Origin of the sequence: Marichromatium sp. AB32 (assembly GCF_003718675.1) — a bacterium.
Classification (GTDB): Bacteria; Pseudomonadota; Gammaproteobacteria; order Chromatiales; family Chromatiaceae; genus Marichromatium; species Marichromatium gracile.
Genome location: NZ_RHFJ01000007.1, coordinates 1 through 56163, shown reverse-complemented (window position 1 = coordinate 56163; position 56163 = coordinate 1). Strand labels below are relative to the sequence as shown.

Sequence of the window (56163 nt, the reverse complement as noted above, 5' to 3'; positions counted from 1 at the left end):
GCGCGCAGGTGAGTGAGCTGGCCTTCGACACCACAGGTCTCGGGGGCTGGGACTCGAGCCTGCCGAGTCTGCTGCTGGCGGTGCGCGCGCACTGCCGGGCGCACGACATCGAACTGGCGCCTGCAGGACTACCCGAGGGGGTCGGCGCGCTGCTGACGCTGGCCGAGGCGGTGCCCCTGCAGTCCGCGCCTCCCATCGATGCGCGCCCGCGCGTGCGCCCGCTGGCCCGGCTCGGCAGGCGGGTGATCGACGCGTCGCGTGCGAGCGGGGCGCTCTTCGCCTTCGTCGGCGAGGTGGTGCTGGCGCTGGGGCGACTGGCGCGGGGGCGGGGGCGCTTCAGACGCGCCGAGTTCTGGCTGATCGTCCAGCAGGTCGGCGCCGAGGCGCTGCCGATCGTCAGCCTGGTGAGCTTCCTGGTCGGGCTGATCCTCGGGTATATCGGCGATCAGCAGCTGGCGCGCTTCGGCGCGCGCATCTATGTCGCCGACCTGGTGGGGCTGGCGGTGGTGATGCAGATCGGCGCCCTGGTCACCGCCATCGTGCTCGCCGGACGTACCGGCGCGGCCTTCGCCGCCCAGCTCGGCAGCATGCAGGCCAACGAGGAGATCGACGCGCTGCGCACCCTGGGGATCGACCCGGTCGAGTTCCTGGTGCTGCCCAGGCTGCTCGCGCTGATCGCGATGACCCCGCTGCTCGCGCTCTATGCCGATCTCATGGGCATCCTCGGCGGCGCCTTCGCCGCCGCCGTGGTCGGTGGCATCAACCCCACCGAGTACGCGGTGCAGACCGTCCAGGCGGTGGGCTGGAACCACTTCGTCCAGGGTCTGATCAGCGCCGGGGTCTATGGCGCGGTGGTCGCCGTCTCCGGCTGTCTGCGGGGGATGCAGAGCGGGCGCGACGCGGCGGCGGTGGGCGCGACCACCACCTCGGCGGTGGTCACCGCGATCCTTCACATCGTCATCGCCGCGGCGGTGCTGACGGTGCTGTTCGACGCGGTGGGGCTGTGAGCGCGCGGGCGCAGATCCGTCTCGAGGGGCTGAGCGTCGGCTATGGCGGGCGCGCGGTGCAGCGTGATCTCGATCTGGAGATCCGGCGCGGCGACATCTTCGTGATCATGGGCGGGAGCGGTTGCGGCAAGAGTACGCTGATGCGCGCCATGACCGGGCTGTTGGCGCCGCTGGCCGGGCGTATCCTGTTCGACGGCGAGTCGTTCTGGGAGGTCTCGCCGGCGGCGCGCGCGCGTCGCATCCGCCGTCACGGGGTGATGTATCAGGGCGGGGCGCTGTGGAGTTCGATGACGCTGGAGGAGAATGTGGCCTTGCCGTTGCAGCAGTACACCGACCTCGGACCGCGCCAGGTCCGTGAGCTGGTCGACTACAAGCTCGCGCTGGTCGGGCTGGGCGGGTGCGGGGCGCTCTATCCGGCCGAGATCAGCGGCGGCATGCGCAAGCGCGCCGGGGTGGCGCGGGCGATGGCGCTCGACCCCGAGGTGCTGTTCTTCGACGAGCCCTCGGCGGGGCTCGATCCACTGAGCGCACGCCTGCTCGACGAGCTGATCGTCGAACTCAAGCACAGTCTCGGCACCACCATGGTGGTGGTCACCCATGACCTGGCGAGCATCTTCGCCATCGCCGACGAGGCGGTCTTCCTCGATGTCGAGCGCGGCACCATGCTCACCACCGGTGACCCGCGCTGGTTGCGCGATCATGCCGCCGATGCGCGGGTGCGCGCCTTCCTGCGCCGGGGGGTGGTATGAGTCGTCGCGCCAGCCCCACCCTGATCGGCGCCTTCGTGCTCGGCGCGCTGGCGCTGTTGGTGTTGGCGCTGATCCTCTTCGGCGGCGGCGCGCTGTTCCGTGAGCGGGTCGGCCTGCTGACCTATTTCCCCGGCTCGGTGCAGGGGCTGTCGGTCGGCGCCGAGGTGCAGTTCCAGGGGGTGACGGTGGGGCAGGTGACCGCCATCGAGCTGGACTTCTCACCCAGCGACGGTGCGGTGCGCATCCCGGTGCGCTACGAGGTCTGGCCCGAGCGGGTGCGTATCAGTCAGGGTACCGAGCCGCGTGATGCGCGCGTGGTGCTGCGCGAGCTGGTGGCGCGGCGCGGGCTGCATGCCCGGCTCGAGTCGCTGAGCTTCGTCACCGGTCAGTACGTGGTCGCGTTGAACCTCGATCCGGCGCTGGTCGACGAGGTTCCCGCGGTGGCCGCCGCCGCGGGCGGGGACGATGTGGTGGTGCCGGCGCTGCCGGCAATCCGCGATCAACTCGGCGAGATGCTGGGGAACCTGCGTCTGGACGAGCTGGTCGATGAGGCGAGCGCTGCCTTGCGCGGTCTCGGCACCTTGCTCGGCTCGGACGAGGCCGGCGCACTGATGGGCAATCTCGACGCCACCCTGACCGGAATCCGCGCCCTGGCCGAGACCCTGGAGCGGCGGCTGCCGCCGCTCGTCGGACGGCTCGACCAGACCCTGGTCGCCTATGAGCGCCTGGCGCGGCGTATCGATGGCGAGGTGGTGCCGGTGGCCACCCGTATCGGTGAGACCAGCGCGGCCCTGACCCGGCTGGCCGAGACGCTCGAGGCCGAGGTCGGACCGCTCTCCGGTGCCGCGCGCAGCACCCTGGGGCAGGCCAGCCAGACGTTGCGTCATCTCGATGGACTGGTCGAGGATGGGCGTGGCACCCGCGTGCGACTCGACCGCGCGCTCGCCGAGCTGACGCGCTCGGCGCGTGCGCTGCGCGAGCTGGCCGACTATCTGGAGCGCCACCCCGAGGCGTTGCTGCGCGGCAAGTGAGTGCTCAGTCCGGTGACGCGGGCGTGGTGACGGCCTGCGCCTGGATGTCCTGGGTCTGGGGTGACTGGGGCGCGAGTGTGGTCTGGACCCCGCCGAAGAGGACGGCGGCGAGTGCCAAGGCTCCGAGAATACCCATGTTACGGCTCCTGGGTTGGTGGTGGATCGCATCGAAGAATCTCACCGTCCCTGGCGTGGATCGGTCGAGTCAATAATATAAGAATGCACTAATATTTTGAACCCATCTCGATGGAGGCTTGCCATGACCGACTCCGGGGGGACCAGGGATGGACGCCGGCGCGCCCGCCCGATCCTGATCTGGACGATCGTCGCGGTGCTGGTCGCGCTGCCGGCCGCCTGGCTGGGGGGGCGTGGACTGCTGAGTGGTCTCGGTGCCGATGCACGCTGGGCCGATCCCGATCCGCATTGCGATCTCGCCAGCCGCGACTGCACGCTGGCCCTTCCCGGCGGTGGCGAGGTCCGTCTGGCGGTAGCACCGCGCGACCCCATCCCACTGGTCACGCCCTTGCGGCTGCGGGTGGAGGTCGAGGGGCGCGAGGTCGGCGCGGTAGCGGTCGACTTCGTCGGCGTCGACATGGAGATGGGCTATAACCGCGCGCAACTCGACCCCATCGGCGCGTCGCGTTTCGCTGGCGAGGCCATGCTCCCGGTCTGTGCGCGCACCCTGATGCGCTGGGAGGCGCGGGTGCTGCTCGAGACCGCGGACGGCCTGCTCGTCGCCCCCTTCCGCTTCGAGACCCGGCGTTAGCCTTCAGCCGCCAGCCGCCAGCCGCCAGCCGCCAGCCGCCAGCCGCCAGCCGCCAGCCGCCAGCCGCCAGCCGCCAGCCGCCAGGATTCAACCGCAAAGCCGCGAAGCACGCAAAGTGAGTGACGTGTGATGTCGGCGTGAGGCCACAGGCGGCGCGGGTCCGCACCCACTGGCGGCTGATCGCTGACGGCTGGCGGCTTATTCCCCTTTGCCCCCTTCGCGCCTTTGCGGTTCCGCTCCTCTGATAGCTGGTAGCTGGTAGCTGCAAAAAGAACGCCGCCCGACCCCGAGGGATGCGAGCGGCGCAGGGAGAACTCGGGGGCCTGGTGGTGGCCAGGGTGGTGGCCAGGCCCGGTGCGGTCGCCACGTTCCTGTGGCGGTCGACCGCGGGTGGTCAGGTCGGGTTCAGCTGACCCATTCGTAGAGTTCGATCGCGGTCGGGTCGCAGCTGCAGCAGCCGCTGCAGGGGGTGCCGCCGGGCAGCTTGCGCACCCGGCCCTTGCGTTCGAGCAGCTCGAGCATGCCGCGCAGCGCCTCGGGGTCGGTATCGAACCGGTAGGAGAGGTCGCGCAGCGCGGCGCGCCCCTGGGTGCGCAGATGACTGGTGAGATCGGACATGATCATGGGTGTCCCTCCGTCGGTTCAGGCCGGGTCGCGCGCCGGGGTGGCGAGTGCCGGATCACGTCGCGACCACCAGCGCATCCCCAGCACGGTGGCGAGGAAGAGCGCGGTCATGATGCCGATCCAGATCGACGAGCTGACCGGGTCGCGGGCGAAGATGGCTGCCTGGTAGAAGATGGTCGCGCTCACATACCCCAGGCCGGTGGTCCAGAGGGCGGCGAACAGCGCCCAGCCGCCACTGGTCTCGCGGGCGATGGCGCCGATGGCGGCCACGCAGGGGAAATAGAGCAGGATGAACAGCAGATAGGCGAAGGCCCCGGCGGCGCCGTCGAAACGCTCGTGCATGGCGCCGAAGGTGGCGCTGGTGACCTCCTGCTCGGCAGCGGCCAGTTCGGGGTCGCTGACCTCGCCGATGCCGACGCCGAGCGGGTCGGACCAGGTGCCGAGCGCATCGCCCAGTGCCGCCGGGATGGTGGCGAGCGCCTCGGTGAGACCGGCGCCGAGGTCGTAGGGCGCGGCCTCCTCGTCGCTCGCCTCGGGGTCGGCGCCGAGCGCCGAGTAGGTGGCGTCCAGGGTGCCGACCACCGCTTCCTTGGCGAGCACGCCGGTGAAGATGCCGACGGTGGCCGGCCAGTTCTCGGCGTCGAGACCCATCGGCGAGAAGGCCGGAGCGATGGTGCGACCGATCTCGGCGAGCATCGAGCTGTCGCTGTCCTCGTTGCCGACGCTGCCGTCGGTGCCGAGGCTGTTGAGCACGTTGAGCACCAGCACCATCGGCACGATCACCTTGCCGGCGCGGAACATGAAACCGCTGGTGCGCTCCCAGGTGCGGCGCAGCACGCCGCCGAGGGTCGGCAGGTGATAGGGCGGCAGCTCCATCACGAAGGGCATCGCCTGGCCCTCGAGCAGGGTGCGCTTGAGCAGGAAGCCGGTGAGCACGGCGGCGAGGATGCCGATCAGATAGAGTCCGAAGACGACGTTCTGACCGCCGACCGGGAAGAAGGCGGCGGCGAACAGGGCATAGACCGGCAGCCGCGCGCCGCAGGACATGAAGGGTGCCATCAGTACGGTGAGGATGCGGTCGCGCGGCTGCTCCAGGGTGCGCGCGGCCATGATCGCCGGCACGTTGCAGCCGAAGCCGACGAGCAGCGGCACGAAGGACTTGCCGGGCAGTCCGATCGAGCGCATGAAGCGGTCCATGACGAAGGCCGCGCGGGCCATGTAGCCCGAGTCCTCCAGCACCGACATGAACAGATAGAGGAAGGCGATCACCGGGATGAAGGTGGCCACCACCTGGATACCGCCGCCGATGCCGTCGGCCAGCCCGAGGACCGCCCACTCCGGGGTGCCGAGACCGGCGAGCAGGTGCGCCACGCCGTCGACGAAGAGGGTGCCGGCGGCGATGTCGAAGAAGTCGATGAAGGCCCCGCCGATGTTGATGGTGAACATGAACATCAGGTACATCACCGCGAGGAAGATCGGGATGCCCAGGGCGCGGTTGAGGATCACCCGGTCGATGCGGTCGGAGAGGCTGCGCGGCATCTCGCCGCTCTGTGTCAGCGAGGCCTGGGTGACGGCGTGGGCGAAGCCGTAGCGGGCGTCGGCGATGAGGATGTCGATCTGCTCGGCGTCCTCGCCGAGCAGTGCGGCGACCTCGTGCGCGGGCACGGTGTCGCCGATCAGCTCGCGGGCGAGGTCATCGCCTTCGAGCAGACGGGTGGTCAACCAGCGCGCCGGATCGCCGTGCCTGCTGGCGATCGGCTCGATGCGCTCGTGCAACTGCTCGATCACGCGCTCGAGCGCCGGGGCGTAGTCGATCCGCGCCTGCGGGATCGGCGGGTGCTCGACGGCCTGTTGCAACGCCGCGCGCAGGGCGTTGAGCCCGTCGCCGGTGGTCGCCACGATCGGCACCACCGGACAGCCGAGGCGCTCGGCCAGTGCGGCGGCGTCGACCCGCAGCCCGCGCTCGGCGGCGACGTCCATCATGTTGAGCGCGACCACCATCGGTCGCTCCATCTCCAGCAGTTGGGTGGTGAGATAGAGGTTACGCTCGAGGCTGGCGACGTCGACGATGTTGAGGATCAGGTCGGCCTCGCGGGCGTGGACGAAGTCGCGGGCGATGCGCTCGTCGAGCGAGACCGCGCCCTCGCTGACATCCAGCGAGTAGGTGCCGGGCAGGTCGATGAGGGTGTAGTCGGCCCCCTCGAAACGGAAGTGACCGGTCTTGCGTTCGACCGTCACCCCGGGCCAGTTGCCGACGCGCTGACGCGAGCCGGTCAGCGCGTTGAACAGGGTGGTCTTGCCGCAGTTGGGATTGCCGATGACCCCGATGCTGTGCGTCGTTGATGTCGTCATGCCCGCTCGACCTCCAGGATGGCTGCCTCCTCGCGGCGCAGGGTCACGCGGGTGCCGCGCACCCGCACCTCCACGGGATCGCCCATCGGGGCCACCCGGACCACCTCCAGGGCGGCCCCCGGGGTCAGTCCCATCGACAGCAGCTTGCGGCGGTAGGCATCGGCGCCCGGGCGATAGCCGCGGACGGCCCCGTGGTCTCCGACGACGAGGTCTTTCAGGGTCGTGTTCATGGTGACGTCTTGAGCGGTTGCAGTGGAGTGCGGACGGCGTGAGGGGTCGAGGCTCAGGCGGTGGCGGCGTCGGTGACCAGGATCTTGGCGGCCATGCCGCCGCCGAGTGCGATCCGGGTCTCGCCGCGGGCGACGATCAAACCGCCGCCCTGGCGCTGGACGACACGCAGTTCGGCACCCTGGTTGAGCCCGAGCTCGGTGAGTCGGCGCACCAACTGGCGACCGCCCAGTAGGTTGCAGACCCGCACCAGGGTGTCGTTGTCGGCCATGGTGAGCGGATAGGAGGGGTGCGGGGACTGCTGCTGAAGGGGGAGCGAAGTCGGTGCCATGTGCATGCGGGTGCCGCCTCGTGCGTCAATAAGAATGATTCGCAGCATATTCCTCCGGCTGCTTTATTGCAAATCGTTCTCAATGACGGGGTTCGGACGGTCTCCGCGCCGATCAGCCGAGCAGCCGGGCGAGATAGAAGCCGGCGGCGCCGACCAGGGTGCACAGCACCACGCCCCACAGGGTGTCGACCAGCACCAGGCGTAGCGGCCAATCGGGCAGCGTGGCCATGTTGGTCAGCTCGTAGGTGATGTAGGTGAAGAAGCCGAAGCCGGCGGCCAGCAACAGGGTCCTGTCGAGCGAGCCCGCCTCCACGCCGGGGAGGATCGCCATCACCAGGATGCCGGCGACATAGATGAGATAGAAGGCGATGGCCGCCGGCCAGCGGGTGGTGTCGGCGAGCAGATGAGCGAGCTGAGCGCGGTAGAAGCCGCGCGCGACCACCCCCAGCCACAGCAGGTCGATGGCCATGAAGACCGTGAAGGTGAGCAGATAGAGCTTGATGACGAACCACGGACCCATGACGCGCTCCCGGGGTGATGATGGGCCTTCGTCGATGCCGGGAGGCAGCCCCCGGCCTCGGCCTCGATCAGTGTTCCGGCAGTGTCTGCAGGAAGTCGGTGAGGGTCGCGACGAAGGCCTGTGGCGACTCCTCGTGTGGCAGGTGGCCGCTGTCGGCGATGACTTCAAGCCGGGCGCCGGGGATGGCCGCGGCGATGCGCTCGCTCTCGGCGACCTTGACCGTCTGGTCGTGGGCGCCGGTGACCACGAGCGTGGGCGGCGTGACCCCGGCGAGTCGGGGTTCGAGCCCGAGCTTGCGGGTGGCGAGGAACAGCTCCCAGAAGGCGCGCGGCCAGGGGCCCTGCATCATGTCGGCGCGGAAGGCGGCGAGCACCTCGGGGTCGAGCCGCTCGGGGCGGTACCAGAAGGCGCGGATCGCCTTGTCGTAGAGCCGTGCGATCAGTCGGCCCATCAGCCAGGAGAAGAAGGGCGTGAGGGCGCGCATCAGCGGCTTGACGAAGCCGGGGATCTCGCTGGTGGCGTAACCGCTGAGGATCATCGCGTCGACCAGCGCCAGCGCCTCGACCCGCTCGGGGTGTTCGAGCGCGGTCATCAGCGCCAGGGTGCCGCCGGTGGAGTTGCCCACCAGCACCGCGCGCTCGAAGCCGAGCGCCGGGATCAGCGCAGCGATCAGCGCGCTCTGGTCGTGGGCACTGTAGCCGGGTTGGCCGTCGGCGCCGGGCAGCGGTTTGGAGCTGGCGCCGAAGGCGGGGCGGTCGAAGGCGACCACGGTGTAGCCGGCCTCGGCCAGCGGCGCCATCACCGCGCGCCAGGAGCGCAGGCTGAGGAAGCTGCCGTGCAACAGCAGCAACAGCCGGGGGCCGTCGCCGAGACGGCGGTAGTGGAGACGGAAGCCGTTGCAGTCGATGAACCGGGCGGTGTCGGCGGCCGGGTCGGTGGGGGCGATTGGATCCATGACGATGATGCTCTCGCTCTCGGGGTTGCGGGCGGCGCCGTGGCCGCTCGGGGGGTCAGGGGGCGGGCGCCGGGGTGCGGTCGAGATAGGCGCGCGCGGCGTCCGCGTCGAGCTGGATCTGGTGCTTGAGCGCCTCGAAGGAGGCGAAGCGCTGCTCGTCGCGCAGCTTGAGACAGAACTCGACCTCGACCTGACGCCCGTAGATGTCGGCGGCGAAGTCGAACAGATGGACCTCGAGCTGATGGGCGCGCCCGTCGACCGTGGGGCGGGTGCCGATGTTGGCGACCCCGGGGCGGGGCGCGGGGCCGAGTCCGTGCATCCGCACCGCGTAGACGCCGTGCAGCGGGCTGACCCGGCGGTGCAGGTCGATGTTGGCGGTGGGGAAGCCGATGGTGCGTCCGCGCTTGTCGCCGTGACCGACCCGTCCGGCGATTCGATAGGGCCGCCCGAGCAGGTGCTCGGCCTGCTCGAGATCGCCGCGGGCGAGCGCCTCGCGCACCCGGGTGCTGCTGATGCGCTCCTCGGCGTGGGTCACGGTATGGAGGTTCTCCAGGCTGAAGCCGTGTGCCGCGCCCATGCGCCGGAGCAGCGCGAAGTCGCCCGCGCGACCGTGACCGAAGCGGAAGTCGTCGCCGACGAGCAGGTGATTGACCCCCAGCCCCTCGATCAGCAGCTCGTGCACGAAGCGCTCGGCCGGCATCGCCGCGAGCCTGGGGCCGAAGCCGAGCACCATCACCCGCTCGATGCCGCAGTGGGCGATCGCCGCGAGCTTCTCGCGCAGCCGGGTGAGCCGCGCCGGCGCGGTCTCCGGCGCGAAGCACTCGAGCGGCTGCGGCTCGAAGGTGATCACGGTCGCCGGCAGCCCGAGCGCGCGCCCCTGTTCGAGCAGACGCTGGAAGATGCTGCGGTGTCCGAGGTGGACGCCGTCGAAGTTGCCGATGGTGGCGACACAGCCCCGGTCGCCGGGACGCAGGTTGTGAAGACCGCGGATAAGCCTCATGGCAGCAGTGCAGGGAACAATGGGCAAAGGTGCTGAGTATACGCGTCGTGGGGCGACGATGGGGCGTGAGAGGCTCAGCCGCCAGCCGCCAGCCGCCAGCCGCCAGCCGCCAGCCGCCAGCCGCCAGCGAGGGATCGAACCACAAAGGCGCCAAGGACGCCAAGGGGGTGAGACGTAGGCTGGGATGAGTGACCAAGCGAAGACCGCGCGCATCGGCATCCGGCCTGTCGGTTATAGCCGCCAGCGATCAGCCCCCAGCCCGCAGCCGCCGGAGGGGAAGGGTGACCGCCATGATCATCGATTGATCCTTCCTCTCCCTTCGCGTGCTTTGCGGCTTTGCGGTTCAATCCGCTGGCCGCTGGTGTCAGCGCCGTCGCTCGGGGGCGGCGAGGTGGCGCGGACGCACGCCGGCGAGGAGGACGAGGGCAGCGTAGAGGGTGGCGCCGGCGAGGATGGCGCCGCCGAGGTGCCAGGCCCGGTCCCAGGGGGCGAGCGCGCCCCAGTCGAGTGTGCCGAGCGCCCAGTGCAACATCCCGGCCATCGCCAGGCTGGCGCCGAGCACCGCGGCGCCGAGCGCGGGCCAGCCCGGGCGCGGGCGGTAACTGCCGTCGCGTCTCAGCGCGCGCAGCAGCAGCAGGGCGTTGAGCAGGGCCGCTAGGGTGGTGGCCAGCGCCAGTCCGGCGTGTCCGAGCGGCCCCATCAGCGCGAGGTCGAGCACCAGGTTGATCCCGAGGGCGATCAACGCGATCCGCACCGGGGTGCGGGTGTCGTGGCGGGCATAGCAGCCGGGGGCGAGCACCTTGATCGCGATGAAGGCGAGCAGGCCGAGTGCATAGGCGCTCAGCGCCCTGGCGGCGTGGGTGACATCGGTGTCGCCAAAGGCGCCGGACTGGAACAGGGTGGCGATCAGCCCCTCGGCGAGCACCGCGAGCCCCACCGCCGCCGGCAGTCCGAGCAGCAGCGTCCAGCGCAGTCCCCAGTCGAGGGTGGCGGAGAAGCGTCGTGCGCTTGCCGCGCCGCTGCCACGGGTGAGTCGGGGCAGGATGACCACCCCGAGCGCGGCGGCGAGCAGCCCGAGCGGGAACTCCATCAGCCGTTCGGCGTAATAGAGCCAGGAGATGCTGCCCGGGGTGAGGAAGGAGGCGAGCAGGGTGTCGAGCAGCAGGCTGAGCTGGACCACCGAGACGCCGAGCAGCGCCGGTCCCAGGCGGCGCAGGATGCGCCGCACCACCGGCGAGTCGAGGGCGAGGCGCGGGCGTGGCAGCAGGCCGAGCCGGGCGAGCGCCGGGAGCTGCAGCGCGAGCTGTGCGGTGCCGCCGAGCAAGACCCCCCAGGCCAGCGCGAGCACCGGACGCTCGAGTCGGGGGGCGAGCAACAGCGCCGCGCCGATCAGCGCCAGGTTGAGCAGCACCGGGGTGAAGGCGGGTACGGCGAAGCGCTCGTGACAGTTGAGCACCGCACCGGCCAGCGCGGTGAGGCTGATCAGCAGCACATAGGGCAGGGTCAGGCGCAGCAGCTCGGCGGCGAGGGCGAGCTGGTCGGTGTCCGCGCCGAAGCCGGGGGCGAAGAGCAGGATCAACAGCGGCGCGACGAGGGTACCGAGCGCGGTGAAGAGCACCAGCAGCAGCCCCAGGGTGCCGGCGAGTTCGTCGACGAGTCGTGTCAGGCCGGCGCGCCCGCCGTGGCGACGGCGTTCCTCCAGTGCCGGTACCAGGGCTGCGGCGAAGGCGCCCTCGGCGAACAGCCGGCGGAGGAAGTTGGGGATCTTGAAGGCGACGAAGAAGGCATCGGTGGTGGCGTCGGCGCCGAAGGCACGGGCGATCACCAGATCGCGGACGAAGCCGAGGATGCGCGAGAGCAGGGTGTTGCCGCCGACCACGAGTGCTGAACCGGAGAGCGATGACACCTGGCGGGACTCCTCGTGAAATCGCACATTATAATGGCGCAAGAAGCATTTAGCGCATCAAGGTCCTTGACAATGGACAGAGATGGCGGAAGAATGCTCGGTCTTTATCCGCTCTTAAGATCAATTCGCCGGATTTCCAGGAGACCCCCGTTGGCCAACTCAGCACAAGCCCGCAAGCGCGCCCGTCAGGCCGAAACCCGCCGCCAGAGCAACATGGCGCAGCGCAGCACGTTGCGCACCTTCGTCAAGAAGGTGATCAAGGCCATCAAGGCGGGCGACAAGGAAGCAGCCGTCCAGGCCTTCCAAGACGCCGCTCCCCGTATCGATCGTGCCGCCCGCAAGGGTCTGATCCACGCCAACAAGGCCGCTCGTCACAAGAGCCGCCTGAACGCACACATCAAGGCGATGGGCTGATCCGTCGAAGCAACCGCTTCCGGCACCGAAAAAACCGGCCACTGGCCGGTTTTTTTGTGTCCGCGTCCCGGCGCTCCGGCGCCCGCTCCGGGCGCGCAGTCCGGACCTCGGGCGTACCCCATCAGGCCCGCTCGCCGGTCGGGCGCCGATAGGCAAGCGCCAGCAGCAAGGCCCCGGCGAGGATCATCGGCAGGGTGAGCAGCTGGCCCATGGTCAACCAGCCGAAGGCGAGATAGCCGAGATGGGCGTCTGGCAGGCGCACGAACTCGACACTGAAGCGCGCCGCCCCGTAGCCGACCAGGAACAGCCCGGAGACGGCCATGGTCGGGCGCGGCCGGCTGGAGAACAGCCACAGCACGACGAACAGCACCAGCCCCTCGAGCAGCGCCTCGTAGAGTTGCGAGGCGTGCACCGCCGGGCTCAACAGCGTGGTGGCCGGCTGGTCGAGACACTGGCGGGGAAACTGCTCGCAGGGCAGCTGAAACCCCCAGGGCAGATTGGTGCGGTGTCCCCAGAGTTCGCCGTTGATGAAGTTGCCGATCCGCCCGGCGAGCAGACCCAGCGGCACCAGCGGGGCGAGGAAGTCGGTGGCCTGGAAGAAGGTCAGGCCCTGGCGGCGCGCGAACAGCGCGGTGGCGATCAGCACCCCGAGCAGCCCGCCGTGGAAGGACATGCCGCCCTCCCAGACCCGGAGCAGGGCCAGCGGGTCGGCGGCTACCTGGTCGAGCCCGTAGAACAGCATGTAGCCGAGCCGCCCGCCGAGGATCACTCCGATCACCCCGTAGAAGATCAGGTCGTCGACCATGACCCCGCTCCAGCCGCTGCCGGGACGGGCGGCACGCCAGCGTCCCAGCCCCCAGGCGGCGGCGAAGCCGAGCAGGTACATCAGGCCGTACCAGTGGATCTGGAGCGGGCCGAGGGCGAGGGCGACGGGATCGATGTCGGGGTAGGTCAGCATGAGGGCGATGGTCTCACTCGGGGATGGCGGTTGGATGAATGCTCAGCGGCGCTGCTGACGGCGCGACTTGTCGGGGTTGCGCAGCAGCACGTAGAGCGCGCCGGTACCGCCGTCGCGTCGCGTCGCCGAGCAGAAGGCGAGGACCTGATCGTAGAGCCGCAGCCAGTAGTTGAGCTTCTGCTTGAGCACCGGCTGGTTGCCCGATGAACGGTAGCCCTTGCCGTGGATGATGCGCGCGCAACGGATCCGGCGATGTCCGCACTCGGCGAGGAAGTCGCCGAGCAGCGCCTTGGCGTAGGTGGCGTTGAGGCCGTGCAGGTCGACCTCGAGCCCGACCTCGATGGCGCCGCGCTGCAGCTCGCCGAGCACCCTGCGCTGGATTCCGGGGCGCGAGAACAGCAGGTACTCCGGGGTCTCGAGATTGACCTCGGAGAGTCCCGCGATGGGTTCCGGATCATCGAGCTCGGGTTCGCGCGGGCGCGGCACGGGCGGCGGTCGGCGCCGCTCGCTCGGTGGTGGCGTCTCGACCTCCAGCCGGGTGACCTCGCCGACCGTTTGCAGGAACAGCTCCACATCGGCTTGCTCGATCTGTCTCTTCATGCGGGGGTCCGGGCTGTGGGTTGTCCTGGGCATTGAATGAGGATGGCCGTGGCCAGGCGCGGGGCAGTATATCAGGGGCGCGCGCCGGGGCACGGGTGTCGGCGCCGCGCCTTTTGCGTATGATCTGCGCTCATCCTGCCGCTCTGTCACCCGGTCCCTGTCCGCGTCTCCGGGGGCGTCGGCGCCGACGCTGGCGTGCCCCGTCAGCCTGTCCGCATCCATCTCAGTAATCGACAGACAACCAACGCATGAAGATCCTGGTCAGCAACGACGATGGTTATCAGTCACCCGGACTGGTGGCATTGGCCGAGGGGCTGCGCGCGCTCGGCACCGTGCACGTGGTGGCGCCCGAACGCGATCGCAGCGGCGCCAGCAATTCGCTGACGCTCGACGTCCCGCTGCGCGTCAGGCGCCGGCCCAACGGCTACATGAGTGTCGACGGCACGCCGACCGACTGCGTGCATCTGGCGCTCACCGGGCTGCCCGAGATCGAGCCCGATATCGTGGTTGCCGGGATCAATCACGGCCCCAACCTGGGTGACGACGTGATCTACTCCGGCACCGTCGCCGCCGCGACCGAGGGACGCTTCCTCGGGCTGCCGGCGATCGCGGTGTCGAGCGCGGTGCATGCGCCGCGTCATCTCGACAGCGCCGCGCGGGTCGCCGTCGAGCTGGTGTCGCGACTGCGCGAGCGGCCGCTCGAACCGAACCTGATCCTCAACGTCAATGTGCCGGATCTGCCCTATGAGTCGCTCGCCGGCTTTCGCGCGACGCGTCTGGGGCAGCGTCACAAGGCCGAGCCGGTGGTCGCCGCGCAGGATCCGCGCGGACGGACCATCTACTGGGTGGGGCCGGCCGGCCCGGAGCAGGACGCGGGCGTCGGCACCGATTTCCATGCCGTGCGCAATGGCTTCGTCTCGATCACGCCGCTGCAGGTCGACCTGACCCGACACAGTGCGCTCGAGACCCTTGATCGATGGCTGGACGGCGAACGCCGTTGAGCGTCTGTCGCCCCACCCCTTGTCTATCGCGCGTCGACACCCATTGAAGGATGACTGGAGGCGACACTGTGGTGACTTGTCCCCGAGGAATGGCCCCCGACCGTACCCCGAGCAGGCGCTCCGGGATCGGGTGGCTGGTGCTGCTGGCGCTGGTCTCGGCGCTCGGGCTCGGTGGTTGTGGCTCGACCGGGCCGGCGCCGGTCTATGACTGGGACTGGCAGGGTCCGGTTCCCGACGGCTTCTATCTGGTGCGCCCCGGCGACACCCTCGGCGAGATCGCCGCGCGACGCGGCCAGCGGCTGCGCGCCCTAGCCGAGTGGAACCGACTCGAGGCGCCTTACACCATCTATGCCGGGACCCTGTTGCGGATCGACCCCCCGACCGGTGCACGGGCCCGTTCCGGTCCTCCGGCACGCGCCGTGACGCAGCACGCCGGCGCCGACAAGGCGACGACACCGCCCCGTCGGCCGTCGTCGTCCAGGCCGGTGGTCGCGCGCGTCGACACCAGCCCGGCGGGCGCGCCGGGGAGTCGTCGGGCCGCTTCCGGGGTGGACTGGGAGTGGCCGATCGACGGTCCCGTGGTGCAGGACTTCCGCAACGCCGACCGCACCCGCCAGGGGATCCGCATCGGTGGTCGCGTGGGTCTGCAGGTGCGTGCCGCGGCACCCGGCAAGGTGGTCTACAGCGGTAGTGGACTCAAGGGATACGGCAACCTTATCATCGTCAAGCACAGCGAGAAGTATCTGAGCGCGTACGGATTCAACCGCAAGCTGTTCGTCAAGGAAGGGGCGCAGGTCAAGCGCGGCCAGCCCCTGGCCGAGATCGGACAGTCCCCGGATGGCGCCTATCTGTTGCATTTCGAGATTCGCCGCCACGGCACGGCTGTCGATCCGGTACTCTACTTGCCCGTGCGTAAACAACCCCGTTGATTCAACGGAGGGAGAGGTGGATGCCAACCGCCAAAGGTCGACAGGCCCACGACAACCCCAGCGCGACCGAGGACGATGTCCCGGTCTCGGGCTATGAGCGTGACGACGAGGATGGTCAGGAAGAGGGTCGCGACTCTGACACTGTCGATCAGAGCGACGCTGAAAACGATGGTGACAGCGACGGGGCGGGCGAACGGGCGCGCAGTGCGACGACCGCCCGCCTGCCATCGAGTGACGCCGACTTCGACGCCACCCGGCTCTATCTGAACGAGATCGGCGGCTCGAAGCTGCTCACCGCCGAGGAAGAGGTGCACTACGCGCGCCTGGCGCAGGCCGGAGACAATGCCGCGCGTCAGCGGATGATCGTGAGCAACCTGCGGCTGGTGGTGAAGATCGCCCGGCGCTATCTCAATCGCGGTCTGCCGCTGCTCGACCTCATCGAGGAGGGCAACCTCGGGTTGATCCGCGCGGTCGAGAAGTTCGACCCCGAGCGTGGCTTTCGCTTCTCGACCTACGCGACCTGGTGGATCCGTCAGACCATCGAGCGGGCGATCATGAATCAAACCCGCACCGTGCGCCTGCCGATTCATGTGGTCAAGGAGATCAACGTCTATCTCAAGGCCGCACGCCAGCTCGCCCAGCAGCTCGATCACGAGCCGACCACCGAGGACATCGCCGAGCTGCTCGATCGTCCGATCACCGAGGTCAAGCGCATGCTCGGGCTCAACGAGCGCATCGCCTCGGTCGATACCCCCTTCAGCAAGGATGCCGACAAACCGCTCGTCGACATGCTCCAGGACGAGGGCGCCGACGACCCCACCGAACGCATCCAGGACACCGATATCCAGACCAATCTGGAGCACTGGCTGGGCAAGCTCAACGACAAGCAGCGCGAGGTCGTCGAGCGCCGTTTCGGGCTGCACGGCTATGAGCACTCGACCCTGGAGAGCGTCGCCCAGGAGCTCGGTGTGACCCGCGAGCGGGTGCGTCAGATCCAGATGGACGCGTTGCGCCGGCTGCGTGACATCCTCGAGAAGGAAGGGTTCTCGGTCGACGCGTTTTTCAAATAGTGTTCCTCGTGCATTGAGCACTTTTCGTGACGGTTGCGACATGCCCTGCGTCTTGTCGCATGCCTTTGTGTTTGCTGCACCGATGTGGAATATTGGGCCTTGGCGCTGCGTGGCCACTGCGTGAACGGACGATCTTCGTTGTCGCCGCGTCGTTGATTCGTGTTGCTCCCGCTCCAGTTTCTCCCGGTGTCGTCGTCATGGAACAGTGTCCGCAGTGTGGAAGCTACAACACCCGCAAGTCGCGCTTGCAGTCCGGTGGGCGGAGGGCACGCCCCTGGTTTCGATCCTGGTTTCGCTGCTGTGACTGTGGTGCGCGCTTCCTGAGTACCGACTACCTGCTCATCCAGCAGTGGGCGATGGCTGGCATCGCCCTGGCGGTGATCGGGGGCGCGGGGGTGTGGGCGGCGCTGCGCCAGCCCGATGGCGGCGCGGTCGAACGTGAGCGCCCCGCGTCGGAGGACCCGGTGCTGGCCGTCCTGGCGCCCGAGCCCTATGGTTTTTCGCTTCCCTACGCCAATCCCGAACTGCTGGCAGCGGCCGAGTCCGGCGATGCCGAGGCGCAGTACCAGCTGGGGTTGGCGATCGTGCAGCGGCACTGGGAGCGTGGCGAGCAGCGTCGTCTCGGCGAGGCCGCCGAGTGGGTCGCCAAGGCCGCCGAACAGGGGCACGTGCGCGCCCAGTTGGTGATGGGCGGACTCTACGAGAAGGGACGCGGGGTGATCCAGGACTACGAGTTGGCGCTCGCCTGGTATCGGCGCGCCGCCGCCCAGGGTAATCCCCAGGCGATGGCGCGACTGGGGCGGATGCTGCGTACCGGTCGTGGTGTCGAGAAGAACCTGGTCGAGGCCTATGTCTGGCTGAATCTCGCCTCGGCGCGCGGCGATCCCCATGCCGAGATCGATCGTGACCGGCTGCGCCGCATGCTCTCGACCGAGGAGGTCAATCGCGCCCAGGATCGTTCGCGCCATATCGATCGCGACCTGCCACACCCCACCGGCCCCGTCCAGCCACTGCCGCTCGGCTTCTAGTCCTCGGCGCCATCGCTTGCGCCCTTGCCGACGAGCGGTGCTCCCCGATCCGTCGCGCCGCCCTTGTGCGCATGCCGGGATGGACGCAACTTCTCCGTGTGTGATCCCGCTCCCGCCCGGTTCGCGGCGGCAGTCTTGCAACCGCGCTCGCCGCTGCCAGCGCTTGGAGGACGGCGGTGGGAATTACCTGAGCGTTTTGGTTGACTTTGGGGCGCGGATCCAGTGTTATTTGCCCGGCGGTGTCGGGGCCGACGGCAGCGGATGGATCGGTTTCGAGTCGACCGTCGGGGCGTGATCGGTGGCATCGCCGGGACGCCCGAGCAAGGTGGTGCGCGTTCGCACCTCGGGAGTCGTCACGGATGCGGCGCTTCCCGGCTCATCCATCGTCGTGTCCAGAGGAGCCGTTATGGATGCCAATCTGGAGCAGAAATACGACCTCGACGTCGTACGCTGGTTCACGGTCATGGCCGTGGTCTATCTGGTCGTCGGCGCCGCGGTCGGGGTCTACATCGCCTCCGAGCTCGCCTGGCCGGCGCTGAACTTCGACTCCCCCTATCTCTCCTTCGGGCGGCTGCGCCCGCTCCACACCAACGCCGTCATCTTCGCCTTCGGCGGCTGTACCCTGATGGCCACCGCCTTCTACACCGTGCAACGCACCTGCGGGGTGCGGTTGTGGAGTCCGCGGCTGGCGCGCTTCACCTTCTGGGGCTGGAACCTGGTGATCCTGCTGGCGGTGATCACCCTGCCGCTGGGGCTGACCCAGTCGAAGGAGTACGCCGAGCTGGAGTGGCCGATCGACATCCTCATCGCGGTGGTGTGGCTGGCCTTCACCATCAACTTCATCATGACCATCGCCCGGCGCAAGACCTCGCACATCTATGTGTCGAACTGGTTCTTCCTCGGCATGATGGTGATGATCGTCTATCTCCACGTGGTCAACAGCCTCGCCATCCCGGTCGGGCTGTTCAAGTCCTACTCCATCTTCTCCGGGGTGCAGGACGCGATGATCCAGTGGTGGTGGGGGCACAACGCCGTCGGCTTCTATCTCACCGCCGGCTTCCTCGGCATCATGTATTACTTCGTGCCCAAGCAGGCCGGTCGTCCGGTCTACTCCTATCGCCTCTCGGTGATCCACTTCTGGTCGCTGATGTTCGGCTACGTCTGGCTCGGCGCCCATCATCTGCAGTACACCGCGCTGCCCGACTGGACCGGCTCGCTCGGTGCGGCGGTCTCGATCGCCATGATCATCCCCTCCTGGGGCGGAGCGGTGAACGGCATGATGACCCTCTCCGGGGCCTGGGACCGGTTGCGCACCGACTATGTGCTGCGCTTCCTGATCATCGCCCTGGCCTTCTACGCGATGTCGACCTTCGAGGGACCGGTGATGTCGCTGAAGACCGTCAACGCCCTCTCGCACTACACCGACTGGACCATCGGTCACGTCCACTCCGGGGCGCTCGGCTGGGTCGCCGGTATCTCCATCGGCGCCATCTACCACCTGATGACCCGGCTCTATCACACCGAGATGTACTCGATACGGCTGATCAACCTGCACTTCTGGACCGCCACCATCGGCACCGTGATCTATATCGTCGCGATGTGGGTCTCGGGGATCATGCAGGGGTTGATGTGGCGCGCCTATGACGAGTACGGGACCCTCGCCTACACCTTCGTCGAGTCGGTCGACGCCATGCATCCCTACTACGCGATGCGCGCCACCGGCGGCATGATCTTCCTGTTCGGCGCCGTGATCATGCTGTTCAACGTGCTGATGACCGTGCGCAAGTCGCTCGCCGAGGGCAATCTCGATCGTGCCCGCGCGCTGCCGGCGCCGGCCTGAACCGGAGTTGTCCCATGAGCAGGCAGAAGACCAAGCCGAAGAGCTTCCAGGAGTGGATGGAAGTCAATATCTGGGGGCTGCTGATCGTGCTCGCCCTGGTGCTGTCGGTCGGCGGGCTGGTGGAGATCGTGCCGCTGTTCTACATGAAGAACACCATGGAGCACGCGCGCTTCCCCGAGATCGTCTGGGCCAAGGCCGGCGAGGCGCCGATCGTCACCGTCGATGCCGACGGGCGCGAGCAGTGGAACTGGACCGCGGGCGAGGGGGTGCGTCCCTACACCCCGCTGGAGCTGGTCGGGCGTGATATCTACCAGCGCGAGGGCTGCTACACCTGTCACTCGCAGATGGTGCGCCCCTTCCGCGACGAGAAGGAGCGCTACGGTCACTACTCGCTCGCCTCCGAGTCGATGTTCGACCACCCCTTCCAGTGGGGCTCCAAGCGCACCGGGCCGGACCTGGCGCGGGTCGGCGGCAAGTACTCCGACGCCTGGCACCGCCAGCACCTGCGCGACCCGCGTGCGGTGGTGCCCGAGTCGGTGATGCCCGGCTATCCCTGGCTCGATACCCGCTACCCCAGCGGCTGGCGGATCCAGTGGCACATGCGCGGGCTGCGCTCGCTCGGCGTGCCCTACACCGAGGCCGACATCGAGGCCGCCCCGGCGCTGCTCGAGGGCAAGACCGAGATGGACGCCCTGGTGGCCTATCTGCAGGTGCTCGGCACCATGGTCGCACTCGACGAGGCCAAGACCTACCGTGAATAGCCTCAGCGATTACTTCCACACCGACTGGCAGGCGATGACGGTCAACGACTGGATCGGCACCATCCTCACCGTGGTGGTCTTCGTGCTGATGGTGGTGGCCTACTTCCTGGTCTTCCGCCCGAAGAACCGCGACCGTCTCGAGTCCATGAAGCACATCCCCTTCGATGACGACGACGACGAAGGCACGGGAGCGCGCGATGGCCGACCATAACCCCTTCCCCGGCGAGAACAACACCGGTCATATCTGGGACAGCGACCTGCGCGAGCTGCAGAACCCGCCGCCGCGCTGGTGGATGATCGGCTTCTGGACCTCGATCCTGTGGGTGATCGGCTACACCATCCTCTACCCGAGCTGGCCGGTGGGCGAGGAGCCCACCCCCGGCATCCTCGGCTGGACCCAGATCGAGGAGTACGAGCGGGGGGTGGCGCAGATCGAGGCGCGGCGCGCCGAGTTCGAGTCACGCATCGGCGCGCTCGGGGTCGAGGAGATCCTCGCCGACCCCGGGCTCACCCAGTACACCCTGGCCTCGGCCAAGGTACTGTTCGGCGACAACTGCGCCGCCTGTCACGGCAGCGGCGGTCAGGGCAACCCCGGCTATCCGGTGCTCGCCGACGACGACTGGCTCTATGGCGGCAGCACCGCCAAGCTCACCGAGACCATCACCCAGGGGCGCAAGGGCAACATGCTGGCGCATCAGGACATCCTCAGCGCCGAGGAGGTCGACACCCTGGCGCGCTGGACGGTCGAGATGAGTCAGGGCGAGCCGGGCAGCGAGGCCGGTTGGCAGCTGTTCTCGACCAAGGGCTGCAGCGGCTGTCACGGACCGACGGCCAACGGCGTGCTCGCCGAGCTGCCCGGCGGCGAGGTGATCACCGTCGGCGCGGCCGATCTCACCGACCGCATCTGGCGCTTCGAGCCCGGCGGTTACGAGAGCGCGCGCCATACCATCCTCTACGGCGTCAACCAGTCCGGGGTGGAGCAGACCCGCGAGGCGGTGATGCCCGCCTTCGGGCCGACCGCGCGGGTCGAGGACGTCGAGATCCGCCGTCTCGATCCCCAGGAGATCAAGAAGCTGGTGGTCTACGTGCGCCTGCTCGGCGGTGGTCTCTGAGACGCCGGTGCTTGGTCATGGGGTGCCGCGCCCCAATGCTCTGACCGGTACGCTGCCCCTGACCGCCGAGTCGTGGGGCATCAATCGGGGCGGTCGTGCCCCGTCGCAGCGGGGTCTCGCCCCGAGGGATGTCGATGAGTAGCCGAGATCGCGCCACCGAGGTCGAGGGTCTGTACGCCGAGGCCGCGCAGTGGCATGTCAACGCCGGCGGCGAGACCATCCACGCCAAGCGGCTGGCGGGTCGCTGGCGCACCTTCAAGTGGCTCACCGCCTCGGTCTGGCTGGTGTTCTTCCTCGGACCCTATGTGCGCTGGGACGGTCGTCAGGCGGTGCTCTTCGACATCCCCAACCGTCAGTACCACCTGTTCGGCGCCACCGTGCTGCCGCAGGACTTCTGGATGCTCTCGCTGCTGCTGCTGTTCTTCGCCATCCTGCTGGCGGTGGTGACTGCGGTGGTGGGTCGCGCCTGGTGCGGGTACTTCTGCTTCCAGACGGTGTGGACCGATGTCTTCACCTGGATCGAGGAACGCCTCGAGGGGCCGCCGGCGGCGCGCCGTCGGCTCGACCAGGCGCCGTTCGCCGTCAGGCTGCGGGCGCGCCTGCCCAAGCACCTGCTGTGGCTGGTGATCGGCTGGTTCACCGGCTTCAGCTTCGTCGCCTGGTTCGTCGACGCGCCAACGCTGTGGTGGACCTTCTTCACCGGCGAGGCCGGGGTTGCGGCCTATGTCACCGTGGCTCTGTTCACCGCCGGTACCTATGTGCTTGCCGGCTTCCTGCGCGAACAGGTCTGCTTCTGGCTCTGTCCCTATGCGCGCATCCAGGGGGTGATGCTCGATCCCACCACCCTGGTGCCGGCCTATGACACCGGGCGTGGCGAGCCGCGCGGACGGTTGCGGCGGGGCGGCGAGGCCGCCGCCGGGCAGGGCGACTGCATCGACTGCAACCAGTGCGTCGCGGTCTGTCCCACCGGGGTCGACATCCGCCAGGGGCAGCAGGAGGGCTGCATCACCTGCGCGCTGTGCATCGACGCCTGCGATCAGGTGATGGACAAGGTCGGTAAGGCGCGCGGACTGATCCGCTACGCCTCGCTCGACGAACTCGAGGGACGACCGACCCGGCCCCTGGCACTGCGCCCGCGGGTCTGGCTCTATGGCGGCATCCTCACCCTGGCGCTCGCCGGGATCGTCTACGGTCTGGCCTCGCTCGCCGCGCTCGATCTCAAGGTGCTGCACGAGCGCGCGCCGCTGTTCGTGCGTCTGAGCGACGGTTCGATCCAGAACCGCTATACCCTCAAACTGCTCAACAAGACCCCGGACCCGCTCGCCGTCGAGATCCGGGTGAGCGGACCGCCCGGGCTCGAGGTGAGCGGGCTGGAGCGGCCGATCCAGGCCGCCGCCGGGGTGGTGACCCCGGCGCTGGTGTTCGTGCGGGTGCCGGAGTCGGCGCTCGCCGCCGAGCAGCAGCCGGTGGTCTTCCATGCCGAGGCGCGCCGTCGCGACGGCCAGCGGCTCGACACCGCGCGCGAGAGCGTGTTCATCGCCCCCGCGCCCTGAGTTGCCGTGCCCGTCCCGACGGGTGCGGAGGAGGTCAAGATGCCGATACAGTCGGGCGCCGTCCATCCGGCGCAACCCCTCCCGGCCTGGCGCAGCCCCTGGGTGATCGCCTGGGTCGGGCTGATCGTGGTGGTGTTGCTGGTCAACCTGCTGATGGTCTATCTCGCCGTCGCCACCAACCCCGGTCTGGTCAACGCCGACTACTACGAGCGCGGTCAGGACTACGAGCGCACCCTGGTCTCGCGTCGCGCGCGCGATCCGGGTTGGGTGATGCAGGCCGACATCCCGCCGCTGCAGCCGGGGCGCGTCGAGGCGATCCGGCTGTTCCTGGTCGATCGCGCCGGCCAGCCGGTCGAGGCCGACGCCGTCACCCTCCACGCCTATCGCCCGGCCGACGCCGCGCGCGACTTCAGCGTACCGATGCGCCGCGAGGGCGCGGGGCGCTATGTCGCCGAGGTCGCCTTCCCGCTGCCCGGGGTCTGGGACACCCTGATCGCCGTGGGGCACGGCGAGGACGAGTACAGCCTCGACCAGCGTCTCGAGGTCGGCACGCGCTGACGCCTGGGCGATGGACGCGATCATCGAGGAGCATGCGCCGACGACCGGGGAGGCGCCCGCGCGCTGCCATCACTGCGGTCTGCCGATCGGGCCCGGCGGTGGCGAGCGGGCACGGATCGCCGGGGTCGAGCGCCGCTTCTGTTGCAGCGGTTGCAAGGGGGTGTGCGAGGCGATCCATGCCGCCGGGCTCGAGGGCTTCTATCGCCGTACCGGCGCCGACGAGCTGTTGGCGCCGCCGCCCGAGCCGCCGCGCGACCTCGAGCACTACGATCTCGACGCGGTGCAGCAGGCCTTCACCGACACCAGCGCGCGCTGCCGCGACATCCAGCTCCAGGTCGAGGGCATCCACTGCGCCGCCTGCGTGTGGCTGATCGAGAACGGTCTGCAGTCGCTGCCCGGGGTCGAGGAGGCGCGGGTCAACCTCACCGGACGGCGGCTGCGACTGCGCTGGGACAGCGAGCGGCTGCGCCTGTCGCGGGTGCTCGCTCGGCTCGCCGCGCTCGGCTATGCCGCCGTCCCCTTCGACCCGGAGGCCGCCGAGGGTGCGCTGGCGCGCGAGAACCGCGACCTGCTGTTCCGTCTCGCCTGGGCCGGGTTCGCGATGATGAACCTGCTGTGGATCTCGATCGCGCTCTACAGCGGCGCCGATCAGGGCGAGTTCCGCGGGCTCTTCCACTGGCTCGGGTTCGCCCTGGCCACCCCGACCCTGCTCTATTCGGGCGCACCCTTCTTCCGTGGCGCCTGGGCCGGGCTGCGCCACGCCCGACTGGGCATGGACCTGCCGATCGCCATCGGGGTCAGTGTGACCTACGGCTATTCGCTCGCCGTCACCCTGGGGTTGGGCGACCAAGGGCACGTCTACTGGGACACCGTGGTCAACTTCCTCTTCGTGATCCTGCTCGGGCGTTATCTCGAGGCGCTCTCGCGACGACGCGCGGTGGCCTCGACCCAACGCCTGTTCGACCTCCAGCCCCGGGTGGCGACGGTGCTCGACGCGCACGGCGAGCCGTGCCTGGTTGCGGTGCGCGCGATCACCCCGGGGATGACGGTGCTGGTGCGTCCCGGCGAGCGCATCGCCGTCGACGGCGAGGTCATCGCCGGCGAGAGCGGCGTCGATGAATCGATGCTCAGCGGCGAGTCGCGCCCGGTCGCCAAGGGGCCGGGCGCGACGGTCGCCGCCGGTACCCTCAACGGCGCCGGCGCGTTGCGGTTGCGCGTCGGCGGGGTGCTCGCCGAGACCGCGCTGGGGCGGATCATCGCCCTGGTCGAGTCGGCGCAGAGTTCGCGCGCACCGATCCAGCGTCTCGCCGACCGGGTGGTGCCCTGGTTCGTCGCCGCCACCCTGGGGCTGGCGCTCGTCACCTTCATGATCTGGGTGCGTCACGACCTCGAGTCGGCGCTGATGGCGGCGACCGCGGTGCTGATCGTCACCTGTCCCTGCGCCTTCGGGCTGGCCACGCCGATGGCCGTGGCGGTGGCCTCGGGGCGGGGGGCGGCGCGCGGCATCCTGATCAAGCACGGCGCGGTGCTCGAACGGCTCTCGGCGATCCGTCATCTGGTCTTCGACAAGACCGGCACCCTCACCGAGGGCCGGGCGCGGGTGGTGGCGTTGCGTGCCCCCGATGAGGACTGGCGCGCACCCGAGACCGGGCTGACCGAGGCGCAGCGCGCGGCCCTGGCCGCGCTCGGCGCGCTCGAGCAGCACTCCGAGCACCCGCTGGCGCGCGCCGTGGTCGCCTGTTGCGCGGCGCTCGGCGTGGCGCACGGCGGGCTGCCGGTCACGGGGTTCGTCGCGCTGCCCGGTCGCGGGGTACGGGGGCGGGTGGCAGGGCGGGAGGTGCTCGCCGGCCGCGCCGAGTGGCTGGCCGGGGCGGGTGTGGCGCTGCCCGAGGGCGAGCCCGGCGAGGTCTGTTGCGCGATCGACGGCGAACTGGTGCTGGCGCTGCGTATCGAGGACCGGCTGCGCGCCGATGCCGTGCAGGCGTTGGCGCGGTTACGCGCCGCGGGGCTGCGCCTGACCCTGCTCAGCGGCGATCGCGCGGCGCGCGCGCGCGCCGTGGCCGAGCGTCTCGGCGGCATGGCGACCATCGCCGAGGTGCTGCCCGAGGACAAGGCGCGGGTGGTCGAGCGGCTGCGCGCCGAGGGCGCGGCGGTGGCCATGGTCGGCGATGGCGTCAACGACGCCCCGGCGCTGGTGGCCGCCGATGTCGGCATCGCCATGGGCAGCGGCACCGATGTCTCGATCGAGTGCGCCGACATCGTGCTGATGGCGGGCGAACTCGAACGCGTGGCGGAGGCCGTGGTGCTGGCGCGGCGCACCCTGCGCGCGATCCGCCAGAACATCGCCATCTCGATGACCTACAACCTGATCATGGTGCCGCTGGCGATGGCCGGTATCATCACCCCGCTGATCGCCGCGGTGTCGATGCCGCTCAGCTCGCTGGCGGTGATCGCCAACTCTGCGCGTATCCGCCCCGGTCTCGACGACTCACCGGGACCGGCGCGCGCACCTCGCTGATTCGCGGAGACCGACCGATGGACGTCATCTATGCACTGATCCCGGGCATGCTGGTGCTCGGCCTGGCCGCGGTCGCGGTGCTGTTCTGGGCCGCGCGCAACGGCCAGTTCGACGACCTCGACGGCGACGGGCGGCGCATCCTCATGGACGAGGACGAGATCGACCCGCGCCGCCTCCCCGACGCCGACCCCGACGAGGAGTCGCCGCCGGGGCGCGCCCCGGACGACCGTCTCAGGTACTGAAGCCGGCGACCTGGGTGTTGAGGGTGCCGACCTGGGTGCGCAGCCCGGTGGCGCTCTCGGCGATCAGCGCGCTGCCCTGACTGCTCTCCTCGGAGACGTCGTGGATCGCGCGGATGCGGGTGTCGACCTGCTCGGAGAGCGCGTGCTGCTGCTCGACCGCCTCGACGATCTCGCGGTTGACCGCGCTGATCTCGGCCACCGACTCGACGATCTCACCGAGCGCCTGCATCGTCGCCGCGGCCTGCTCGGCGCTCTGGTTGGCCTCGGTCATGCCGCGTCTGAGCGTTTCGGCGGTGCGCTGGCTCTCGCTCTGCAACTGCTCGATACGCTCGCGGATGTCGTCGGTGGCCAGCCGGGTCTTGGTGGCGAGCTGACGGATCTCGCCCGAGACCACGGCGAAGCCACGCCCGTGCTCGCCGGCGCGCGCCGCCTCGATTGCGGCGTTGAGCGCGAGCAGATTGGTCTGATCGGCGATCTCGCGGATCAGGTCGACCACCTCGCCGATCGACTGGCTCTGCGCCGAGAGCGATCCGGCCTGCTCCGAGGCGCCGTCGAGCTGGCCGGCGAGCTGGCTGACCAGGGTGTTGAGCCGGCCGATCTGGCCGCTGCCGTGCTCCACCCGTTGCTCGGCGCTGTGTCCCGAGGCCAGCCCGCGCTGGGCGCTCGCCAGGGTGTGTCCGGCGTGGCCGAGCATCTGCTCGACGAAGCGTCGCGCCTCCTCGGCGTCCTGGCGCTGACGCCGCGCGCCGTCGCGGGTCTGGTGGGCGAGGGCGGCGAGCTGGTCGCTGTCGAGCTGGACCCGACCGGCGACCTCGGTCATCACCCGGATGCTCTCCTGGAAGCGATCGAGCATGCGGTTGAAGGCGAGCGCCGTCTCGCCGGCCTCGGTGGCGTTTTCCACCGGCGCGCGCAACCGCAGGTCGCCGCTCTCGACGATCTGTTGCATGGTGCGCATGGTGTCGAGCCAGACCGTGCGGGCACCGTGCTCGACCACGTTGAGCCCCTCGTCCTCCTCCTCCGGGCTGACCCGCAGATCGTGGAACAGCCGCAGTCCGAGGAACACCACCAGGCCGCTGCCGAAGGCCCAGGCGAACACCGCCGCCACCCCGATCAGCTGCACCCCGAGCTGACTGAGGTGGCCGCCGGTGGCGAGCTGGTCGGCGGGGGCGAAGAGGGCGAGCGCCAGCGTCCCCCAGACCCCGCCGAAGCCGTGCGCGGCGATCGCCCCGACCGGGTCGTCGAGCCGCGCGAGATGGAGCAGCGCCGATTCGATGCCATAGACCAGCAGACCGCCGATCGCACCGATCCACAGCGCGTTGCCCGGCTCGACGAAGGCGCAGCCGGCGGTGATCGAGACCAGCCCGGCGAGGGTGCCGTTGAGCACCCGCTCGACCGGGACCCGGCCCTGATTGAGGGTGAGCGCGAGCAGCAGGCTGGCGAGCCCGCCGGCGCACGCCGAGAGCACGGTGTTGAGGATGATCTTGGGCACCGAGGCATCGGCGGCCAGGGCGCTGCCGCCGTTGAAGCCGAACCAGCCGAACCAGAGGATGAAGATGCCGAGCGTGGCCAGCAGCAGGTTGTGACCGGGGATGGGCTGCGGCTCGCCCTGCACGTCGAAGCGCCCGCGGCGGGGGCCGAGCACGATCACCCCGGCGAGCGCCACCCAGCCGCCGACCGAGTGCACCACGGTGGAGCCGGCGAAGTCCATGAAGCCCATTGCCTCGAGCCAGCCGGGGGTGGTGTCGGCGAAGGCGCTGCCCCAGGCCCAGTGTCCCGAGACCGGATAGATCAGCAGGCTGATCATCGCCGAGATGATCAGATAGGCGTTGAACTTCATCCGCTCGGCCACGGCGCCGGCGACGATGGTTGCGGCGGTGCCGACGAAGGTCGCCTGGAAGAGGAAGAAGGCATAGTCGCCGGGCGCGTCGAGCAACGAGCCGTTGAAGCCGTGCAGCCCGATCCAGCCGTTCTGGCTGGTGCCGAACATCAGCGCGAAGCCGATCAGCCAGAACAGGATCACCGCGACCAGGAAGTCGCTGATGTTCTTGATCGCGACGTTGTAGCTGTTCTTGGCGCGCACCAGGCCGGACTCGAGCGCGGTGAACCCGGCCTGCATCAGGAACACCAGTCCGGCGGCGATCAGTACCCAGATGAGATCGAGTCGTGCACCGACATCGAGCGCTTCTGGTGGTGCGGCGAACACATTGGGGCAGAAGGCAAGGGAAAGAATAATAAGGGCTTTGTGCATGTCCGGGTCCGATCCTTGATGAGTGACTGATCGATATTGGTGCATGTCGATCGGGCGTCACCTCGATGCCCCTTTTTAAAGCATGGGATATGCCAATCTGGTGTTTGTCCTGCCCTTATCAGGGCAAGATGCTGTCGTTGCCGGTGAGGTCAAGTCGGGGTTGATGGACGGCGGACGAGTGGTCTGGTGTGCGGCGAGGGGCCATGTGGTGTGGCGGGAGGAGCGGGTGCAGCCCTCAGGCGCCGAGCCGTAGCGCCGGGGCCAGGGCGCTGCCGAGTACGAGTAGGCCGGTGAGGATGGCGCCGGCGGCGGTGCGCCATTGCAGCTGGCCGATCAGGGTCGCCTCGTCGCCGCTGGCGATCAGTGGCTGCAGTCGTGGGTCGGGGCCGCGTCCCACGCGTGGTCGCGGCGGGGTCGCGGCGAGCTGGCGCTCGGCGTGCTCGGCAAGCCGCGCGGCCTTGGTGCGTGCCCGCTCCCACTCGTCGAGATCGATCTCGCCGTCGCCGTTGCGATCGAGCGCACGCATCCGCTCGGGATCGCGTTTCCAGCGGTTGAGCAGCGCGCGGGTGAGGCGATCGCGCGCCTCGGGACCGCGTCGCGGGGTCTCGAGATGACCGAGGATATAAAGCAGGTCGTGGTGTTCGATGCGCTCCTCGCGCATCCGCCAGCGCCGCGCGCCGCCGAACAGTTGCTGCCAGGCGCTCGGCGCGGTGCCGGGGGGCGCGCCGCGGTGTGGGCCATACCAGACCCGCGCGCGATGACAGCGTATCTGGGCGCCGCGTGGGTCGACCAGACACTGCCCGCTGCCGTCGTCGATCAGGAAGGGGGTCTCGGAGCTGTCCGCCTCGACCTTGACCCAGCGCTGCTGCCGGCCGCTGTCGCGGCGCTCCTCGATACGGTAGCGATACCACAGACAGGGGGCGCCGGTGAGCGGTGCCAGCAGGGGCGCCTGGTGGGGCGCGGCCAGTCCCTGCAGCTCGACCTGTCCCTGGGCGGCGGAGCGGATCCGTGCCGTTGGGGTGTCGGTGACCCGGCGCAGGTCGTGGTAGCGGCCGAGGGTCCAGCGCAGCGCGAACAGCGCCGCGGCGGTGACGATCGTCCAGCCGATCCAGAACTGCTCGGCCGGGGTCTGCGCCAGGGCATCGGCGAGCGTCTCGAGCATGGTCGCCGGCTCAGCCGAACAGGGCGTCGAGATCGACGTCGGCGCGCGCCTCGCTGAACTCGAGGAGGCTCGCCGGGGTGAAGCCGAGCCGGCGCGCGATCAGCAGATCGGGGAACTGCGCGAGCCGGACGTTGAGCAGATTGACGCTCTCGTTGTAGAGCTCGCGACGGTCGGCGATGGTGTCCTCGAGCTGGCTGATCCGCGCCCCGAGGTCGCGGAAGGCGCGGTCGGCCTGCAGCTCGGGGTAGGACTCGGCGATCGCCAGCAGCTGACCGAGTCCGGCGCGCAGCGCGGTCTCGGCGGTGCCGAGCTGGCGCAGGTCGCCGCGCTCGCGGGCGGCGAACACCGCCCCGCGCGCCTCGACCACGCGCTGCAGGGTCTCCTGTTCATAGCGCATGTATTGACGACAGACGCTGACCAGCTTGGGCAGCTCATCGTGACGCTGCTTGAGCACGACATCGATGTTCGACCAGTTCTTGGCCACCTGATGCTTGAGCCGCACCAGGGCGTTGTAGACGGCGATCGCGTAGATGGCGAGCAGCGCCAGGGCGACCAGCAGGATGACAAGCGTCAGGCTCATGGCTGTGACCTCGTGTGGTGTCCGTCGGGCCGTGTGCATCCGCGTCCGGCACGCACGCCATGCTACACGCCCCTCCCGACCCTGTCCCGGATCCGGTCTATGCTTTGGGGGGATCGTCACGTCGGTGTCGGTCGATTCCGTGATAAGGGCACGAGCCCCTTGCTGAGACGGTCGTCGGTCGTCACGGCAGGGGCGGGACAGGGATGCTTAATGATGCTGCGGATGTTCATCACTGGGGTACTGTTGCTGCTGCCGGAACTGGTCGGCGCCGAGTCGCCCCTGCCGGTGACCACGGTCGAGCTGGGGGCGGTGCTGGTGCATCCGGTGCGCGAGGCGCCGGCCGAGGCGGTGGCACTCAACGACACCCGGCTCGGTGCCGAGATCAACGGGGTGATCGCCGCGATCGATGTGGCCGTCGGCGATCGGGTCGAGCGCGGTCAGGTCCTCGCCCGGGTCGACTGCACCCCGCACCGCATCGAGGTCGCCCGCGCCCGCGCCGCGCTCGATGCCGGGCGTGCCACCCTGGAGTTCAGCGAGCTGCAGCTCGACAACGCGCGCCGGCTCTCGGAGCGACGCAGCATCTCGCAGGAGGAACTCGACAAGCGCGAGGCCGACGCGCGCACCCGCAAGGCCGAGCTCGACCGGCTCCAGGCCGCGCTCGACGCCGCCGAGTACACCGCCTCCAAGTGCACCATCGCCGCGCCACTCAATGCGGTGGTGATCGAGCGCATCGCCAGCGTCGGCGACTATGCGGTGCCCGGTACCCAGATCCTGCGTCTGCTCGACGACGAGAACGTGGAGGTCAGCGCCAAGGTCCAGGAGCAGGATCTCGACGGTCTGGAGGCCGCTGCCGAGATGCGCTTCGCCGGTCGGTTGCGCGACCATCCGGTGCGGCTGCGCACCGTGCTGCCGCTCCTCGAGCGGCGGCTGCGCACCTACGAGGTCCGGCTGCGCTTCGCCGCCGAACCGGCGCCACCGGGTGCCACCGGGCGGTTGCGCTGGCGGGTCGGCGGCGGGCGCATCCCCGCCGATCTGTTGGTGCAGCGCGATGGCGGTCTCGGGGTGTTCGTGCTCGCCGACGGCCACGCACGCTTCCTGCCGCTGCCCGAGGCGCGTGCGGGCCACCCGGCGGCCACCAGTCTGGCACCGGCCACCCGGCTGATCGTCGACGGGCGCTTCCGGGTCGAGGACGGTCAGGCGGTGAGGGTGGATTGAGACGGCCATGTTCGCGCTGCTGATCCGCAACCACGTCCTCACCAACCTGACCTTTCTGCTGGTGGTGGTGCTCGGCGCCATCGCCTATCTGCAGCTGCCGCGCGAGCAGGACCCGAGCGTCAACTTCAATTGGGTGACGGTGCGGGTGATCTGGCCCGGGGCCTCGGCCGAGGACGTCGAGACCCGGGTGACCGAACCGCTGGAGGAGGGCATCGAGCGGGTCGACGACACCAAGTTCGTCAGCAGCAACAGCCGCCAGGGGATCGCCTCGATCCTGGTGCGCTTCGAGGACATCGGTCCCGCGGCCTTCGACAAGCGCATGGACGACCTCAGGCGCGAGATCCAGAGCCAGCTGCGCGAGCTGCCGGCCGATGCGCGCCAGCCCGAGATCGTCGAGGTCAGTAGCGCCAACGCCTTCCCCACCGCCACCCTGGCGCTGGTCGGGCGCGCCGCCGACGAGCAGCTGCGCCGCTCGGCGGTGCAGGTGCGCAAGGACCTGCAGCGGATGTCCGGGGTCGACCGGGTCGAAAGCATCGGTCAGACCGACCCCGAGCTGCAGGTCGACTTCTCCCCCGAGCACCTGGTCGGGCTCGGCGTCTCGCCGGTCGATCTCGCCGATACCGTCACCGCCTATTTTCGCGATCTCGCCGCCGGCAGTATCTCGCTGGGCGATCAGCAGTGGTTCGTGCGCGTGGTCGGTACCAGCGACGATCCGCGCTATCTCGAGGACCTGCCGATCGTCACCGCCTTGGGTGAGTTGCCGCTGCGCTCGGTGGCCGAGATCGTGCGCGGTCATGACGAGCCCGACGAACTGGTGCGCTACGGCGGGCATCCGGCGGTGTTGCTGTCGGTGTTCAAGGCCGACCAGATCAACAACATCGAGCTGCTCGCGCGCATCCGCGACTACATGGACGGGGCCAACGCCGGGTTCGCCACCCTGGGCCTGGAGTTGGTGCTGCTCGAGGATCAGACCCTGGCCACCCAGCACGCGGTGCGGGTGATGGAGCGCAACGCCCTGGTCGGGCTGGCGCTGGTGCTGGTGATGGTGTGGCTGTTTCTCGGCCTGCGGGTGGCGGTGCTCACCAGCATCGGCATCCCCTTCGTGCTCGGCGGGGTGTTCATCCTGCTCGCGTTGTTCGGCCAGACGCTCAACTCGACCACCCTGCTGGCGGTGGTGATCAGCCTGGGGATGCTGGTCGACGATGCGGTGGTGGTGGTCGAGGCGATCTACTACAAGCTGCGCGAGGGCTACGAGGGGGTGGCCGCGGCCGTTGCCGGGTTGCAGGAGGTGGCGGTGCCGGTGGGCTCGGCGGTGCTCACTACCATCGCCGCCTTCCTGCCGTTGATGCTGATTCCCGGGGTGCTCGGCGATTACATGAAGTTCGTCCCGGCGGTGGTCACCCTGGCGCTGTTGATCAGCCTGGTCGAGGCCTACTGGATGCTGCCGAGCCATATGCTCGAGGCGCGCGTCGACCCGGCTCATCCCGGCAAGGTGCAACGCGCCCGGTTGCGCGCCACCGACTGGTTGCGGCGGCGCTTCGCGCGGGCACTGGTGCGTTTCCTCGGGCTGCGCTGGTGGATCGCGCCGCTCGGTGCGGTGCTGCTCGGCGGTGCGGTGGCGATGGTCGCCGGCGGGCTGGTGCGGGTCGACTATTTCGCCACCGATCTCTATCGGCTGTTCTACATCAACGTCGAGATGCCGCCCGGCACCAAGGTCGAGAAGACCCTCGCCACCCTCGAGACGATCGAGCAGCGGGTGCGCGCCGAGCTGCGTGAGGGCGAGGCGCGGGCGCTGATCAGCTATGCCGGGCAGCGCTTCACCGAGACCGAGCCGATGTTCGGCGAGGAGAAGGGGCAGGTGTTCGTCAGCCTCGAACCGGCCGCGCCCGGACGGCGCGGGGTCGAGGCGCTGATCTCGGCGGTGCGCGCGGCGGTCGAGGCGGTGCCGGGACCGCTCGAGGTCTCCTTCCTGCGGCGCAAGATCGGGCCGCCGACGCTCAAGGCGATCAACGTCAAGGTGCGTGGCGACGACGTCGCCGAGCTGCGCGCGGCCAGCGCCGAGATCAAGCGCTTCCTCGCCGCCACCCCGGGGGTGGTCGACATCAGCGACGACGACACCCGCGGGCGCATGGAGCTGGAGGTGCGTCTCGACCCCGATGCCATCGTTCGCGCCGGGTTGAGCCCGGCCGAGGTGGTGCGGATGGTGCGCCTCTATGCCGACGGCGAGGTGGTGGCGAGCATGCAGCACCAGGGCGAGCGGCTCGAGGTGCGGGTGCGCGGCGCGCCGCGCGCGCTGCTCGACACCCGCTCCTTCCTCGATCATCCGGTGGGGCTGCCTGACGGCAGCGAGATCGCCCTCGGCAAGCTGCTGCGGGTCGAGACCCAGCGCACCACCAGTAACATCCGTCACTACGATTTCCGGCGCGCGATCACCGTCGAGGCCGACATCGACAGCACCCGGACCGACACCGTCAGCGCCAATCTCGCCATCCGCGCCTTTTGGGCCGAGACCCGTGATCGCTACCCCGGCGTCGACATCGATCTCACCGGGCAGAACGACGACATCGAGGAGAGTCTCAATGCCATCCTGGTGCTGTTCGTCGTCGGTCTCGGGCTGATCTATCTCATCCTCGGCGCCCAGTTCGTCAGCTACCGCCAGCCGCTGCTGGTGCTCGCCACCGTGCCGATGGCCTTCATCGGCGTGGTGGTGGGACTGTTCGCCAGCGCCAATCCGCTGAGCCTCTACACCCTCTACGGGGTGGTGGCGCTGGCCGGGATCGCGGCCAACGACTGTATCGTGCTGATCAGCACCGCCAACCGCTATCTCGCCAACGGGCTGGGGGTGGCGCGCGCCGTCGTCGCCGCCGCGCGCCGCCGGGTGGTGCCGATCATCATCACCTCGCTGACCACCATCGCCGGGCTGGTGTCGCTGGCCACCGGGCTCGCCGGCGAGTCGTTGATGTGGGGGCCGGTGGCCACCGCGATCGTCTGGGGGCTCGGCTTCTCGACCCTGCTGACGCTGTTCTTCATCCCCGCGCTCTATCTCGTCTTCACCCGCCCGCCGCCCTCGCCGCTGCAGCGCCTGGCACTGCTGCCGCTGCTCGTCGAGGGCGAGCCCGGGCCCTGGGCGCGGTGGTCGGAGCGGCTCGGTGGCGGGGCCCGGCGCGCGCGCGTCGCGGCCGCGCGCATCCCCGATCTGGAGTGGCGCGAGCGCTATCGCGCCGCGGTCGCCGCGGTCGACGCCGGCGAGCTGGAGCCGGCGATCCGCGAGCTGCAGTGGCTCGCCGACCAGGCCCCGGAGTCGACCCTGTTCGCCTCCGCGCTGGTGCAGGCGCTGTTGCTCTATCTCCACCGTCTGGGTGGCGATGCCGGTTATGTCGAGCGCGCCCGGCGTTATCTCGCGCGTGCTCGCCGGCTCGACCCCCAGGCCCGTCACCTGCTCGAACTCGAACGCGTGCTGCGCGGTTTCGAGACCGAGAGCGCGGCCTGAGCGGTCATCATCCATGCTCGGATAGCCTATACTCTTTGGTGTATGACCCGATTGAAGCGGCTGCGTGCTGTTGACGCCGAAGGGGGTGCGCGACGGTGCAATCGAAGGGTCTCGAGCGGCGCATGTGCCCTCGGCGACCCGACCGGGCAAGCGGGCTGGGCGCGCTCCCCCTGCCACCGAGCGCGATGATGCATGATCTCCTGGTGAGGAGCCGTAGTATGCGCATTCGTCTCAAGCTCATCGCCCTGGCCGTCGTCGTCTTGCTGGCGTTGACGACGGTGCTGGGCGCCACCTGGTGGGCCTGGCAGCGGGCCGCCTCGCTCGACGAGTCGAAGGAGCAGTTGCTCGAACTCGCGCTCGAACTGACCGGTCTCGAACGCGAGGCCCGTCTCTTCATCGACCAACTCGATCCGGCCTCCATCGATCGCTTCCAGGCGCGAGCGCAATCGCTCGTGCGTTTGCGTGCCGCGCTGCGCGCGCGGCTCGATCGGCAGGGGCTCGGAGGGGAGGTCCTGGAGCCCTTTACCGGCGCGTTCGACCAGGCCACCGACGCCTTCGAACGCCTGGTGGCGACCTACCGCGAGGTCGGGCTGGATCCACGCTCGGGGCTCTACGGCAGCCTGCGCGAGGCGGTGCATCAGGCCGAGGCGGCGGTCGAGGCGCTGGGGCGTGACGATCTGCTGGTCGGCATCCTCCAGCTCAGGCGCAACGAGAAAGACTTCATGCTGCGCGACGTGCGCGACTATGTCGCCCGTTTCGAGGACAACCATGCCCGGCTGCTCGCCGACCTGGGGGGCGCGGAGACGACGACCCGTGCCGCCCTGGAGCGTTACCGGCGTGATTTCCTCGCCCTGGTCGAGGGGCGCGAGCGGATCGGACTCGCGCCCGACGCCGGGCTGCGCGGTACCTTCGAGACGCGACTCGCCGAGAGCCAGAGTCGGCTCACCAGGGTCGTCGATGAGGTCGACGCGTTGCTGGGGGGGGCGCGTCAGCGCACCGCGCTCGCCCTGATCGGGCTGGTGACGACGGTCTCCGTGCTGGTGGTGGCGCTGGTGTTGGGACTGGCCCGCCAGCTCGATCGAGGCCTCGGGCACAGCGCCCGGGTGATGCAGCGGATTGCCGAACAGCGCGATCTCACCCAGACCATCGCCCTCGCCGGGCGTGACGAGCTGGCGCAGATGGGGCGTTATTTCGACGCCATGATCCAGCTGCTGCGCGAGTTGCTCCAGCAGGGCGGGGAGGCGAGCGCCGCGCTGCGCGGGGCGACCGCGACGCTCAGCGAGAGTTCGGCGAGCACCATCGCCGGGCTGCGCACCCAGCGCGCCGAGACCGAGCAGGTGGCCAGCGCGGTCACCGAGATGGCCGCCACCATCGAGGAGATCGCGCGCAATACCGACGCCACCGCGGAGCAGGCACGCGAGGCCAGCGGCAATGCCCAGGCCGGTCAGCGGGCGGTCGGTGAGACGGTGGCGCGGATCGAGGCGCTCACCGAGCGGCTCGCCGAGTCGGCGCGGATCGGTGCGACCCTGGTCGAGCACGCCGAGCAGGTCGACTCGGTGCTGGCGGTGATCGGCGCCATCGCCGAGCAGACCAATCTGCTCGCGCTCAACGCCGCGATCGAGGCGGCGCGCGCCGGCGAGGCCGGGCGCGGTTTCGCGGTGGTCGCCGACGAGGTGCGCGCGCTCGCCGATCGCACCCAGGGCTCGACCCGCGAGATCGGCGAGACGCTCGAACGGGTGCGTGCCGAGGCGCGCGCGATGATGGGCGAGATGGATGCCAGTCTGGAGCAGGGGCGAGGGAGCGTCGCCAAGGCCCGCGAGGCCGGTGAGCTGCTCGAACGCATCGCCGTGGAGATGGAGCGGATGCTCGACATGACCACCCAGATCGCCACCGCCGTGGAGCAGCAGAGTCAGGTCGGTCGCGCGCTCGATGCCAATCTGGTGACCATCCGCGACCTCACCGAGGAGACCGCCGCGCGCGCCGAGGACGACGCCCGCACCGCCGGGCAGGTCGCCGCCCAGGCCGAGGTCCTGGCGCGCAACATCGCGCGCTTCGAGACGTGAGGCGGCAGCGGTCAGCAGGCGGCAGCCGCCAGCCGCCAGCCGCCAGCCACTAGCCACCAGCCACCAGCCACCAGCCACCAGCCACCAGCCGCCAGCCACCAGCCGCCAGCCACTAGCCACCAGCCACCAGCCGCCGGTCGCCGGTCGCCGGTCGTCAGCCGCCAGCCGCCAGCCGCCAGCCGCCAGCCACCAGCCGCCAGCCGCCAGCCACCAGCCACCAGCCACCAGCCGCCGGTCGCCAGCCACCGGTCGCCGGCCGGACTATGCTAGCCACTGGCGGCTGATCGCTGGATGCTGGTGGCCGAGCGCGTTTTCGCCCCTGGGGTTGCCGGGTGCGTCGGTGTAGCATAGCGCGCTTTTCTCCGACGACTTTGAATCGAGCATGATGGATGATTTCGTACCCGGCCAGCGCTGGCTGAGCGAGACCCAGGGTGAACTGGGTCTGGGCATCGTCTCCACCGTTGACGCGCGTTGCGTGCAGATCGCCTTTCCTGCGGTGGGCGAGACGCGGCTCTATGCGCGCCAGAGCGCGCCCCTGGTCCGGGTCGAACTCGCCCCCGGTGAGCGGATCCGCGACCGTGCCGGGCGCGAGTTGGTGGTGGTCGATACCCGCACCCAGGGTGGACTGATCAACTATGTCTGCGAGGACTGTGAGGGGGCGCGCTGCGAGCTGCCCGAACTCGAACTCGACGACCGCCAGCGCTTCAACCGGCCGCAGCAGCGGCTGCTCGCCGGGCGCATCGACAGCGACCGCTGGTTCAGTCTGCGCTATCAGACCTGGCTGCGCGGACAGCGCGAGGCCGACTCCGAGGTATTCGGTCTGCTCGGCGCACGGGTCGCGCCGGTGCCGCACCAGCTCCATATCGCCGCCGAGGTCGCCGAGCGCGAGGCCCCGCGGGTGTTGCTCGCCGACGAGGTGGGGCTGGGCAAGACCATCGAGGCGGGCCTGATCCTGCACCGCATGTTGCTCACCGGGCGTGCGCGTCGGGTGCTGGTGGTGACCCCGGAGCCACTGCTCAACCAGTGGCTGGTGGAGATGCGTCGACGCTTCAACCTGCGCTTCGCGCTGTTCGACCGCGCGCGCTTCGACGCCATCGAGGAGGACAACCCCTTCCATGCCGAACAGCAGGTGCTCTGCAGCCTCGATCTGATCGCCGGGGAACCCGATGCCGCGCGTGCGGTGCTCGACGGGCAGTGGGACCTGCTGGTGGTCGACGAGGCCCACCACCTGACCTGGGACGAGGAAGACGCGAGCCTCGAGTACGAGCTGATCGCCGCGCTCGCCGAGATCACCCCCGCGGTGCTGCTGCTCACCGCCACCCCCGAGCAGCTCGGGCGGGCCGGGCACTTCGCGCGGCTGCGGCTGCTCGACCCGGCGCGCTTCCACGACTATGCCAGCTTCCAGGCCGAGGAGGCCGAGTACGCGCCGGTCGCCGAGCTGGCGGCGCGGTTGCTCGACGAGGCCCCGCTCGAGCCGGACCAGGCGGCGCTGCTCGCCGGGCTGGTCGGTGACACCGAAGGGGTCGATCGCGCCGAGCTGATCGAGCGTCTGGTCGACCGTCACGGCACCGGGCGGGTGCTGTTTCGCAACACCCGCGCGGCGATCGAAGGCTTCCCCGCGCGCGAGCTGATCCCGCACCCCCTGCCCGAGCCCCCGGCCTTCGCCGCGATCCCGGGCACCGGCGCGCGGCTCAACCCGGAGCGTGGCTTCGGGCCCGACTGGGAGACACACGACCCCAGGGTGGACTGGCTGATCGAGACCCTGCGCGCGCTGCGCCCGGCCAAGGTGTTGCTGATCTGCGCCGATGCCGCGACCGTGCTGACCCTGCGCGAGGCCCTGCAGCGACGCGCCGGGATCCATGCCGCGGTGTTCCACGAGGGCATGTCGATCGTCGAGCGTGATCGCGCCGCGGCCTATTTCGCCGCTGCCGACGAGGACGGCACCCAGCTGCTGATGTGTTCGGAGATCGGCAGCGAGGGGCGCAACTTCCAGTTCGTCCATCATCTGGTGCTGTTCGATCTGCCGCTCGAGCCCGATCTGCTCGAGCAGCGTATCGGTCGGCTCGATCGTATCGGTCAGACCGAGACCATCCGCATCCACGTCCCCTATCTCGCCGGCGGTCCGGGCGAGACCCTGTATCGCTGGTATGCCGAGGGGCTGGGTGCCTTCGAGCAGCCGCGACCGGCGGCCACCACGGTGTTCGAGTCGCTCTCCGATCAACTGCTCCAGGTCCTGCGCGACCCCGAGGACCTGCCGGCACTGATCGACGCGGCGCGCGCGCGCAGCACGGCGCTGGAGCAGGATCTGGCCGGTGGTCGCGATCGCCTGCTCGAGCTGCACTCGCACCGTCCCGAGCGCTCCGCCGCGCTGGTCGAGGCGATCGAGTCCGAGGACGGCGGTCGCGAGGTGGCCGACTACATCGGCCGCTTCTGGGATGCCTTCGGGGTCGAGTACGAGCCCGGCAGCGGTGGCTCGGTGATCGTGCGCCCGGGGCAGAAGATGCTCCAGGAGCACTTCCCCAGGCTCGACGCCGAGGGGCTGACCGCCACCTTCGATCGCACCGACGCGCTCGCCCACGAGGATCGCGAGTTTCTCACCTGGGAGCACCCGATGGTGCGCGAGGCGATGGAGCTGCTGTGCGACTCCGATCTCGGCACCTCGGCGGTGACGCTGATGCGCGACTCGCGCTTCGAGCGCACCACCATGCTGCTCGAGGTGCTCTATGTCGCCGAGTGCGTGGCGCCGCGCGAGTTCGATGTCGGGCGCTTCCTGCCGCCGACCCCGTTGCGCCTGCTGATCGACCCCGAGGGCAATGATCTGGCCGATACGCTCGCCCACGACACCCTCGTCGGCGAGTGTCTCACCCGCAACATCAAGCTCGCGCGCTCGGTGATCAAGTCGCAGACCCCGAGACTGGCGGCGATGCTGCTGCGCGCCGAGACGCTGGCCCAGCAGGCGTGCGAGCGTCTCGAGGTGGCGGCGCGGGCGCGGATGCGCGAGGGTCTCGATGGCGAACTGGCGCGGCTTGCCGCGCTCGCCGAGGTCAACCCCAATGTGCGTGCCGATGAGCTCGAGGGGCTGGCGGCGCGGCGCGCGCAGCTCGAGCGCTATCTCGGCAAGACCCACCTGCGACTCGACGCGGTGCGGGTGGTGGTGATCGCCTAGAAGCCGATACCGATGCCGCCGCCGACCCCGTGGAAGCCGCCACTGCCGATGCCGATACTGATCCAGGGACGGGTCACCGGCCGGCTGGCGGGGCGCTGCGCGTCGGCTGTCGGCCAGAGTTGTAGCGATGCCTGATCGAGCCGTGGCGGGTCGTCCGTGACCAGGGTGACCCGTCCGGTGGCGGTGAGCGTCTGCCCCGGACGATATTCGGCCGGATCGAGGAACCCCGGTCGACGGATCAGGAAGTGCCCGCGCGCGGGGAGGCTGGTGCGTGGACGACCGCAATCGTCGAGCGGGTGGGCCTCGACCATCAGCTCGGTGGTGGTGGCGAGGTTGCGGGTGCTGAGCAACACGCCGCCCCAGCTTACCACCGTGCCCTGATCGCTGGCGCGTGCCGTCTGTGGGGCGAGCGCGGTGTCGCCGACGGGGTGATGACAGTGCTCGGGCGTCCCGGCGCAACCCTGTAGCAGCAAGCTCCCGAGCAAGAGCCCCGCAGATCTCCCGAGGCGCATCACCACGGACCGTACCAAGGGCCTCGCCAGGGGCCGTACCAAGGGTAGGGCGCATAGACCCCGGCGGGATAGCGCGGCACCGGGATCGGCTCCGGCCACAGGTGCGACTGCTCGACCGCGACCACCGGGTAGCGATAGGGATAGTCGCCGACCGGGCGGGTACGGGGCGGCAGCAGGATGCCGACGACGGTCAGGGTGCGCTCCTCGGGATAGCCTGCAGGGTCGACGAAGCCCGGGAACTCGGCGAGGAAGCGTCCCTGGCCGGGGGTGTCCGGGTTGGGTTCGCCGCTGCTGTCGAGTGCTCGGGCGAGCAGCTCGATGGTCGTGTGCTCCGCGTGGTTGTGCACCGCGAGGATGGTGCCGCCCCAGCGGACCCGCTCGCCGAGATGGGCCGTCGGGGCCTGCTGTGCCGCGGCCGGGGTGGTGGCCACCCCGGTGGCGTGGCGGATGGCCTCGGGCACACCGCTGGCGCAGCCGGCGAGCCATAGCGGCAGGCCGAGCGCGAGGATGGCGCCGAGCCGGCGGGCCGGTTCAGCCCGCCTTGGCTTCGCGGTAGGTGTCGAGTTCATCGGCGGAGAGCCTGCGTGCCTCGTCCTCGAGCATCACCGGGATGTCGTCGCGGATCGGGTAGGCGAGCTGGGCCGAGACCGAGATCAGCTCGTTGCGCGCCTTGTCGAAGATGAGTGGACCCTTGGTCACCGGGCATACCAGGATATCGAGCAGTTTCTTGTCGAGCATTCTGTTCTCCTCAGCAATGGATGGGGGCTGGCCGCGCCGCTGCCCCAGGTTGGGCTGAGTTTACCCGCCCGACGGTTGCGCTGGCGAGCGCGCCGGGCGGACGGGGACGAGCGTCGCGAGGGCGTGATCGGGTTGCAGGGGGCGACTGGCGGGTCGCCAGCTACCAGCCACCAGCCACCAGTCGCCAGTCGCCAGCTACCAGCCACCAGTCGCCAGTCGCCAGTCGCCAGTCGCCAGCCGCCAGCTACCAGCTACCAGCCACCAGTCGCCAGCCACCAGTCACCAGCCGCCAGCCACCAGCCGCCAGTCGCCAGCCACCAGTCGCCAGTCGCCAGTCGCCAGTGGGTAGGCGCTCTCGACAGCAGCACGGCGTGCCATCAGCCGTCGCGCACGTCCTTGACGTCCGTGCTTGAGGACAGGCGGCCACCGGCCGGCTGATCGCTGGCAACCTGAACACCTCTTTGCGTTCTTTGCGGCTTGGCGGTTCAATCTTCTGGCCGCTGGCCGCTGGCCGCTGGCCGCTGGCCGCTGGCCGCTGGCCGCTGGCCGCTGGCCGCTGGCCGCTGGCGGTGGAGATCGCGCCCGGCGTCGTCTTAGAATGCCTCTCCAATGTGTTCGTCCCGGGACTTCGGGTGTCGGGGCGGCCCCTGCAACCACTGGGATCCTCCGCATCGCCCATGTCCATGCCATCGCTTGCCCGTTGTCGGGGGCGCTGTCTGCTGCGCCTGCTCGTCGCCGTCATCGCCCTGGTCGCCATCCTCGGTTCACTGTGGCGGCTGCATGCGGCCAGCGCCGGGGTCGAGATCAGCACCCAGCGCATCGACGGGGTGCCGCTGACCCTGTACCGGCCCGCCGGGGTCGAGCGCGCCCCGGCGGTGGTGATCGCCCACGGCTTCGCCGGCTCGCAGCGGATGATGCAGCCCTATGCCCTGACCCTGGCGCGTAACGGCTACGTCGCCGTCACCTTCGACTTCGCCGGTCACGGGCGCAACCCGGCGCCCTTCGTCGCCTCGCTCGAGGATCAGCAGCGGCGTCTCGCGATCCTCACCGCGGGGCTCACCCCGGCGGTGGCGCTCGCCCTCGAACACGCCGACCCGAGCGGGCGGGTGGCGCTGCTCGGTCATTCGATGGCCGGTGACGTGCTCGCGCGCCATGCCGCGGCCCACCCCGAGACGGTGGTGGCTAGCGTGCTGCTCTCGCCCTATCTCTCGCCCGAGACCGAGGTGGCGCCGATCCGCAACCTGTTGCTGGTCTACGGCGCGCTCGAACCCGAGATGCTCCACGCGCAGGGACTCGAGCGGCTTGCGGCGGTGCTCGACACCGAGGTGGCGCCGGGCGAGGTCCACGGCGCGCCGGAGACGGGCGACGGGCGCGGGCTGATGTTGGTCGAGGGCGCCGAGCACATCGGTGTGCTCTATGCCGAGGGAGGCCAGCGCCTGGCGCTCGACTGGCTCGATCGCAGCTTCGGCCATGTCAGCCAGGGCGGTGTCGATCGGCGCGGCGGCGCGCTGGCGCTGCTCTTTCTCGGGCTGGTGGCGCTCGCCTGGCCGCTGGCGGCGCTGCTGCCGCGTGCGGCCGCGACGCCGCGCGGCGCCGGGCTCGGCTGGCGGCGGCTGTGGCCGGTTGCGGTGGCCCCCGCGATCCTGACCCCGCTGCTGCTGTGGCCGCTGCCCACCGGCTGGCTGCCGATCCTGCTCGGTGATTATCTGTCGCTGCACTTCGGGCTCTACGGGCTGCTCACCCTGGCCGGGTTGTGGTGGGTGCGTCGGCGCGGCGGGTGCGGCGAGACGCCCGCGTTGCCGCCGGTCGACTGGTCGCGGCTGGCGTTGGCCACGCTCGCGGTGATGCTCTACTTCGGGGTGGCGCTGACCCTGCCGGTCGATCGCTTCGTCACCACCCTGGTGCCCGACGCCCACCGTCTGCCGCTGGTGCTGGCGATCCTCTGTGGCACCGCGCTCTATTTCGCTGCCGACGAGTGGGTGACCCGGGGACAGGGCGCCGGGCGCGGCGCCTATGCCGCGACCAAACTGCTGTTTCTGCTGTCGCTGGCGCTGGCCGTGGCGCTCAACCTCGCCGAGCTGTTCTTCCTGGTGATCATCATCCCGGCGATCCTGGTCTTCTTCCTGGTCTACGGGCTACTGAGCGGCTGGGTCTATCGTCGCGTCAACCATCCGCTCGCCGGCGCCCTGGCCAACGCCCTGGCCTTTGCCTCGGCGGTGGCGGTGACCTTCCCGGTCGTGGGGTGAGGGGGCAGCCACCAGCCACCAGCCATCAGCCATCAGCCATCAGCCACCAGCCACCAGCCACCAGCCGCCAGCCGCCAGCCATCAGCCGCCAGCCGCCAGTCATCAGCCGTCGCGCAGGTGTCTGGCGAGGGGAGGCCGCCACTGGTGGCTGACCGCTGGAGGCTCTTCCCCCCTTTGCGCCCTTGGCGCCTTTGTGGTTCAAACTTTCGCTGGCCGCTGGCCGCTGGCCGCTGGCCGCTGGCCGCTGGCCGCTGTTACGCGCTTCGCACCTCGGTCGCTCTGGATGTAGACTGACCGAACGCCGGCGGACAGGATGATGAGCCGCGATCCCACACAAACGCGGCCACGCCGGTTGTCTGTTCACGACAACGATCGCGCTTACCACCAATCGAGCCGGAGGAGCATGGCCATGGTCGCGTTTGCCCAACTGCATGCCCAGAACCACAAGATCATCGAGCTCTCGAACGTCTTTCTGTATCTGGTGCGAGAGCGTTCGATGTGTGACACCGAGGTCGCCTGCGATCTCTTCTTCGATCTCACCACGCGCATCCGCGAGCATATGGAGCTGGTCGATCGCGAACTCTGCGGTCGGCTCATCGCCCGCCCCGAGCAGCAGGTGAAGAACACCGCCAACCGCTTCCTCTCGGGCTCGATCGAGATCAAGCGCATCTTCGCCGCCTATGTGAAGCAATGGTGTTCGCAGCAGCGTCACAGCCTCACCATCGGCGATCACGCCGCCTTCCTCCAGGACACCGAGCAGATGATGGCGCTGGTGATGGACCGTATCCAACGCGAGACCGAGCACCTCTATCCGCTGATCCGTCAGGTCCAGGGCAACGACAAGGAAGTGGCCTGAGCCAACCGACTCAGGCCACCGCGCCGGCTTCATGCAGCGCGGCGATCCAGTCGCGCTGGCGTCGCCGCGCGGCCTGCTCGCCGAGCTGCGCGCGCAGCCGTTCGCGGACCGCGTCGAGCGGGATCGTCTCGGCCGGGTGGATACGCTCGCAGCGCAGCAGGTGCAGGCCCAGCGGGCTCTCGACCACGGTGCTGATCTCACCGCGGGCGAGCGCGAACAGCGCGGCGTCGAGTGCGGGGTAGAGCTGGCCGGCGGTCAGGGTGCCGAGCCGACCCTCCTCGAGCGCGGTCGGGCACTCCGAGTGACGCTTGGCGAGCGCGCCGAAGGCATCCGGGTCGGCGGTGAGCCGCTCGGCCAGCGCCGCGATGCGCGCGCGCGCGGTCTCGGGGCGGTTCTCCGCGTAATCGGGGTTGATGGTGATGAGCAGGTGGCGGGCCTCGCGACGCTCGGGCTGGACGAAGCGCTCGCGGTGGCGCTGATAGAAGGCGGCCAACTCGTCCTCGCTCGGTGCCGGGGCCTGGGCGCCGATGCGACGCAGCACGGCGTCGAAGCGCAGCTCGCGCTCCAGGGCGCGGCGCAGCGCGGCGACATCCAGTCCGCCATCGGCGAGCGCCGCCTCGAAGGCGACCTCATCCTCGTAGCGCTCGAGCAGCTCGGCAAGGCTCGCGTCGAGCTGTTGGTCGGTGATCTGCGTGGCCGCCGCCTCGGCGGTGGCGAGCACCAGTGCCTCGAGCTGCTGACTGCGCTCGGCCAGACGCTCGGCCTCGGCGCGCTGGACGGCGTCGAGCTGGGTCGGTGGACACTGGAAGCGACTGGCCGAGGCGCGGATCAGGTGGTAGGGGTCGATGCGCGCCTTCATCCGGCCTCCTGGGGTTCGGGTTGGTCTTCGGGTTGGTCCAGCGCCGACTCGGGCACCAGCAGCGGCGTACGCCCGGCGAACAACACCTGATAGCACACCCCCTGCGGGTGATCGCGCTCGACCCGCAGCACCTCGCCGACCTCCCCGGGCTCGACCAGTACCTCGCCGCGCAGCGCCAGTCGGCGGGCGGCGGCGACCCGCTCGCGCGCCTCGAAGCGGCTCGGGGTCCAGGGCGCGTCGGCCGCCTGCAGCTCCTCCTCGCGACAGCCGACCACGCGGCCCTCTTCGATGAAGTGCACCGCGTAGATGATCTGGTCCTGGAGGAAGGTACCGACGTCACGCACGTGGCCGACGGCGCCGCGACGTACCAGCAGATCGCCGCGCGCGCCCTCGGGGAAGGTGCCGTCGTTGCGCAGGTTGCGGATCACCCGCACCGCATCGCCGAACTCAAAGTTGGGGCGCATGGCCACCTCCCGCCGGGTCGAGTTGGAGATCGACCCGCACGCCGCTGCGCGGCCCGTGCAGATGGAAGACCCGGAACACCCGCTCGGTGCGCGCGTCGGACGCGACGAAGTCGTGATAGGCGCGGGTGAGCAGCTCGGCGCGCCGCCGGTGACGAGCCTCGGCCTGTTCGGGCAGGGGCTCGGCGTCGGCCAGATAGTCGTGGAAGCGCTGCAGGATGTGCAGCCGGTTGACCCGGACCACGGCCGGGTCGTAGTCGATCTCAAAGTGCTCGAGGAAGTCCTCGGCGCTGACCAGGTCGTGCAGGTCGCTGTCGTCGTTCATCGGCGGCTCCGGTTCAGGCGGTGTGGGCGGTTGCAGTGGGCAGTTCGCAGAGGAAGCGCTGCAGGTCGGCGGCGACCGGGGCGCGCTTGGTCGCGGTGACGAAGCGCCGCACCAGCGGCAGCAGTCGCTCGGCCTGATCGAGTCCGACCTCCTGGTGCAGCAGCTCGGCATAGGCCTGGCGCACCGCCTGGCGGCCCGAGTGCTTGCCGAGCACCAGGCGGTGATGGCGCCCGAGTTCGGCCGGGTCGATGCCCTGGTAGTTGAGCGGGTCCTTGAGCAGGCCGTCGACGTGGATCCCGGCCTCGTGGGTGAAGGCACCGTCGCCGACCAGGCTCTTGTGCCAGGCCACCGGGCGTCCCGAGGCCTGGGCGACCAGGGTCGAGACCTGCTCGAAGGCGTGCAGGTCGACCCCGGGGTCGATCCCCTGGGTGTGTCTGAGTCCCATCACCACCTCCTCCAGCGCGGCGTTGCCGGCGCGCTCGCCGAGTCCGTGCACCGTGGTGTTGAGGTGGGTCGCCCCGGCACGGGCCGCGGCCAGGGTGTTGGCGGTAGCCAGCCCGAGGTCGTCGTGGGCGTGCATCTCGATCTCCAGGTCGCAGGCGGCACGCAGCGTGGCGATGCGTGAATAGACGCCGAAGGGCTCCATCAAGCCGACGGTGTCGGCGAAGCGGATGCGGCGCGCACCGGCTGCCTGGGCGACCTCGGCGGCGCGGGCGAGGAACTCGGGATCGGCGCGCGAGGCATCCTCGGCGCCGACGCAGACCTCCAGCCCGAGCGCGCGCGCCTCGGGCACGCAGCGCGCGATCTGGCGCAGCGCCCAGTCGCGATCACGGCCGAGCTTGCACGCCAGCTGCTGGTCGGAGAGCGGGATCGAGAGGTCGACGAGATCGGCGTCGAGCCCGGCGCAGCGGGCGATGTCGTCCGCGCGCATCCGGCACCACAGCATCAGCCGCGCGGCAAGCCCGAGTCGGGCGATGGCCTGGATCGCGTCACGCTCGTCGGCGCCCATCGCCGGGATGCCGATCTCGAGCTCGGGGACGCCGAGGGCGTCGAGCGCGCGGGCGATGGCGAGCTTCTCGGCGAGCGAGAAGGCGACCCCGGCCGACTGCTCGCCGTCGCGCAGGGTGGTGTCGTTGATGGTGATCGGGCGGACTGAATCCTTCATCTGTGGGCTCCGTACAGCACTTGACGAGACTTGTTAGCAAAGGAAGTGCCAGCGTCTTCGATGACGTGGGTTCAGCGGGTTGCGCGCCAGGAGACCGGGGCGTTGCAGGGTTTGCGACAGGGTGGAGAGGGCGGGCGTGTCGCAGAGCCGCCGCGTCGCGGCACCGGCATGGTGCGCCGGTGCCGCGCGTCGGGTCAGGCGTAGGCCGGCGAGAAGCCGGGCGTGTGTGCGTCGCCGAGCGGACCGTCCTCGCCCCAGTAGGGCGAGAGTCGGCGCAGCTGTTCGATCACCGGGACGAGGGTGTCCACCGCGCGATCGATCTCGGCGGCGCTGTTGTAGCGTGAGAGCGAGAAACGGATGGTGCCGTGGGCGGCGGTGAGCGGGATGCCCATGGCGCGCATCACGTGCGAGGGCTCGAGCGAGCCCGAGCTGCAGGCCGAGCCGCTGGAGGCGGCGATGCCGTGACGGTTGAGCAACAGCAGGATCGACTCGCCCTCGATGAACTCGAAGGCGATGTTGCTGGTGTTGGGCAGACGGTTGTCGGGATCGCCGGTGACGAAGCAGTGGGGCACGGCGGTGAGGATGCCGCGCTCGAGCCGGTCGCGCAGCGCGCGCACCGTGGTGCGCTCATGCTCGAGCGCGGCGCCGGCCAGCTCGCAGGCGAGCCCGAGCCCGACGATGCCGGCGCTGTTCTCGGTGCCGGCGCGGCGACCGCGTTCCTGGTGACCGCCGCGCAGCAGCGGTCGGAAGCGGGTGTTGCGACGCACGTAGAGCACGCCGACGCCCTTGGCGGCGTGGAGCTTGTGCCCGGAGAGCGAGAGCATGTCGATGGCGCTGTCGGCGAGCGCGATCGGCAGCTTGCCCACCGCCTGCACCGCGTCGGTGTGGAACATCACGCCCGCCGCGCGCGCCATCTCGGCCATCTCCTCGACCGGGAACAGGGTGCCGGTCTCGTTGTTGGCCCACATCACCGAGACGATGGCGACCCGCTCGGTGAGCAGCGCGCGATAGGCATCGAGATCGAGTCGCCCGTAGCCGTCGACGCCGAGACGATGGATCACATAACCCTCCTTGGCGAGCTGGTCGCACAGGCTCAGCACCGCCGGGTGTTCGACCTCGGTGGTGATGATCTCGCGCCGCTCGGGCTGGGCGCGCAGCGCCGAGAGGATGGCGGTGGCGTCGGACTCGGTGCCGCAGGAGGTGAAGATGATCTCGGAGTCGTGCGTCGCGCCGAGCAGGGCGGCGACCTGGGCGCGTGCGGTGCGCAGCGCGCGCCCGACGCGATCGCCGTAGCGATGGATCGAGGAGGGGTTGCCGAACTGCTCGGTGAAGAAGGGCAGCATCGCCTCCACCACCTCGGGGGCGACCATGGTGGTGGCGTTGTTGTCGAGATAGATGCCGGGGGTCTGTTCGCTCATCGGTGGCTCCTCGCTGCGGATGGGGATGGGTGGCGATCGCGTCGCGCCGTGGGACGTCAGCAGGCGATCTGCTGGGGCGCGGCGGGGATCACCCGCAGCGGTTCGCCGAGCTCGGCGCTGAGCCGCTCCTGGATGCCGGAGAGGGTGAGCGAGGCCATCTGACAGCCGGCGCAGGCGCCCTTGAGGCTGACATAGACCGTGCGGCCGTCGACGTCGACCAGTTCGAGGTCGCCGTGGTCGCGCTGCAGCTCGGGGCGCAGGGTGTCGATCAGCCGCTCGATGCGGCGGATGCGCTGCAGGGTGTTGACGCGGGGCGCGGCGGGTTGCGGGGGTTCGGGGGCGCGCGGTGCCTGGACCGCCACGGCGGTGGGATTGACCCGGGCGATGATCTCCTCGATCTCCTCGTGACAGGCCGAGCAGCCGCCGCCGGCCTTGGTGTAATGGGTGACGGCGGTCACCGAGTCGAGCCCGTTGGCGCGTACCGTCTCCTCGATCATCCCGGCGTCGACCCCGAAGCACTTGCACACCAGCGCGCCCTCGGCGTGGTCGTCGTCCTCCCAGCGCTCGCCGCGATAGTTGGCGATCGCCGCCTGCAGCGCCTCACGCCCCATCACCGAGCAGTGCATCTTCTCGGCGGGCAGGCCGCCGAGGACATCGGCGATGTCCTGGTTGGTCACCGTCAGCGCCTGATCCAGGGTCATGCCCTTGATGATCTCGGTCAGCGCCGAACTCGAGGCGATCGCCGAGCCGCAGCCGAAGGTCTGGAAACCGGCCTCGAGGATCACCTCGCGCTCGGGATCGACCCGGAGCGAGAGCCGCAGGGCGTCGCCGCAGGCGAGCGAGCCGACCTCACCGACGCCGTTGGCGTCCTGGACCGGGCCGGCGTTGCGAGGGTTGAAGAAGTGGTCCTGGACCTGCTCGGAATAGTCCCACATGGATTGCTCTCCCGTATCATTTGGCTGGGGCCGGCGCGTGCTGCCCGGGGCTTGTCGAGTCAAAAAGCAAGCTCCGCGCCAGTCTTTGAAGAAGGCCGGAGGGCGCGGGTTGAGCGGGCTGCGACACGGTTGCATGAGGCGGGTTGTCGGGTCCTGGACAAGTGGTGCGCGCCCCGGTGGTGGCAAACCCGACAGCAGCGTCTCAACCGAGCAGCGCCTCGTAGGCATGCCGCAGCAGGTCGAGTTCGACCGGGGGGAGGGCGCTCGCCTGGGTCAGCGCGATGAAGCGCGCGCCCTGGGCGCCGACCTCGGCGATGGGTGGGTCGTGGTCGACGAAGCGGGCGAGGAAGACCGGCGCGGTGGTCTCGTCGACGGCGAGCTGGACCGGGAAGCGCAGGGTGATGGCCAGCGCGCCCTGGGCCAGCGCCAGCTCGCGCTCGAGCGCGCGCAGCAGCGCGCCGGGGTGGACGACGACCTGAGGCGTCGTCCCCGACTCGATGATCCGGCTCCCCGGCGGCAGCGGCCCGGGGGCGCAGATACCGCCATGGCCGAGACGCAGGAAGCGCGTTCGGGCACTGACCGGGTGTTGGTGATAGAGGATGAGGTGGGGATCGCTCATGGCACGGCCCTCCTGGATGGCTCGGGGTGATCCGTGCGGTATTGCACGGGGCGTGCCGGGACCAGCGAGCAGGCGCCAGCCGTCAGTCGCCAGCGACCAGCCGTCAGCCGTCAGCCGTCAGCCGTCAGCGATCAGCCACCAGTCGCCAGTCGTCAGCGACCAGCCGCCAGCGACCAGCCACTAGCGACCAGCCGTCAGCCGCCAGCCACCGGCCGCCAGCCGTCAGCCACCAGTCGCGGCCTGTCCTAGAGCGTTGACGCCGAGAACGCTCGCTGACCGGTGCCGACAGTTGATGGGACGTCACGCCGTCGTCGCGGCCGCACACTCACGGATGGCCGGGCGCTTGAATCCCTTTGCGGTCTTTGCGGCTTGGCGGTTCAATCTTCTGGCCGCTGGCCGCTGGCCGCTGGCCGCTGGCCGCTGGCCGCTGGCCGCGCATCATCCCCGCGACGGCCGTCCGCTCATGCTAGGATTTCGCCGCCGGGCGGGGGTCGTCCGGGGCGGCGGTCCGGCCTGGTCCGCGCGCGGCTTGATTTGAGGCAGGCAGTCGAGACGATCATATCTATGGAATCCATCCCAGCGCGCCCCGGTGCCGCGACCGCGCCGGGCGACATCCGTCGTGTCGCCACCGCGATCCGGCGACGGGTGCTCGAACACACCCTCGAGAACAACGGCGGCTATCTCAGCCAGGCCTGTTCCTCGGCCGAGATTCTCGCCACCCTCTATCTCGGGGTGATGCGGCTCGGGCCGAGCACGGCCCCGCCCACCCCGCGGCCCTTCGCCGGGGTGCCCGGTGCGGACAATCCGCACGCCTTCACCGGCGCCGACTACAACGGCGCGCCCGCGCCCGAGCTCGATCGCTTCATCTTCTCCCCGGTGCACTATGCGCTGGTGCTCTACTCGCTGTTGATCGAACTCGGTCGACTGGGGCCGGATGCGCTCGATGCGTTCAACCGCGACGGCAGCACCGTCGAGCTGATCGGTGCCGAGCACTCGCCGGGTCACGAGGTCACCGCCGGGTCGCTGGGTCAGGCGTTGAGTCAGGCCGGCGGGATCGCGCTGGCGCGTCGGCTGCGCGGCGACACCGGGCGGGTGTGGGTGTTCATGTCCGACGGCGAGTTCCAGGAGGGACAGACCTGGGAGGCCTTCGCCGCGCTGGCGCATCACCGGCTCGGCAACATCGGGGTCTATGTCGACGCCAACGCCCAGCAGTGCGACGGCCCGATGGACACGGTGATGACCACCGAGCCGCTGGCCGCGCGGCTGCGCGCCTTCGGCGCCGAGGTGCGCGAGGTCGACGGTCACGACCCCGTGGCGCTGGCCGAGGCCGGGGAGGGGGTCGGGGAGGACGGCGTCCCGCGGGTGGTGATCGCCCGCACCGATCCCTGTCGCGGCATCGACCGGTTGCGCGAGCGCTGGCCCAAGCTCCACTACGTGCGCTTCAAGAACGAGGCGGAGTTCAATCTGTATCGCGGCCTGCTCGCGGGCCTGTCCGAGGGGGATGCCTGATGGAGATCGTGCAGCGGCCGCACCGCGACAACCTGGTGCGCTGGGCCGAGCAGCGGCCCGAGGTGCTGGTGCTCTCGGCCGACCTGACCAGCTCGTGCGAGGCCGACGGCTTCCGCGACGCCTATCCCGAGCGCTTCTTCTCGATGGGCATGGCCGAGCAGAACATGATGGGCTTCGCCGCCGGGTTGGCGCGCGAGGGCTTCTTCCCCTATGTCCACACCTTCGCGGTCTTCGTCTCGCGCCGCCCCTTCGACCAGGTGGCGATGTCGATCGCCTACCCGAATCTGCCGGTGCGACTGATCGGCTTCCTGCCGGGGATCACCACCCCGGGCGGTGTCACCCACCAGGCGGTCGACGACATCGGGCTGATGCGCCTGCTGCCGAACATGACGGTGCTCGAGTGCGGGGACGCCACCGAGGTCGAGCAGGTGCTCGACCTCGCCCAGGCGGTGCCGGGGCCGGTCTATGTGCGCATGCTGCGCGGCGAGGTGCCGCGGCTGTTCGACCCCGCCGAGCCGATGGTGCTGGGGCGGGCGCGGCTGCTCGGCGAGGGCGAGGACCTGATCGTGCTCTCCTCCGGGATCTGCACCGAGGAGGCGCTGCGCGCCACCGGCGCGTTGCGCGCCCACGGGCTCTCGGTCGGTCATCTGCACGTCTCCACCCTCAAGCCGTTCGACGACCCCCGGGTGCGCGCGGCGCTCGCCAGCGCCCGGCTCGGGGTCATCACCCTGGAGAACCACAGCATCGTCGGCGGGCTCGGCTCGGCGGTGGCCGAGCTCATGGCCGAGCGCGGCATCGGCGCCCGGCTGATCCGTCTCGGGCTGCGCGACACCTATGCCCACGGCGCCAGTCGTCAGTACCTGATGCGCGAGTACGGGCTCGACGCCATGGCCCTGGTGCGCGCCGCCGAGCGGCTGGTCGGTGAGCCGCTGGGCATCGACGAGGACGCACTCGCCGCGGTGCGCCTGGAGACCATGGGGCGCGCCGAGCGGACCGAGGACCTCTGAGGTCGTGGCGCCCGTGCTCGAGACCGCGCGGCTGCGGCTGCGTCAGTGGCACGGGCGCGACCTCGCCCCCTTCGCCGCGCTCAACGCCGATCCCCGGGTGATGGCCTGGCTGCCGCGTCCGCTCAGTCGCGCCGAGAGCGCGGCCATGGCGGCGCGCTGCCGGCGCTTGATCGCCGTCCAGGGCTGGGGCTTCTGGGCCGTGGAGACGCGCGCCGAGGGTGCTTTTCTCGGGCTCGTCGGGCTGCATCGCTGTGGCGCCGAGCTGCCCTTCGCACCCGCCGTCGAGATCGGCTGGCGTCTGGCCCGTCACGCCTGGGGCCAGGGCTATGCCGGCGAGGCGGCGCGCGCGGCGCTGGGCTTCGGCTTCACGCGTCTCGGGCTCGACGAGATCGTCGCCTTCACCAGTCTCCACAACCAGCGCTCGCTGGCGCTGATGGCGCGTCTCGGCATGCGCGCCGATCCCCAACCCTTCGAGCACCCGGCGCTGCCGCCGGGACACCGCCTGCGCGCGCACCGGCTGTGTCGTCTGGCGCGCGCCGACTGGCGCGACACGGCGGCGTCCGACCCGGCGCGCGACCATCGGGGCGGGATCGGCTAGTCTATGGCCCTCGATCGTCACCGGACCCCATCGTCATGCAGGACAGCACCCGGCTCGCGCTGAGCGGCGAGCGACTGACCGCCACCTATCACCTGCGCGCGAGCGCCGCCGAGGCCGAGGCGCGCGCGCGGGCGATCTGCGTCGAGCAGACCGTCGAGTTCCCCCCCGAGCTGATCGCCGAGACCGCGATCCATGATCAGGTCATCGGTGAGGTGCGCGCGCTGCGCCCGCTCGCGCCGGGGCGCTTCGAGCTGGTGGTGGCCTATCCGGTGGAAGCGGCGGGGGCCGAGCTGACCCAGCTGATCAATCTGCTGTTCGGCAACATCAGCATCCAGCCCGGGGTGCGGCTGGTCGATCTCGAGTTGCCGCCGGGGCTCGCCGCCGGTTATCGCGGTCCGCGCTTCGGGCGCGAGGGGCTGCGTGCCTGTTGCGGCGATCCGGCGCGCCCGCTGCTCTGCACCGCGCTCAAGCCGATGGGGCGCTCGCCCGCCGAGCTGGCCGAGCTGGCCTACCGGCTGGCGCGCGGCGGCATCGACCTGATCAAGGACGACCACGGGCTCACCGATCAGTCCTTCTGTCGCTTCGAGCCCCGGGTGCGGCTGTGCGCCGAGGCGGTGGCCCGCGCCAACCGCGAGTGCGGCGGTCACACCCGCTATCTGCCCAATGTCACCGCCCCGGCCGGCGAGCTGAGGGCGCGCGCGCAGCTGGCGCGTGCGGTCGGTGCCGGCGGGTTGCTGGTCTGTCCCGGGCTGGTCGGGTTCGATGCCATGCGCGCGCTGGCCGATGACGACACCCTGGGGCTGCCGATCCTCGCCCATCCCGCCTTCCAGGGCGCGCACTGCGCCAACCCCGACGGCGGGCTCGCCCACGGCGTGCTCTATGGCCTGTTCAACCGGCTGGCCGGGGCCGATGCGACCATCTTCCCGAGCTGGGGCGGGCGTTTCGCCTATACCGCGGAGGAATGTCGTGCGCTGGTCGCCGGTGCCAGCCGTCCCTTCGCCGGGCTGCGCCCGATCCTCCCGGTCCCGGCCGGCGGGATGCGGCTCGATCGGGTCGGCGAACTACTCGAATTCTATGGTCGCGACGCCATTCTCTTGATCGGGGGCGATCTGCATCGCGGAGACCTGAGCGCCAACTGCGCCAGGTTCGTCGCCGCCGCGACGGCCTGAGGCCGGTGCCGGGGACGGGCACGACGACCATGCACGAGGGAACGGAGACCCACCGCCGTCCGCTCCGTTGTCGTCATCCGGCGTGCGCCCCTGCGCATGCCCTGCCCGGAGGTGATTGCCCGTGATACGCTGGTTCCCGAGCCGGTCGACTCGAACACATCCGCTGCTCGGTCGGCGCGCCCTGGTCTTCGCCCTGGCCAGCGCCCTCTGTCTGACGCTGGCGCTGGGCATCGTCTACGGGCGCGAACCGGTCTATCGCGCCACCGCTTCGGTGCTCACGGTCAAGCCCAAGGCGGTCGATACACCGAGCGCCACCGCCGATCCCGAACACGTGATGATCCAGCGTCGGCTGCTGCTCGGCGAGTCGCTGCTCGGTCGGCTCGCCATCGATCTGGCCGAGGCCGGGCTGGCGGTCGATGTGGCGGCGCTGCGCACGCGGCTCGCCGTCGAGCCGATCCCCGAGACCAACCTGCTCGAACTGCGCGCCGAGGGCGGTGACCCGGAGCGTTTGGCGGCGATCGTCAATCACTGGGTGCGGGCCTACGAACGGCTGCGCGCCGAGCAGGTCTCGGCCAGCGCCGGGCGCACCACCACCGAGCTCGAAGAGGAACAGGCGCGGCTGGAGCGGCGCATCGAGTCGGCGCGCGCCGAACTCGAGACCTTCGCCGCCGAGCACGACATCGTCGGCATCGAGCGCGCCGAGAGTCGCGCGCTCGCCGAGCTCGAGGATCTCAACGACGCACTCGGCAAGGCGCGCAACCGCGAGGTCGAGGCACTCGCCCGGCTGCGTGCGCTCGACGAGGCGGTGGCGCGCGGCGAGCGACTGATTCCGCGCGAGCAGCAGAACGACATCGCCCGGCTGCAACGCTATGTCGAGCGTGGCCGCGAGCGGCTCGATCAGCTCTATGCCCGCTACACCCAGGCCTATATCGATCGCGACCCGGCGTTGCGCGATCTGCCCGGCGAGCAGGCCGCGCTCGAGCAGTCGTTGGAGCGTGCGCTGCTGGTCGCGCGCATCACCGTCCGCGACGAGGCCCGTCAGGAGCTGGAGGCGGCACGCGAGACCGTCGCCCTGCTCGAGGACGATCTCGATCGTCAGCAGCGCGCGGTGCAGACCTTCTCGCGCCACTTCGCCACCTTCGAGGGGCTGCGCGAGGGACTCGACGGGCTCGAGACGCGTTTTGCCGAGAACGCCCAGCGACTCGCCGAGATCGCGCTGCGCGACTTCGAGCAGTATCCGCCGATCCAGGTGGTCGAGTGGGCCTATACGCCGAGCGCGCCGATTCGCCCCGACTATGCCCGCGATCTGCCGATCGCACTCGCCGCCGCGCTCCTCGCCGCGCTCTTCCTGACCTGGCTGACCGACTATCTCGGCGAGCGCTCCACGGCGCCGCGGGTCTCCTATCTCGGGGTGCGCATCGAGCGTGGCGAGGACGGTGACGGGGTGCGCCTGGTCGAATCCGCAGCGCCGGCGCCCGAGGACGGTGCCGGGCAGTCGGCGACGCTCGAGGCGCCGCGCGCGCGCGCGGCGGTGATCGACCTGCCGCGGTTGCCACGGCTGCTCGAGCCGGCCGAGATCGAGCTGCTGTTGCGTGATGTCGATACCGAGGTGCGTGGTCACTGCGCGCTCTTGCTCTCGGGGGTCACCCCGGCGGAGCTGATGCTGCTCGATCGCGACTGCTTCGACCCGGTCGCGGGCACGCTCTCGGTGCCGGGCGCGGGGCGGCGCGAGCTGGCGCTCGCGCCCGGGGCCTGGGGCCGGCTCAGAT

General features: G+C 70.1%; 52 protein-coding genes (1 of these 52 only partly in view). 28 read left to right on the top strand and 24 right to left on the bottom strand.

What is annotated here, in order from left to right:
• The 3 genes in view from EBL85_RS03980 to EBL85_RS03970 are tightly spaced (each overlapping or abutting the next) and all read left to right on the top strand, a layout consistent with a single transcriptional unit that may run on beyond the window.
• Positions 1-1007, top strand: partial view of an ABC transporter permease gene (locus EBL85_RS03980; RefSeq protein WP_223806057.1) — the 3' portion only. The gene continues 139 nt to the left of window position 1, outside the view; the window shows 1007 of its 1146 coding nt (coding positions 140-1146); its start codon lies beyond the left edge, outside the window; the stop codon is at positions 1005-1007.
• Positions 1004-1756, top strand: coding sequence for an ABC transporter ATP-binding protein (locus tag EBL85_RS03975; RefSeq protein WP_123142226.1), 753 nt, complete (start codon positions 1004-1006; stop codon positions 1754-1756). The genes EBL85_RS03980 and EBL85_RS03975 overlap by 4 nt, the downstream gene beginning before the upstream one ends.
• Complete coding sequence (locus EBL85_RS03970) at positions 1753-2787, top strand: MlaD family protein (protein WP_123140084.1); 1035 nt, start codon at positions 1753-1755, stop codon at positions 2785-2787. The genes EBL85_RS03975 and EBL85_RS03970 overlap by 4 nt, the downstream gene beginning before the upstream one ends.
• 4 nt (positions 2788-2791) lie before the next feature.
• Here the strand turns inward: EBL85_RS03970 and EBL85_RS17540 are convergent, their stop codons facing one another.
• Complete coding sequence (locus EBL85_RS17540; RefSeq protein ID WP_255419368.1) at positions 2792-2923, bottom strand: hypothetical protein; 132 nt, start codon at positions 2921-2923, stop codon at positions 2792-2794.
• A 123-nt stretch (positions 2924-3046) separates the two neighbouring features.
• Between EBL85_RS17540 and EBL85_RS03965 the strand changes: the two genes are divergently transcribed.
• Positions 3047-3553, top strand: coding sequence for a hypothetical protein (locus EBL85_RS03965; protein ID WP_223806056.1), 507 nt, complete (start codon positions 3047-3049; stop codon positions 3551-3553).
• 405 nt (positions 3554-3958) lie between these two features.
• On the opposite strand, the gene EBL85_RS03955 is transcribed toward EBL85_RS03965, so the two are convergent.
• The 8 genes from EBL85_RS03955 to murJ form a co-directional block, all read right to left on the bottom strand.
• Positions 3959-4177 (bottom strand): FeoC-like transcriptional regulator, encoded by a 219-nt coding sequence (locus EBL85_RS03955; RefSeq protein ID WP_123142225.1) that lies wholly within the window; start codon positions 4175-4177, stop codon positions 3959-3961.
• 18 nt (positions 4178-4195) lie between these two features.
• On the bottom strand, positions 4196-6529 hold the full coding sequence (gene feoB, locus EBL85_RS03950; RefSeq protein WP_123140085.1) for a Fe(2+) transporter permease subunit FeoB: 2334 nt from the start codon (positions 6527-6529) through the stop codon (positions 4196-4198).
• Positions 6526-6759 carry a FeoA family protein gene (locus tag EBL85_RS03945; RefSeq protein WP_005222635.1) on the bottom strand — a complete coding sequence of 78 codons (234 nt, stop codon included), beginning with the start codon at positions 6757-6759 and terminating at the stop codon, positions 6526-6528. The genes feoB and EBL85_RS03945 overlap by 4 nt, the downstream gene beginning before the upstream one ends.
• A gap of 53 nt (positions 6760-6812) precedes the next feature.
• Entirely contained in the window at positions 6813-7094 is a 282-nt protein-coding gene (locus tag EBL85_RS03940; protein ID WP_123140086.1) for a FeoA family protein, read from the bottom strand.
• 106 nt (positions 7095-7200) lie between these two features.
• Positions 7201-7608 (bottom strand): DUF2177 family protein, encoded by a 408-nt coding sequence (locus EBL85_RS03935; RefSeq protein WP_123142224.1) that lies wholly within the window; start codon positions 7606-7608, stop codon positions 7201-7203.
• Positions 7609-7675: 67 nt separating this feature from the next.
• Entirely contained in the window at positions 7676-8563 is an 888-nt protein-coding gene (locus tag EBL85_RS03930) for an alpha/beta fold hydrolase (RefSeq protein ID WP_123140088.1), read from the bottom strand.
• Between the two features lie 55 nt (positions 8564-8618).
• Entirely contained in the window at positions 8619-9563 is a 945-nt protein-coding gene (ribF, locus tag EBL85_RS03925; protein WP_123142223.1) for a bifunctional riboflavin kinase/FAD synthetase, read from the bottom strand.
• 364 nt (positions 9564-9927) lie between these two features.
• A complete protein-coding gene (murJ, locus tag EBL85_RS03920) occupies positions 9928-11469 on the bottom strand; it encodes a murein biosynthesis integral membrane protein MurJ (protein WP_123142222.1) in 1542 nt (513 codons plus the stop codon).
• A gap of 150 nt (positions 11470-11619) precedes the next feature.
• Here murJ and rpsT point away from each other — a divergent pair, with 150 nt between their 5' ends.
• The gene (gene rpsT / locus EBL85_RS03915; protein ID WP_123140091.1) at positions 11620-11883 is read left to right on the top strand and encodes a 30S ribosomal protein S20; all 264 of its coding nucleotides are present in this window, start codon (positions 11620-11622) and stop codon (positions 11881-11883) included.
• Positions 11884-12004: 121 nt separating this feature from the next.
• Here the strand turns inward: rpsT and lgt are convergent, their stop codons facing one another.
• Together lgt and EBL85_RS03905 are read right to left on the bottom strand one after the other, a co-directional pair.
• Complete coding sequence (lgt, locus tag EBL85_RS03910; protein ID WP_123142221.1) at positions 12005-12841, bottom strand: prolipoprotein diacylglyceryl transferase; 837 nt, start codon at positions 12839-12841, stop codon at positions 12005-12007.
• 42 nt (positions 12842-12883) lie between these two features.
• On the bottom strand, positions 12884-13441 hold the full coding sequence (locus EBL85_RS03905; protein ID WP_123140093.1) for a Smr/MutS family protein: 558 nt from the start codon (positions 13439-13441) through the stop codon (positions 12884-12886).
• Positions 13442-13689: 248 nt separating this feature from the next.
• On the opposite strand from EBL85_RS03905, the gene surE reads away from it, so the two are divergent.
• The 12 genes from surE to ccoS all read left to right on the top strand — a co-directional run bounded on the left by surE (position 13690) and on the right by ccoS (position 26053).
• Positions 13690-14442 (top strand): 5'/3'-nucleotidase SurE, encoded by a 753-nt coding sequence (surE, locus tag EBL85_RS03900; protein ID WP_123140094.1) that lies wholly within the window; start codon positions 13690-13692, stop codon positions 14440-14442.
• 71 nt (positions 14443-14513) lie between these two features.
• Complete coding sequence (locus EBL85_RS03895) at positions 14514-15371, top strand: peptidoglycan DD-metalloendopeptidase family protein (RefSeq protein WP_223806055.1); 858 nt, start codon at positions 14514-14516, stop codon at positions 15369-15371.
• A gap of 20 nt (positions 15372-15391) precedes the next feature.
• Complete coding sequence (gene rpoS / locus EBL85_RS03890) at positions 15392-16441, top strand: RNA polymerase sigma factor RpoS (RefSeq protein WP_123142219.1); 1050 nt, start codon at positions 15392-15394, stop codon at positions 16439-16441.
• 197 nt (positions 16442-16638) lie between these two features.
• The gene (locus EBL85_RS03885; RefSeq protein WP_165913453.1) at positions 16639-17469 is read left to right on the top strand and encodes an SEL1-like repeat protein; all 831 of its coding nucleotides are present in this window, start codon (positions 16639-16641) and stop codon (positions 17467-17469) included.
• Positions 17470-17875: 406 nt separating this feature from the next.
• On the top strand, positions 17876-19309 hold the full coding sequence (gene ccoN, locus EBL85_RS03880) for a cytochrome-c oxidase, cbb3-type subunit I (RefSeq protein WP_005222653.1): 1434 nt from the start codon (positions 17876-17878) through the stop codon (positions 19307-19309).
• Between the two features lie 14 nt (positions 19310-19323).
• Positions 19324-20070 carry a cytochrome-c oxidase, cbb3-type subunit II gene (gene ccoO / locus EBL85_RS03875; RefSeq protein ID WP_123140099.1) on the top strand — a complete coding sequence of 249 codons (747 nt, stop codon included), beginning with the start codon at positions 19324-19326 and terminating at the stop codon, positions 20068-20070.
• On the top strand, positions 20063-20281 hold the full coding sequence (locus tag EBL85_RS03870) for a CcoQ/FixQ family Cbb3-type cytochrome c oxidase assembly chaperone (protein WP_123142218.1): 219 nt from the start codon (positions 20063-20065) through the stop codon (positions 20279-20281). The genes ccoO and EBL85_RS03870 overlap by 8 nt, the downstream gene beginning before the upstream one ends.
• Positions 20268-21182 (top strand): cytochrome-c oxidase, cbb3-type subunit III, encoded by a 915-nt coding sequence (gene ccoP, locus EBL85_RS03865; protein WP_123140101.1) that lies wholly within the window; start codon positions 20268-20270, stop codon positions 21180-21182. The genes EBL85_RS03870 and ccoP overlap by 14 nt, the downstream gene beginning before the upstream one ends.
• Before the next feature lie 134 nt (positions 21183-21316).
• Entirely contained in the window at positions 21317-22735 is a 1419-nt protein-coding gene (ccoG, locus tag EBL85_RS03860) for a cytochrome c oxidase accessory protein CcoG (protein WP_123142217.1), read from the top strand.
• 39 nt (positions 22736-22774) lie between these two features.
• Complete coding sequence (locus EBL85_RS03855) at positions 22775-23293, top strand: FixH family protein (protein ID WP_123140102.1); 519 nt, start codon at positions 22775-22777, stop codon at positions 23291-23293.
• Positions 23294-23303: 10 nt separating this feature from the next.
• Entirely contained in the window at positions 23304-25811 is a 2508-nt protein-coding gene (locus EBL85_RS03850) for a heavy metal translocating P-type ATPase (RefSeq protein WP_123142216.1), read from the top strand.
• A gap of 17 nt (positions 25812-25828) precedes the next feature.
• Positions 25829-26053 (top strand): cbb3-type cytochrome oxidase assembly protein CcoS, encoded by a 225-nt coding sequence (gene ccoS / locus EBL85_RS03845; RefSeq protein ID WP_123142215.1) that lies wholly within the window; start codon positions 25829-25831, stop codon positions 26051-26053.
• Here the strand turns inward: ccoS and amt are convergent.
• From amt to EBL85_RS03830, 3 genes are all read right to left on the bottom strand, one after another.
• Complete coding sequence (amt, locus tag EBL85_RS03840; RefSeq protein WP_123142214.1) at positions 26043-28301, bottom strand: ammonium transporter; 2259 nt, start codon at positions 28299-28301, stop codon at positions 26043-26045. The two genes, ccoS and amt, sit on opposite strands and share 11 nt — an antisense overlap.
• 235 nt (positions 28302-28536) lie before the next feature.
• A complete protein-coding gene (locus EBL85_RS03835) occupies positions 28537-29463 on the bottom strand; it encodes a GIDE domain-containing protein (RefSeq protein ID WP_123142213.1) in 927 nt (308 codons plus the stop codon).
• A 10-nt stretch (positions 29464-29473) separates the two neighbouring features.
• On the bottom strand, positions 29474-30043 hold the full coding sequence (locus EBL85_RS03830) for a LemA family protein (RefSeq protein WP_123142212.1): 570 nt from the start codon (positions 30041-30043) through the stop codon (positions 29474-29476).
• Positions 30044-30253: 210 nt separating this feature from the next.
• Between EBL85_RS03830 and EBL85_RS03825 the strand changes: the two genes are divergently transcribed.
• From EBL85_RS03825 to rapA, 4 genes are all read left to right on the top strand, one after another.
• On the top strand, positions 30254-31258 hold the full coding sequence (locus tag EBL85_RS03825; RefSeq protein WP_123140107.1) for an efflux RND transporter periplasmic adaptor subunit: 1005 nt from the start codon (positions 30254-30256) through the stop codon (positions 31256-31258).
• A gap of 7 nt (positions 31259-31265) precedes the next feature.
• Positions 31266-34748, top strand: coding sequence for an efflux RND transporter permease subunit (locus EBL85_RS03820; protein WP_123140108.1), 3483 nt, complete (start codon positions 31266-31268; stop codon positions 34746-34748).
• A 218-nt stretch (positions 34749-34966) separates the two neighbouring features.
• Positions 34967-36811 (top strand): methyl-accepting chemotaxis protein, encoded by a 1845-nt coding sequence (locus EBL85_RS03815; protein ID WP_123142211.1) that lies wholly within the window; start codon positions 34967-34969, stop codon positions 36809-36811.
• A 385-nt stretch (positions 36812-37196) separates the two neighbouring features.
• Positions 37197-39977: an RNA polymerase-associated protein RapA gene (rapA, locus tag EBL85_RS03805; protein ID WP_223806054.1), complete on the top strand. Its 2781-nt coding sequence runs from the start codon at positions 37197-37199 to the stop codon at positions 39975-39977.
• Here rapA and EBL85_RS03800 read toward each other — a convergent pair.
• The 3 genes from EBL85_RS03800 to EBL85_RS03790 are packed head-to-tail and all read right to left on the bottom strand — an operon-like array spanning position 39974 to position 41227.
• A complete protein-coding gene (locus EBL85_RS03800) occupies positions 39974-40462 on the bottom strand; it encodes a Slp family lipoprotein (protein ID WP_165913454.1) in 489 nt (162 codons plus the stop codon). The two genes, rapA and EBL85_RS03800, sit on opposite strands and share 4 nt — an antisense overlap.
• Before the next feature lie 26 nt (positions 40463-40488).
• Positions 40489-41058: a Slp family lipoprotein gene (locus EBL85_RS03795; RefSeq protein ID WP_123140112.1), complete on the bottom strand. Its 570-nt coding sequence runs from the start codon at positions 41056-41058 to the stop codon at positions 40489-40491.
• Positions 41021-41227 (bottom strand): Trm112 family protein, encoded by a 207-nt coding sequence (locus tag EBL85_RS03790; RefSeq protein ID WP_005222694.1) that lies wholly within the window; start codon positions 41225-41227, stop codon positions 41021-41023. Before EBL85_RS03790 ends, EBL85_RS03795 begins: the two co-directional genes overlap by 38 nt.
• A 677-nt stretch (positions 41228-41904) precedes the next feature.
• Between EBL85_RS03790 and EBL85_RS03785 the strand changes: the two genes are divergently transcribed.
• Both EBL85_RS03785 and EBL85_RS03775 read left to right on the top strand, forming a co-directional pair.
• Positions 41905-43473, top strand: coding sequence for an alpha/beta hydrolase (locus EBL85_RS03785; RefSeq protein ID WP_223806053.1), 1569 nt, complete (start codon positions 41905-41907; stop codon positions 43471-43473).
• Positions 43474-43882: 409 nt separating this feature from the next.
• Positions 43883-44329 (top strand): hypothetical protein, encoded by a 447-nt coding sequence (locus tag EBL85_RS03775; RefSeq protein ID WP_123140177.1) that lies wholly within the window; start codon positions 43883-43885, stop codon positions 44327-44329.
• Between the two features lie 10 nt (positions 44330-44339).
• Here EBL85_RS03775 and nifM read toward each other — a convergent pair whose 3' ends face one another.
• The 7 genes from nifM to EBL85_RS03740 form a co-directional block, all read right to left on the bottom strand.
• Positions 44340-45188, bottom strand: coding sequence for a nitrogen fixation protein NifM (gene nifM / locus EBL85_RS03770; protein ID WP_123142207.1), 849 nt, complete (start codon positions 45186-45188; stop codon positions 44340-44342).
• Entirely contained in the window at positions 45185-45652 is a 468-nt protein-coding gene (locus EBL85_RS03765; protein ID WP_123140114.1) for a nitrogen fixation protein NifZ, read from the bottom strand. Before EBL85_RS03765 ends, nifM begins: the two co-directional genes overlap by 4 nt.
• A complete protein-coding gene (nifW, locus tag EBL85_RS03760) occupies positions 45636-45974 on the bottom strand; it encodes a nitrogenase-stabilizing/protective protein NifW (protein ID WP_123142206.1) in 339 nt (112 codons plus the stop codon). The genes EBL85_RS03765 and nifW overlap by 17 nt, the downstream gene beginning before the upstream one ends.
• Before the next feature lie 13 nt (positions 45975-45987).
• Entirely contained in the window at positions 45988-47139 is a 1152-nt protein-coding gene (nifV, locus tag EBL85_RS03755) for a homocitrate synthase (protein ID WP_123140116.1), read from the bottom strand.
• 194 nt (positions 47140-47333) lie between these two features.
• Complete coding sequence (gene nifS / locus EBL85_RS03750) at positions 47334-48557, bottom strand: cysteine desulfurase NifS (RefSeq protein WP_123142205.1); 1224 nt, start codon at positions 48555-48557, stop codon at positions 47334-47336.
• A 56-nt stretch (positions 48558-48613) separates the two neighbouring features.
• The gene (gene nifU / locus EBL85_RS03745; RefSeq protein WP_062277399.1) at positions 48614-49492 is read right to left on the bottom strand and encodes a Fe-S cluster assembly protein NifU; all 879 of its coding nucleotides are present in this window, start codon (positions 49490-49492) and stop codon (positions 48614-48616) included.
• A gap of 202 nt (positions 49493-49694) precedes the next feature.
• Positions 49695-50111: a hypothetical protein gene (locus tag EBL85_RS03740; protein ID WP_123140118.1), complete on the bottom strand. Its 417-nt coding sequence runs from the start codon at positions 50109-50111 to the stop codon at positions 49695-49697.
• Positions 50112-50675: 564 nt separating this feature from the next.
• Here EBL85_RS03740 and EBL85_RS03735 point away from each other — a divergent pair.
• From EBL85_RS03735 to EBL85_RS03715, 5 genes are all read left to right on the top strand, one after another.
• A complete protein-coding gene (locus tag EBL85_RS03735) occupies positions 50676-51620 on the top strand; it encodes a transketolase (RefSeq protein ID WP_123142204.1) in 945 nt (314 codons plus the stop codon).
• Positions 51620-52627, top strand: coding sequence for a transketolase family protein (locus EBL85_RS03730; RefSeq protein WP_190287900.1), 1008 nt, complete (start codon positions 51620-51622; stop codon positions 52625-52627). The genes EBL85_RS03735 and EBL85_RS03730 overlap by 1 nt, the downstream gene beginning before the upstream one ends.
• 4 nt (positions 52628-52631) lie before the next feature.
• Entirely contained in the window at positions 52632-53225 is a 594-nt protein-coding gene (locus EBL85_RS03725; protein ID WP_123140120.1) for a GNAT family N-acetyltransferase, read from the top strand.
• 35 nt (positions 53226-53260) lie between these two features.
• Positions 53261-54394 carry a RuBisCO large subunit C-terminal-like domain-containing protein gene (locus EBL85_RS03720; RefSeq protein ID WP_123142203.1) on the top strand — a complete coding sequence of 378 codons (1134 nt, stop codon included), beginning with the start codon at positions 53261-53263 and terminating at the stop codon, positions 54392-54394.
• A gap of 121 nt (positions 54395-54515) precedes the next feature.
• A partial coding sequence (locus EBL85_RS03715) for a hypothetical protein (protein WP_123142202.1) occupies positions 54516-56163 on the top strand: 1648 nt, incomplete at its 3' end.

What these genes read in the sequence shown, in the direction of transcription:
- rapA (WP_223806054.1), top strand. Translation starts at nt 37,197, where the DNA reads ATGGATGATTTCGTACCCGGCCAGCGCTGGCTGAGCGAGACCCAGGGT.
- EBL85_RS03795 (WP_123140112.1), bottom strand. Translation starts at nt 41,058, where the DNA reads ATGAACTCGACACCTACCGCGAAGCCAAGGCGGGCTGAACCGGCCCGC.
- feoB (WP_123140085.1), bottom strand. Translation starts at nt 6,529, where the DNA reads ATGACGACATCAACGACGCACAGCATCGGGGTCATCGGCAATCCCAAC.
- EBL85_RS03820 (WP_123140108.1), top strand. Translation starts at nt 31,266, where the DNA reads ATGTTCGCGCTGCTGATCCGCAACCACGTCCTCACCAACCTGACCTTT.
- EBL85_RS03825 (WP_123140107.1), top strand. Translation starts at nt 30,254, where the DNA reads ATGATGCTGCGGATGTTCATCACTGGGGTACTGTTGCTGCTGCCGGAA.
- rpoS (WP_123142219.1), top strand. Translation starts at nt 15,392, where the DNA reads ATGCCAACCGCCAAAGGTCGACAGGCCCACGACAACCCCAGCGCGACC.
- nifV (WP_123140116.1), bottom strand. Translation starts at nt 47,139, where the DNA reads ATGAAGGATTCAGTCCGCCCGATCACCATCAACGACACCACCCTGCGC.
- EBL85_RS03965 (WP_223806056.1), top strand. Translation starts at nt 3,047, where the DNA reads ATGACCGACTCCGGGGGGACCAGGGATGGACGCCGGCGCGCCCGCCCG.
- ribF (WP_123142223.1), bottom strand. Translation starts at nt 9,563, where the DNA reads ATGAGGCTTATCCGCGGTCTTCACAACCTGCGTCCCGGCGACCGGGGC.
- EBL85_RS03935 (WP_123142224.1), bottom strand. Translation starts at nt 7,608, where the DNA reads ATGGGTCCGTGGTTCGTCATCAAGCTCTATCTGCTCACCTTCACGGTC.
- EBL85_RS03955 (WP_123142225.1), bottom strand. Translation starts at nt 4,177, where the DNA reads ATGATCATGTCCGATCTCACCAGTCATCTGCGCACCCAGGGGCGCGCC.
- EBL85_RS03930 (WP_123140088.1), bottom strand. Translation starts at nt 8,563, where the DNA reads ATGGATCCAATCGCCCCCACCGACCCGGCCGCCGACACCGCCCGGTTC.
- ccoS (WP_123142215.1), top strand. Translation starts at nt 25,829, where the DNA reads ATGGACGTCATCTATGCACTGATCCCGGGCATGCTGGTGCTCGGCCTG.
- ccoO (WP_123140099.1), top strand. Translation starts at nt 19,324, where the DNA reads ATGAGCAGGCAGAAGACCAAGCCGAAGAGCTTCCAGGAGTGGATGGAA.
- EBL85_RS03905 (WP_123140093.1), bottom strand. Translation starts at nt 13,441, where the DNA reads ATGAAGAGACAGATCGAGCAAGCCGATGTGGAGCTGTTCCTGCAAACG.
- EBL85_RS03885 (WP_165913453.1), top strand. Translation starts at nt 16,639, where the DNA reads ATGGAACAGTGTCCGCAGTGTGGAAGCTACAACACCCGCAAGTCGCGC.
- EBL85_RS03735 (WP_123142204.1), top strand. Translation starts at nt 50,676, where the DNA reads ATGGAATCCATCCCAGCGCGCCCCGGTGCCGCGACCGCGCCGGGCGAC.
- EBL85_RS03945 (WP_005222635.1), bottom strand. Translation starts at nt 6,759, where the DNA reads ATGAACACGACCCTGAAAGACCTCGTCGTCGGAGACCACGGGGCCGTC.
- EBL85_RS03830 (WP_123142212.1), bottom strand. Translation starts at nt 30,043, where the DNA reads ATGAGCCTGACGCTTGTCATCCTGCTGGTCGCCCTGGCGCTGCTCGCC.
- nifM (WP_123142207.1), bottom strand. Translation starts at nt 45,188, where the DNA reads ATGAAGGCGCGCATCGACCCCTACCACCTGATCCGCGCCTCGGCCAGT.
- EBL85_RS03740 (WP_123140118.1), bottom strand. Translation starts at nt 50,111, where the DNA reads ATGAGCGATCCCCACCTCATCCTCTATCACCAACACCCGGTCAGTGCC.
- surE (WP_123140094.1), top strand. Translation starts at nt 13,690, where the DNA reads ATGAAGATCCTGGTCAGCAACGACGATGGTTATCAGTCACCCGGACTG.
- ccoG (WP_123142217.1), top strand. Translation starts at nt 21,317, where the DNA reads ATGAGTAGCCGAGATCGCGCCACCGAGGTCGAGGGTCTGTACGCCGAG.
- EBL85_RS03720 (WP_123142203.1), top strand. Translation starts at nt 53,261, where the DNA reads ATGCAGGACAGCACCCGGCTCGCGCTGAGCGGCGAGCGACTGACCGCC.
- EBL85_RS03970 (WP_123140084.1), top strand. Translation starts at nt 1,753, where the DNA reads ATGAGTCGTCGCGCCAGCCCCACCCTGATCGGCGCCTTCGTGCTCGGC.
- amt (WP_123142214.1), bottom strand. Translation starts at nt 28,301, where the DNA reads ATGCACAAAGCCCTTATTATTCTTTCCCTTGCCTTCTGCCCCAATGTG.
- EBL85_RS03850 (WP_123142216.1), top strand. Translation starts at nt 23,304, where the DNA reads ATGGACGCGATCATCGAGGAGCATGCGCCGACGACCGGGGAGGCGCCC.
- nifU (WP_062277399.1), bottom strand. Translation starts at nt 49,492, where the DNA reads ATGTGGGACTATTCCGAGCAGGTCCAGGACCACTTCTTCAACCCTCGC.
- ccoN (WP_005222653.1), top strand. Translation starts at nt 17,876, where the DNA reads ATGGATGCCAATCTGGAGCAGAAATACGACCTCGACGTCGTACGCTGG.
- lgt (WP_123142221.1), bottom strand. Translation starts at nt 12,841, where the DNA reads ATGCTGACCTACCCCGACATCGATCCCGTCGCCCTCGCCCTCGGCCCG.
- EBL85_RS03855 (WP_123140102.1), top strand. Translation starts at nt 22,775, where the DNA reads ATGCCGATACAGTCGGGCGCCGTCCATCCGGCGCAACCCCTCCCGGCC.
- EBL85_RS03835 (WP_123142213.1), bottom strand. Translation starts at nt 29,463, where the DNA reads ATGCTCGAGACGCTCGCCGATGCCCTGGCGCAGACCCCGGCCGAGCAG.
- EBL85_RS17540 (WP_255419368.1), bottom strand. Translation starts at nt 2,923, where the DNA reads ATGGGTATTCTCGGAGCCTTGGCACTCGCCGCCGTCCTCTTCGGCGGG.
- EBL85_RS03790 (WP_005222694.1), bottom strand. Translation starts at nt 41,227, where the DNA reads ATGCTCGACAAGAAACTGCTCGATATCCTGGTATGCCCGGTGACCAAG.
- EBL85_RS03765 (WP_123140114.1), bottom strand. Translation starts at nt 45,652, where the DNA reads ATGCGCCCCAACTTTGAGTTCGGCGATGCGGTGCGGGTGATCCGCAAC.
- EBL85_RS03785 (WP_223806053.1), top strand. Translation starts at nt 41,905, where the DNA reads ATGTCCATGCCATCGCTTGCCCGTTGTCGGGGGCGCTGTCTGCTGCGC.
- EBL85_RS03775 (WP_123140177.1), top strand. Translation starts at nt 43,883, where the DNA reads ATGGTCGCGTTTGCCCAACTGCATGCCCAGAACCACAAGATCATCGAG.
- ccoP (WP_123140101.1), top strand. Translation starts at nt 20,268, where the DNA reads ATGGCCGACCATAACCCCTTCCCCGGCGAGAACAACACCGGTCATATC.
- nifW (WP_123142206.1), bottom strand. Translation starts at nt 45,974, where the DNA reads ATGAACGACGACAGCGACCTGCACGACCTGGTCAGCGCCGAGGACTTC.
- nifS (WP_123142205.1), bottom strand. Translation starts at nt 48,557, where the DNA reads ATGAGCGAACAGACCCCCGGCATCTATCTCGACAACAACGCCACCACC.
- EBL85_RS03815 (WP_123142211.1), top strand. Translation starts at nt 34,967, where the DNA reads ATGCGCATTCGTCTCAAGCTCATCGCCCTGGCCGTCGTCGTCTTGCTG.
- EBL85_RS03940 (WP_123140086.1), bottom strand. Translation starts at nt 7,094, where the DNA reads ATGCACATGGCACCGACTTCGCTCCCCCTTCAGCAGCAGTCCCCGCAC.
- EBL85_RS03730 (WP_190287900.1), top strand. Translation starts at nt 51,620, where the DNA reads ATGGAGATCGTGCAGCGGCCGCACCGCGACAACCTGGTGCGCTGGGCC.